Origin of the sequence: Parabacteroides sp. AF18-52, from assembly GCF_003479145.1 — a bacterium.
GTDB lineage: Bacteria > Bacteroidota > Bacteroidia > Bacteroidales > Tannerellaceae > Parabacteroides > Parabacteroides faecis.
Genome location: NZ_QUGR01000008.1, coordinates 57,936 through 115,606, shown reverse-complemented (window position 1 = coordinate 115,606; position 57,671 = coordinate 57,936). Strand labels below are relative to the sequence as shown.

Sequence of the window (57,671 nt, the reverse complement as noted above, 5' to 3'; positions counted from 1 at the left end):
GATCTGCTGAGGAGCCACGTCCATCAGGTCAATTTCAGAAGGCGGCACAACAGGAAAGTCTGCTTCGAAACGAGCCTTTACTCTTTCAAGAATAAATTTACCATTTTCATCCAGCGGAGCATTACCCTGTGCAATAGTCATTTCCTCTTCTTCCTCTGCCGTATAATACTGCAGACTCTCGTCGGAAAAGTCAACCTGACCATTCACAACCTTACGGTACGGAGTCGAAATGAATCCCAGATCATTGATCTTTGCATATACACACAAAGAAGAGATCAAACCGATATTCGGTCCTTCAGGAGTTTCAATCGGACAAAGACGGCCATAGTGTGTATAGTGAACGTCACGAACCTCGAATCCGGCACGTTCTCTTGACAAACCACCCGGTCCAAGGGCAGACAGACGACGTTTGTGAGTAATTTCAGCCAACGGGTTTGTCTGGTCCATAAACTGTGACAAGGCATTTGTCCCGAAGAAAGAGTTAACGACAGAAGAAATAGTCTTCGCATTAATCAAATCGATCGGAGTAAATACTTCATTGTCACGAACGTTCATACGTTCGCGTACTGTACGCGACATACGAGCCAAACCGATACCGAATTGGTTGTATAATTGTTCACCTACGGTACGTACACGACGGTTACTCAAGTGGTCGATATCATCCACAATCGCTTTCGAGTTGATCAACTCGATCAGATATTTGATGATCTCGATTATATCTTCTTTAGTCAAAACCTTGACATCATCACTGGTGGTAAGGTTCAACTTTTTATTGATTCTGTAACGGCCTACTTCACCTAAATCATAACGTTTTTCAGAGAAGAACAGGTTCTGTATAACTTCACGGGCACTTGCTTCATCTGCAGGTTCTGCATTACGCAACTGACGGTAAATATACAATACAGCCTCTTTTTCGGAGTTACTCGGGTCTTTCTGAAGCGTATTATAGATGATTGCATAATCTGAAAGATTCTGGTCTTCACGATGTAATAAAACATTCTGTGTTCCAGATTCCAGAATAGCTTCAATACTGTCGCTATCCAAAACCGATTCACGGTCGATGATAACGTCATTACGTTCAATAGAAACAACTTCGCCAGTATCTTCATCCACGAAATCTTCTACCCAGGTTTTCAATACACGGGCAGCCAGCTTACGACCGATCAGTTTCTTCAGATTAGCTTTCGAAACTTTTACTTCTTCAGCCAGGTTAAAGATTTCAAGAATATCTTTATCGCTTTCAAAACCAATAGCTCTTAAAAGGGTAGTTACAGGTAATTTCTTTTTACGGTCGATATAAGCATACATCACATTATTAATGTCTGTAGCAAATTCGATCCATGAACCTTTAAACGGAATGATACGTGCTGAATACAATTTCGTTCCGTTAGCATGTGTACTCTGACCAAAGAATACACCCGGAGAACGGTGTAACTGCGAAACAACAACACGTTCAGCACCATTTATCACAAAAGTACCTCTCTCCGTCATATAGGGGATAGGGCCTAAATATACATCCTGGATTACAGTATCAAAATCTTCATGATCCGGGTCTGTACAATATAGTTTTAACTTTGCTTTTAAAGGCACACTATAGGTTAATCCACGCGCTATACATTCATCAATGCAATAACGGGGCGGATCTATATAGTAATCTAAGAACTCCAACACAAAGTTGTTTCTGGTATCTGCAATGGGGAAATTCTCCGCAAATACCTTATACAACCCCTCCTTCTTTCTCTTTTCTGGAGGTGTGTCAAGTTGAAGAAAGTCTTGGAATGACTTCAATTGAACTTCGAGAAAGTCCGGATACGGAAACTGATTCTTAATCGAAGCAAAATTAACTCTTTGGTTTTCAGCTGTTGAAGACATCTAGTAAGGAATTTATTGAACTTATTGAAATTATAGACACAAAAAGGTTAAGAATCTCCTTTAAGGGAGACTCTTAACCAAATCACCTGGAAACCAGGTTATAAATACTATTTAAGCTCAACTTCGGCTCCAGCTTCTTCCAGCTGTTTCTTTAATCCTTCAGCATCAGCTTTAGCGATTCCTTCTTTGATTGCGCTAGGAGCACCATCAACTAAATCTTTAGCTTCTTTCAAACCAAGACCTGTCAATTCTTTTACTGCCTTAACAACAGCCAATTTGTTAGCACCCGGTGCTTTCAATATAACATCGAAAGATGTTTTTTCCTCTTCTGCAGCAGCAGCGCCACCAGCAGCAGGACCAGCAACAGCAACAGCTGCAGCTGCAGGTTCGATACCATATTCTTCTTTAAGGATTGTAGCCAGTTCGCTAACTTCTTTTACGGTCAGGTTTACTAATTGTTCTGCAAAAGCTTTCAAATCTGCCATTTTTGTATGATTTAAATGATTGTTTACTGTAAAATATTAAATAATTATCTTTCTTCCAAAGTCTTCAACAGACCATGGATAGTTTGTCCTGATGACTGAAGAGCAGAGATAACGTTCTTCGCCGGAGATTGCAATAATGCAATAACATCGCCGATAAGTTCGTTTTTGCTCTTGATATTTACAAGGGCTTCCAGGTTTTCAGCACCGACATAGAAACTTTCCTGTACATAGGCAGCTTTCAATTCCGGTTTAGCGATTTCGCCTTTCTTTGCACCTTTTGTAAATTCTTTGATCAGACGAGCAGGAGCATTTGCTGTTTGTGAAAACATAACAGCTGTATTGCCTTTCAAAGCAATCTGTAGCGGTGAGAAATCACCTTCCACATTTTCTAATGCTTTTTTAAGCAAGTTGTTCTTAACAACAACCAACTTAATTTCCTGCTTGAAACATTCTCTTCTCAATTTGCTTGTTTTCTCAGCATTCAATGCTTCGATATCAGTCAAATAGAAATTAGGATATTCCTTTACAGTTTCTGTAAGCTGGCTTATAACTATGCCTTTATCTTCCTTTTTCATTGTGCAATAATTTTAATTAGTTTTCTTCAACTGATTTCGGGTCAATTTTAATACCCGCGCTCATTGTACTTGAAAGATAAATGCTCTTTATATATGTACCTTTAGCAGCAGACGGTTTCAACTTCAAAAGAGTTGAAATAAATTCCTTCGCGTTATCACGAATCTGATCGGCATTGAAAGATACCTTTCCGATTGATGTATGAACGATACCGGATTTGTCTACTTTAAAGTCGATCTTACCTTGCTTAACTTCCTTCACTGCATTGCCGATCTCATTGGTAACCGTACCGCTCTTAGGGTTAGGCATCAAACCACGAGGGCCTAATACGCGACCTAAAGCACCGATCTTACCCATGATTGAAGGCATAGTGATGATAACGTCAATATCAGTCCAACCACCTTTAATCTTATCGATATACTCATCCAAGCCAACATAGTCAGCTCCAGCAGCAGTTGCTTCAGCTTCCTTGTCCGGCGTACATAATGCGAGAACCCGAACCTGCTTACCAGTTCCGTGAGGCAGTGAAACGACACCTCTCACCATTTGGTTAGCTTTACGGGGATCAACTCCTAAACGAACATCTACATCTACAGATGCATCAAACTTAGAAGTAGTAATTTCTTTTACTAATGCTGATGCTTCCTTTAATGTGTATGCTTTCCCAGCTTCAATCTTGCCTAAAGCTAACTTTTGATTTTTTGTCAGTTTACTCATTTCAATTGAAGTTTATTAATTATTACCCGGGAATGTCCCTTTAACAGTGATACCCATACTTCTAGCTGTTCCGGCAACCATTCGCATGGCAGCTTCAACAGTAAAACAGTTCAAGTCGACTAATTTGTCTTCTGCAATAGTTTTTACCTGATCCCAAGAGATTTCAGCAATCTTCTTACGGTTCGGCTCAGCAGAACCACTCTTCTGTTTGGATGCTTCCAGCAACTGGATAGCAACAGGAGGGGTTTTAACGACAAAGTCGAAAGACTTATCGACATAGTAAGTAATTACCACAGGTAATATCTTACCAGCCTTGTCTTGGGTTCTGGCATTAAATTGCTTGCAAAACTCCATAATATTAATACCCTTAGAACCTAAAGCAGGTCCTACTGGGGGAGAAGGGTTTGCTGCTCCTCCTTTAATCTGCAATTTGATTTGTCCAGCAACTTCTTTAGCCATTTTTCTAAAATTTAGATATATAACATCAATAACAGAAAGAAAACACTTTTCGTAACAAAAGCATTACTCCTTCTCAACTTGCATATAACCCAACTCAAGCGGTGTTTTACGTCCGAAGACTTTTACCATCACTTTAAGTTTCTTTTTCTCAGCGTTGACTTCTTCGATTACACCAGTAAAACCGCTGAACGGTCCAAAGGTGATCTTAACACTTTCACCAACATAAAACTGGATATCCAGTTCTTCCTGTTGATCCTGCAATTCGTCAACCGTACCTAAAATACGACTCACTTCAGAAGGACGCAACGGAACCGGGTTATCAGACCCGCCCAGAAAACCAATCACATTGGGAATGTTTCTTAATCGATGAGCGACTTCTCCGACTAATGCTGCTTCTACCAATACATAACCCGGCAAGTAAGCTCTTTCTTTCATCACTTTCTTACCATTACGCACTGTAAAAGTTTTCTCCGTAGGAATCAGAACCTGGTTGACATATTCACCCAGATCCGTATTCTTCAACTCAGCCTCGAGATATTCTCTGACCTTATTCTCCTTACCACTAATGGCACGCAGAACATAAAATTTCTTTTGGATATCAGACATATCTAAAACTGATTAAAAGATTTTCTCGTAGAAGAAACGCATTACGCTTTCGAAGCCTAAGTCTACAACAAAGATTACTGCTGCAATTATAAGGGAAGCAAACATAACAACCACAGCACTATTGGAAAGCTCTGTTCTAGTGGGCCAAGAAACTTTATAAACAAGTTCGTTATAAGATTCCTTAATATAAGTAATTATCTTTTTCATCGAATCTATAGATTTTTAGCACGGAAGGAGAGGCTCGAACTCCCGACACCTGGTTTTGGAGACCAGTGCTCTACCGACTGAGCTACTTCCGTAAAATAGCCAGTCTCTATTAAAGACTGGCTACACATATTGTAGTAATATTAGTCAATCAATTCTGTAATCTGACCAGCACCTACTGTACGTCCACCTTCGCGGATAGCGAAACGAAGACCTACGTTACAAGCTACCGGGTAGATCAGTTCAACGTCTATTGTTACGTTATCACCAGGCATAACCATTTCAGTTCCTTCCGGAAGAGTAATTTCACCTGTTACGTCCAATGTACGGATATAGAACTGAGGACGGTATTTGTTGTGGAACGGAGTGTGACGACCACCTTCTTCTTTCTTCAGGATATAAACCTCAGCCTTGAAGTGAGAGTGTTCTTTAACCTTACCCGGATGGCAGATTACCATACCACGTTTGATTTCGTTCTTGTCGATACCACGCAGCAACAGACCTACATTGTCACCAGCTTCACCCTGATCCAACAGTTTACGGAACATTTCCACACCTGTTACAACAGATTTCTTACCGTCAGCACCCAGACCGATGATCTGAACTTCTTCACCAACTTTTACGATACCTGTTTCGATACGACCAGTAGCAACAGTACCACGACCAGTAATAGAGAACACGTCTTCAACCGGCATCAAGAAAGGTTTGTCAACTTCACGCGGAGGCAGCGGAATCCAAGTATCGCAAGCTTCCATCAGTTCCATTACTTTATCTTCCCATTTCGGATCACCGTTCAATGCACCCAGTGCAGAACCACGGATGATCGGAGTGTTGTCACCGTCGAACTGATAGAATGAAAGAAGTTCTCTCATTTCCATTTCAACCAATTCCAACATTTCTTCGTCGTCAACCATGTCGCATTTGTTCATGAATACAACCAGCTTCGGTACGTTTACCTGACGAGCCAACAGGATGTGTTCGCGAGTCTGAGGCATAGGACCATCAGTTGCAGCAACTACGATGATAGCACCGTCCATCTGAGCAGCACCAGTAACCATGTTCTTTACGTAGTCGGCGTGACCCGGACAGTCTACGTGAGCATAGTGACGGTTTGCAGTCGAATACTCTACGTGAGAAGTGTTAATAGTAATACCTCTTTCTTTTTCTTCAGGAGCGTTGTCGATAGAATCGAATGAACGCAGTTCTGAAAGACCTTTCTTTGCCAATACTGTTGTGATAGCAGCTGTCAAAGTTGTTTTACCGTGGTCAACGTGACCAATCGTACCAATGTTCACATGTGGTTTCGATCTGTCAAATTTCTCTTTTGCCATAACTTAATTGTTCTTTATTTGATTAATGATCATGTTCTAAATATCATCTGAGCCGGTGCCGAGACTTGAACTCGGGACCTCTTCCTTACCAAGGAAGTGCTCTACCGCTGAGCTACACAGGCGAAATAAAAAGAGCGGAAGACGGGGCTCAAACCCGCGACCCTCAGCTTGGAAGGCTAATGCTCTATCAACTGAGCTACTTCCGCAATTTTAATTCTTTCACGAACCAATCTGCTTTTTAGATTGTTCCTTAGTTGTGGGCAGTGATGGATTCGAACCACCGAAGTCGAAAGACAGCTGAGTTACAGTCAACCCCATTTGGCCACTCTGGTAACTGCCCCTATTTTTAATTTTCAATTCCTTTGAGCCTCTTGTCGGATTCGAACCAACGACCCCGAGATTACAAATCACGTGCTCTGGCCAACTGAGCTAAAGAGGCGAGCCTTCTTCTAAAAGAAGCCGTTTCGTCGTGTAGGCGAAACGGCTGCAAATTTAGATATTATTTCTTACATACCAAATTTATCTACCGTTTTTTTTATTTGGCTCTGATTTTTTCCTTGAATTTAACTAATTGCTTTTCCAAAGCTTCAACACATTCGTCAATAGACGCTTCAAAAGTGTCGTTTATCTTCTCCGCAAAGCAATCGCCATTCTTTATTTTTAGATGCACAGCTGCTTCTTTATTCTTAGCTGATTCGGGTTTCACAACCTTCAACGTTACTTCTGCTAATATTATGCCGTCGAAGTATTGCTCCAACTTACTAACTTTTTTCTGAATAAACGCTTCTAACTGAGCTGTTGCGTCAAAATGGATTGCTTGAATTCTAATGTCCATAATTAACCTCCTTCTTTTTTAGCTCTTGGATGAGCATGATACACTTTTTTTAATTCCTCAAAGGTTGTATGTGTGTAAACGCTGGTTGAAGCCAAACTACTGTGTCCTAACAGTTCTTTCACAGCATTCAGCTCTGCTCCATTATTCAACATACTTGTTGCAAACGAATGTCTCAATACATGAGGGCTACGTTTCGCCAATGTTGGGATCTCCGACAATTTCTTCTTTACTATATTATAGACGATGCCTGCCGATAGTTGTTCCCCGTTTTTTCTTACAAAAAACCATCCGCTCTCCGAACCAACTTCACGATTTCGAACTTCAGTGTATGCCTGTATTAAGTTTTTTAATCCTTCTGCAAATGGAATCAGTCGCTGCTTGTTACGTTTACCTGTTACACGCACTTGCATCGTATCACAATCAACATCAGAATCACAAATTCCGGTTAATTCCGAACGACGAATACCTGTATCATATAGCATTTCAAGTATCAGACGATCCCTTACACCCTCAAAATCCTCATCAAACCCATCACCATCCAACAACAATTCCATTTCTTTATCTCTGACGAAATAAGGCAACGGCTTCTTTGTCTTCGGTCCGGTTATTAACCTTAATGGATTAACAGAGATGCTTCCCTGCTTCATAAGGAATTTAAAAAAAGACTTCAAAGAACTTAATTTCCGATTGACCGACACAGGAGACATCTTATCGTCCATTAAAGAAACGATCCAACATCTAACTAAATCCGCATCGACTTCATCCGGAGCAAATCTGTTATCCTTATTCACTTTTACATACTCTTCGAACTGACGCAAATCTTTCGAATAAGCCTCTATCGTATAATTGGAATAGTTCCTCTCATACCGAAGATAATCTAAAAATGAATCTATCAACATATCTGCGTTGCATCAACTTTTATGCAACGAAAATAGGAATAAGAATTCAATAAAACAAGCCTGGCAGGATATTTTATTCTTCTACCTGCTGCAATTGCTGAACGTAAACTGCACGCATAGTTTGTTTTCTCTTTTCAACAGAAGGCTTTATGAAAGCCTGACGACTTCTCAGTTCTTTTACTACTCCTGTTTTTTCGAACTTTCTTTTAAATTTCTTAAGCGCTTTCTCGATGTTTTCGCCTTCTTTCAATGGAACTACGATCATAATTTAATTATTTATTGTTTTTAATTATATCCTCAAAATGGGCAGCAAAATTACTGATTCTTTCGTTATTAGCAAAACTTTCGGGAATTTATTTTCACGAAGCCTCCACAAAAGAAGCTAAAACCAGATCCGCTATGAAACTCTTCGTAGCAGTTATGCACATCATCTCCTTATAGCCATCTCCAACTCCTTCCTGTTTGTTCGAACCATCCCTTTCATAAATTCGGGTACATTATAAGACTTATATTGAAAAAAATAAGAATCATTACTTTTTTGCGGTAATAAAAATGGCTTTCCTGCATGTCCTAAAGAATCAATATGAGCTAGATATAAACAAGTAAAAAGTCCTGTCATCCGACGGCTGCTAAAAACAATCCAATGTCCTTCCGACGACCAGGAATGGAAACTTTCCGCCTCTTCCGAATTCAAGACAGATATATCTATTTCTCTTTGGGATTGTAAATCATACATGCATAAATCCGCATCTCTGTGCCAGATAGAGAAATTACCGTAAGCATGCCGTGTATACAGCATAAAACGCCCGGACGGTGAAATTTTAGGAAAAGAGAGGCTGGCATTTAGTGTGTCTACCCGTATCACCGTATCTATTCTACTTCCCAAGACACCCTTTTCCAAATCCACATCCAGACTGCATAAATTGTATTGCACGAAATTAAATGAATCCGGTAACGATATCGCTGGAGCTGAACAAAAGTACAACTTTTTTCCATCGGAAGAAAAACAAGGAAAAGTCTCATAGGCATCAGCCGACGATAATTGAGAACTGGTTAAAAGTATATTTTTTTGTACATCCAAGATCACGATATCAGAGTGCAGGTCCATCACCTCAATACGGTTCCTATGCTGTGAATGTACCGTCTGTACTGTCTTATTTACAGAAAAAGCAATATATTTCCCCGAAGGATGCCAGGATGGATAAACTAATACTTTTATTTTTTCAGAATAATCCGTATTCAATTTGCTAACAACACCATCTTTAACCAAGATAGTTCCTGCCGACTTAGAACGTTGGTGAAATATATATTCTTCCGGGTTTCCCTGATTCGTCGTATGGCAATTCACGCAAGTCTCTTTTACACCTGAATTTTCAAAAATAGCATTTTCTTCATAATTAGCCAAACAACGTTGATAGATACCCATATTTCCCCACACTTCATATCCCGGTTCTATCAGGCGATAAGAAAGATAAGGATCTATCGGATCAGCGGATACATAAATCTTAAAAGAATCAACATTATTCCACAGACGATCGGTCTTTTTCTGAACCCAAACATTCAGTACACTATCCGACATTACTAATTCTCTCCATTCATGTGAGGAGAAATAAATCTCTTTACCCTGACGGACTAACTCACAGGTTTGCGTACGTAATAATATCCGGACATCTTTATCCATTTCCGGCAGATTCACGTAAAAAGATAACGGTGCTATATTAACCGGTATTGTAACATCTCTATAATCCGGAAATATAAGTTCCCTCATTGCATAGCTTGGTCGTTCTTCCCCACCACAAGATAAAAACAGAATTACATACCAACAAAATAATAAATATTTAATCATAACCGAACCGGATTAAAATCATAATAATACCAATAACTCTTTGTATAACAAACGTTTCTACTTTCTTTTCCGGATACAGATATCTTCGATCTATTTGCCTTACAAAAAGATTGATAAGCCAGAAAACGTTCCTTCAAGGCATCCGGTATCGAGAAATAATCGAGTATTTGAAGATTACTACGCGCTCCTATAAGAATTGCCTCTTGATAAATAACCGGAATATTTTTTTCATTTTTATAAAAATAGTAAAATGCTTTCAAAAACTCATTCAAGTTTTTATCCAGTAAATATGAACATAAAACAAAATCAGCCAATTTCTTATCATAGACGTTATCGTAAGCCAACTGATCCATATTCTGGCGATATACAAAATTATCAACCCGAGATTCAATCGGTCTCAAGCTAAGAGTGTCCACCTCCCAATCTCGATAGACCCACGTTTTATGCAAATAAGAAAGATATTTATCCACAACGGCACATTCTCCTTCTTCCCGATTACATACGACTAACATTTTCAATGCCAGTGGATATCCGACAGATCGTGCGCAGACATTACATTCAAAAGCATATTTTCGAGCCGATGCTATATCTCCATAGCAATAACATATCTGTTGTAGTGTCATAGATACAAAAGGAGTCATATTCCAGTCAACAAACAGTCCTTTACTCCCCTGTTGTGTATACATCAGTAAGGAGTCTGCCAAAATACCCTGTTCAGCCAAAGCTAAATTCTGATAATTAAGACACAATAAATCCGCAGGAGGCTGTATCTTACAACTATGTAATATCTTTTCCCACTTTTTATGAGCTGCATAATAAGCATATTTTTTCACCGGCAAAGATTTCCTGTCATCATATTCGGACAATAAAAAAACACCGCAGAGGAACAATAGAACCACCTGCATGCCAACCTTCCCATATTTATTTTTTATCATGCTAAAAATAAAATCCGAATATGAACTCAGAAACGGACTGAAAGCCAATAAAAACCACGGAGCATAGATAACCCAGCCTGCCCCTCCTTTCAATGCATATATCCCATCTGCAAAACATATAATCTCCGAATAATACAGATACCCGGCATGATCCAGATAAAACACCAGCAGAATCATGAAAACCAAAGGCATAAGAAGCATGCTTTTTTTTATTCTATATACATTTATTTCCAGCATCAATAATGAGACTGCAAAAACGACAAATACCGATCCGGCTATCAGATATAACAAGCAGCTCATCAGACATCCGGTCAGGATACGTACGATATCTTTCCGAATACGCTGGTAAGCCAGCAGAAAAATTACACAAAACAAATAAGCAACTATCCCTGCATAAAGAAAATTAAAATCAAGAATATCAATCAGTAAAAACAGGAGAATAAGACCTTCCGGTAAAAAACATGTATTATTGAAAGATCTGGATTTTTTCACTAATCCGGCTGCACATACTAATAAAAATGCTGTAATAATCTCGCCAACCAGAGGATAATAAAAAAATTGTACAAAAAACTCTCCTAGATATATGGATAAGCCTCCAGGATGAAAAATCGTTTCAAACAGATAATCTTCCGAAAACATAAACAACTGAAACTGTTCGATATAGAAAAAATGATAACTATATCCAACCTGTAATAACAGAACTAGAAGAATAAACAGACTTATATACAACAATTTACTCATCATTCTACAATTTTCAATAAATCACCTGAATACCGATACAACTGCCCACTTTCATCCACACCTTCAATTACAACATGATATGATGCAGGGATATCCGAAGCATAAAATTCCACATTTGCACCTTCCTGTGAGTCTATTTCCAAAGTTGGATTCCAATAAATCGTACTACGTACATCCATTTTTTCCAACTGTTTTTCATCAGGCATATCATATACCGGATGGTAGAATTGATCCGGCTTCACATATCCAAGCGAATGAAATAAAGCAACCCCCTTTCTTTTACGGCTCATCGCTTCCGGCTTCAATGTAATCACCACGGCAGGAGTCGACTTACTAACAGAACCATATTTACATCGCTTCTGGTCCTTAAATACATCAAAGCTTTTCATGTCATCCGGATAAATCGTTTCCAATATATAATTATCATCCCAACAACACATCCCATCAATCACTACTAACGGATCACTTATATCTGCTGCTCCCATAGCATTTCTGAATAAATCTTTTGCAGTTCTGGATACAGACTTTCCTAGCATCTCTTCTGTCATCGAATAATCAGCCCACACACGTTCGGCCTTCTCTTTAGCTGTCTGGCTCCGTTTACCTTCAATGACAACATCTTCCAGATTGATTACACGCATACCACCGGCATCTATTGCAGAGGATAAATAATGCGGATTAAAAACAAACAATGAATCAGGAAATAAATTTTTATTTTTTACAACCGGAATAGTTTCTTCGTCCATCTTTATATCGACAACAGCCAGGCCTTTTTTGCTACGGGCCTGTATTACAAAAGTTGTCGAGTCGCAATAATCAATTCCATCCAGCAGGAAACAGCCTTTTTCATCCGACTCCAAAGACCTGACCAGATTATTTACCGGATCAACGGCAACTATTGCCGCCTCTTTCGCCTCTTTACCCCAAAAGTTCAAAATTCTCCCACTTATATACTGTCCTTTCTCCACGAAATAAGCGGGCACATGTGATTGTTCGGTAAAAGGGTTGACTTCAAAACGACTCCATCCATGCGTCAACATCAATAAATCCAGCCCCCTTATAGCCTTTCTGGACTTCTCTTTAAAATACCATCCAGGATTCTCTATAAACCCTTTCAAATCCGATACAAGCAATAGTTCGGAATAAATATTACCCGATAGCGAATCCATAAAAACCGAATTATTATCCGTAATACTTAAGGAAAAGAACCCTTTCACTGATGATTCCGACTCAGTATCTAACTTGATATTTACTTTTATTTTTTCCCGACGATCATATTTTTTCTTATCAGTTTGTAAAGTCCAACAACTGTTCTTTTCCGGATAATTAAATATCAACCGCTCACTCAATTTATTCCCGATCTGATCCATCAACAGAAAATGAGAAATACCATCCGGGAAATAAGAGGAATTGATAACCCCCGTATAGTTATCATTACTCACCGGTAACAAAAAGCGAAGTGATTCTCTTGTATGGCCGATCAAATATAACGAATCCGATTGCTTACTTGCAGGCAGAGACGAAAAGATACGATAACGTATTTTTCCTGCCGACTGATTTAATGACAATGTAATACCAGAATCTTCCGCTTGTGGCAATTGTATCTTTTTTTCTGCGCATCCGGGAGAACGGACTAATGCATAATATGAATTATCTTTCTCCGGAAAAAAAGAAAAAGCTCCCATACCATCATGTTCACTCTCTAATTGTGTGAGCGTATCCCCTAACTGATTAACTATATATCCTTTCATCACTCCACTATAGCCATCCGAGCGCTGACATTTATAAGCTATTTGCTGACGATATCCAATTAATAAATGTCCTCCCTCGGGAAAGAAGGAAACACTAAAATCATTTTCCCCTATATCTTCCTTATTGAAATCTACAGAATCAGACCTATCCAATACATTGGCTACCGGAATATTTTTCTGAAAGAAAAAACCGGAATCAGTATTACGCATCCAATTAGTATATCCTCTCAATGTATATTCGCCTACAGGAAGATCCAAAGGCAATGACAAATTTCCCCAAAACCCTCCTTCATTTTTCTTCACTTTTTGCCTGCGAATAATTTTATTATCCTGATTAACTAATTCCACATAAATAAAGTTATCCGGCATATCCGGTTTATGGGTAGACGAGTTTACCAGATATCCCTTAAACCAAATCTGTTCTCCCCCGGCATAATAGGGCTTATCCAAATGTAAATACAACTTTTCCTGTTGAACCATCCGGAGATTATCAAAAAAGGAAAGAATCTGTTCACTTGTTGTTTTTTCCTGAAATAAACGAAACGACATCATTCCATTCAACAGGACACAAACTATAATCATAAATAAGGGTTTCATAAATCAACTGATATTTTTCATCATTCCTTCATGATACTTTATAAGAGGTCCAAAAAAGCCAAAAACGATTGTTTCCTGCTTTTTTGGACCTACAAAGAAGAACCAGTATACTACTTTGCTAACTGTTTCATATTTTCAGTAACAACGACCCAATCACTCCATTCCGCCTCCTGATCTTCCGAGGCAGGAGAAACCAAAGTACGATATCGATAAGAAATATGGAATCTCATTATTCCCAATTCTTCACCATATCGGTTCGATTCAGCGACAGTCAATACTTCTTTATCGTCTTCACTTCCCAACATTTCAACCTGTATATTTTCTTTCTTATAAGGATATACTGTCAATGGATAATAAGAGACACCATTATAAGTCAATGTTCTTTCTTCACCAATCTTTACAATAATACTATATTTATTGATCAACTCCAGATCAGCTTTATTTCCACTGTTTTCCATACCGGCATTAATCCTTACTTCCTGCTTGCTTAAAGGATACATACGTTTATTTGCAGCAATTTTAGAAACAGTCCCGTCGCCTATCTGGCGAGTTCCTCTCATCGACATTAACGTATTATCCTTTTCCGAAGCATAATCATTCTCCAGAACTACCTGATAAAGCACACGATTTTTCTTCGGATTAATTTCATAAGCAGAAACGCTCGTCAACTTCAATGGTATCATATACAAAGAATCCGGGGAAAGTCCTTGCGGACGTATCTTAATAGGCAATAAAGCATAAGGCATTTCTCCTCCCCGCCTCATCGTTACTGAATATGAATCGATCGTATATTTAGACGGAGACAATCTTTTCGCATACTTGTCCGTATCCAAGTCATAGTTCAACAAATTATATTCATCCAGCAATTCTTCATCAGGTTCCAACGTAAACGTCACATCCTGGTCTATATCCAGTGTACCTCCAGCATAAAGAGTCAAATAACCAGTGCTTTCTGTTTCATTCAGTGAGTGAAGGACCTGAAAAGCCATATTATCATCACTTAGCACATAAAGCACTTTTTTATATTGTTCTTCCTGAAACATATTACTCTGGTTACAAGCGATAAGTCCGACAAAGAACAAACATGCTGTTATTCTATATATTACCTTATTTATCATATCCATATATTTTATTATTATTAATTATCCCATCCCGGATTTTGATCCATTTTCGGCACTTTTCTTATTTCCTGACGGCTAATAGGCAACCAGATCATTTTTCTTTCGACCTTACGGTTTCTGGCAATCGGATGATTTACAACTGTACGTTCATAATAACTGTCTTTACGCGATTCCGTGTCCATCCCGACAATAGGATCTTTATCGACCTCTTCATAAATTCCCCAGCGACGTACATCATAGAAACGACGATTCTCATGCAAGAACTCGATCATTCTTTCCCGTACTATCAGATCGAACATTTGATCGCGGGATGATAATTCAGCTGATGTCAAACCCGGAAGCCCGGCACGATAACGAATCATATTAAAATATTTAGCCATTTCATTCTCATCTCTGGTAAATGTCCGGCTGTTTCCGTCAGCATCCGTAATAGTATGTCCTCCCGTCAGGTTGTTAAGTGCCTCCACATAAGAAATAAGAATTTCTGCATAACGAATTATGGGGAAAGGTTTTTCCAGTCTCTCCGCATCATTTCCCGCCCAGGCATCATCTTTGTGGATATACTTCTTTATTACATAACCAGTAATCGGATAGTTTCGAATATCTGAGTTGGTACGGTCTTTTCCTGAATTTCCACCCTTAAAATAGGTGATCGTCTGATTTCTACGACCACTCTCACTCGTTGAAAGACAAGGCCAAAAACATTCACAAAAACCGATAGAGGCATAAAAACGCATTTCCCTATTCAGATACATATTATACACACCATTATTCAACTGGTAACCGGAGAAAGATTGCTTCTCACTGGAAAATCCGACTTCCGAATAGGGGTACTCTTCACTCGAGTCGTTGATATCACGACCGTCTACCATATAATACGCATCTACAATTTTTTGAGGCACAGCCATGCCGTTCCATCCACCTAAATTATCAATAGGAAATGCATGCCGGGTATATTCTCTTACATTACTGGAAGTACGTCCCCATACAAACTCTGTATTTTTCTGTGACAAAGCTTCTCCCGTAAACATATCGCTATACGATTTGAAAGGATCGATATTTCCGGCTCCATTGGGAAAATCTCCCGAAGGGACATTCTTAGGTAACGGCATGGTCGTTGAATCGCGTTTTACCGTATACAACTCATAGACTCCCATATCTATCACGCGTTTTGCTGCAGCTGCAGCAATCGCCCATTTATTTTCGTCATATTGTTGTGAGACATAATCAACTCCATCGACCGAACGTTTCCAGGATGCGAAATGCGTTTTAGCCGCTGCGCCACCATTAAACAAAGGACTTGCCTGCTGTAAACGCAGACGTGCAATCAAACCGTATGCCGCTCCACGAGTAGGACGACCGAATTGTCCCATAGAGACAGTTAAAGGTATATATTTCGCAGCCAACTCCAACTCGTCACAAATATAATCGACCGACTCATCATAGGTCGCTCTTTCCCGATTGTAATACTCCGGCTTCTCATTCGTTTCCAGTGTTTCATCACCTATCAAAACTACCGGACCAAAATTCATCAGTATATGATAATAAGCATAAGCACGCATAAAATGAGCATACCCCAATATTTCACGCTCTTCTAAAGTCGTAAGATCTTTACACTCATCTATTCGTTGAAAAATAAGATTAGTTTTCCGTATAATCTTATACATTTGAGGCCAGACATTCATACTCATCAGATTGTCCGGATTTATATTTCCCAAAACAAACTGCGTGCCCGGATACTCGTCATGGTCCCACATAACAAAAGCTTCATCCGAAGCGACAACTCCCGGCGTATACGTACTCCCCCAAATAGCCCCTTCATCATAAAAAAAAGCTGCTGTACCCCATAAATATTGTTGCAAATTCAACTTATTATGAAAGATCGAATCATATCCCAATGTATCCATAAAATAATCATCTACATTCAGATAGTTACACGAGCTCATAGAACAATACAAAGCAATAAAAGCAGCAATGATTAAATGTTTCAAATATCTTAAATATCTCATATCCTGTTTTTTTTTAGAAATTAACATACATTTGTATCGCATATCTGGCCGGTATGGGATAAACATTCCCGTTTTTACCAGCTTGTTCCGGATCTACCGTCTTTACTTTATCCCAGACACAAAGATTATACCCGACCAATTGCAGGTCTACGGAAGAAATCCCGACATTATTCAACCAGCCTAAAGACTTCAGGTTATAGGTCAGACTTATTTCCTGTAAACGCAAATATTTGGAATTACCTTTCCAGAAAGTCGAAACTTGTGTATTATTCTCATTCTTTCCATAGGTCAGACGAGGAAACATAGCATCCGGATTTTCTGTAGACGGATCTCCCGAATACCAGGCTGGAGTCCATCGGTTTCCCTGGATACCAGCCAATGCCGGAACATTACCCACCACGGCTTTATGGAACGGTATATATCCCATTTCATATACATCATAATTACCATATCCGTCAGGTAAACCTGCTTTATAATAGTCCGTATTACCAGTTCCTTTAAATAACACCGATAAGGTCAGATTTTTATACCTAAACTCACCCCCAAAACCATACATCAAACGTGGATAATCAGAAAAAGATAACGGCACTTTATCGTCTGTCGTTATTTTTCCATCTCCATTAACATCTTTATATTTGATATCACCCGGGCGAACCGTACCGAACTGGGCAGGACTACTTGCCACATCCTGATCATCCTTGAATAACCCTAAAGCAATATACCCTCTCTGTATATTCAATGGATTACCGGCAATACGTTGATATTCGTATTTAGGATATGCCTGCTCCCAATCTTGAACATCATTTGTTGAATAGGTAAAGTTTCCACGAACCGTAAAAGTAAAGTCCTTACCAAACGTTTGTGTATAAGAAATATTCCCATCAGATCCATAACTTCTCATACGTCCGACATTACCAAAAGGCATCGTTATAATGCCCGCAAAATCAGGAACCTGGGTACGCTGTTGGAAAATACCTTCGCGTTGGTCATTAAAGAAGTCCACAACAAAATTCACACGTTCATCAAACAAACGACCTTCAATACCTAAGTCTGCTTTGGTTGATTTTTCCCAAGCCAGATTATCCGCACCGACAATCGACTCGTTTACCCCCCAGGAGTAACGACTTCCCCACCCTGTATTGGCTGTCGAATTGATAATAGTCAAATAAGGAAATCGTTTATCTGAAATACGGTCGTTACCTACTTGCCCGTAAGAGAATCTGAATTTCAGGAAGTTCAACCAAGGCAAAGTTTTTTTCATAAAATCATAGTTTGTCGGAACCCATCCGACCGCACCGGAAGGAAAGAAACCGAATTGTTGTCCCGGACGGAAATTTTCAGAGCCGGTATAACCAAAGTTAGCATCAACGAAATAGGTATCTTTAAAACCATATGTCACACGTCCGGACAACCCTTGATACCTTTTAGGTATCGCATCCATGCTTGTGTTTACATTGTATGTGTCTTTCTCATCACTCATATAGTAGTAGAGTAACCCAGTAAAACGATGATCGTCACCGATCATATTTTCATAATTCACATTCGCTTCAAAATGGTATTTGCGCCATTGTCTCTGATAATTACCAAACATAGCCGCTTCGGAATTGATTTTCTTTACCAGTTTTAACTCCCCGTCGGTGGAACGCCCCACTGCATAATACATATCGGGCAAAACATAACGTGTTTCATCATAGTAACTCTTATTATTTAAAGCACCCTGTATTTTCACTTTCAACCCCTTCAATATCGGTGAAAAATCCTGAGTTAAAGCAAGCGTCACCATATTGGAGTAAGTCTCAGATGTTTTCATCCCCGTATGGTTCAACATCACATAAGGAGAGTACTGGCTACCTGTTCCATAAGCCGGTAACATACCATTAGAATATTTAGTAGGAATCGTAAGCGGAGTCAGAGCAGCTTGCGCATACCACAAATAATCGGTATTCGCCATACCCGGTTCTTTTTTGGAAGTCAAAGTTCCGTCAAGTCCCAAATAGACCTGGGTTGTTTTTGTCACATTAACATCCAGATTTGTTCTATAATTATATGTATTATATCCGGAACCGGCCTTATATTTACTATTCTTATCCTGTTTATAGGCTGCGCCTTCATCGGACATTCCCAAACTAATGAAATAACGGGCAATACTACCTCCTCCTTGTGCATTGATATAATAAGTTTGCTGTAAAGAAGTCTTATTCAATACCTCATTCTGCCAATTTACGTCAGGATATAAATCCGGATCAAGTTGGTATTTGATCAAATCCATTTCCATCGGTGAATATAATGGAGTAGACCCTGATACTACCCGGGCTTCATTGGCTAATTTTGCATAATCATAAGCTCCCAAGTATTCTGGTAAGCGCTTCAATGTAGATACCGTTAAATTTGCACGTGCTGTAATTCTCAAACGGTCCACCGTTCCACGTTTGGTTGTCACCAATACAACCCCATTAGCACCTCTAACCCCATACACTGCTGTTGCAGAGGCATCCTTTAGAATAGAAAAACTTTCAATATCAGCAGGTTCTATATGACTCAAATCGCCTTCCAACCCATCAATAAGTACCAAAGCACTACTGTTAGCACCGAAAGTACTCATACCACGAACCCAGAATTCCGATATATTTTTGCCTGGTTCTCCACTACTTTGTAAAGATATAACTCCGGCAACTCTACCTCCCAGCATGTTGTTGATTGAAGTAGACGGTACTTGCAAATCTTTTGTATCGACAGTTGAAACAGCACTAAGCACACTAATTTTTCGTTGCTTACTCCCCATGGCAGTAACAACGGCCTCCTCCAACTGAACCGATGAAGTCACCATTTTGACAACCAGATTCTTTTCATCTTTTACTACCTGATATTCAAAATTATCATATCCCAGATAGGTAAAAACAATCACATCTCCTTTGCTGGCCTTTACAAAAAATTTACCGTCTATATCCGAAGCCGTACCAACACCCGGACGATCTTTCAAATAGACATTCACCCCGGATAGCGGTTCATTATTGAATGACGGATCAATAATTGTTCCTTGTATCGTAAATGTTTGCTTCTGTGCGACCATAACCATAGCACACCATAGCAACATATGTATGATGAAGAGTTTTTTCATATCATCAATTTTAAACTTGTTTTAATTATTAGATTATTCTATAGCCAATTTACGAACACAATTATTCCTTGCATCGCCGACATAAATAGTACCCTCTTTGTCGATAGCCACCCCTGTAGGATATTGAAATAAAGCATCTTCCGGTGAACCATCCACATATCCTTTTACACCGGCAATACCAATGACAGTACTTACCACACCATCACGTGTGATTTTTCTTATTACATGATTTCCGGCATCAGCGATATACATCACCCCGTCTTCATCAAAGCAGATTTGTTTCGGATCATTAAACATGGCATCTTCCCGTTCTCCATCCTGCCATCCCTTTTCATTTTGAACACCGGCATAAAGTTCATGTTCTTTTGTTTTGATGTTATAACTATATATACAATGTTTAGCCGAATAGCAGATATACAACATATCAGGTTCAAGGGTATCAAAACTAACAAAGCTATCGGAACTACTCAACAAGCCTTCGTCCAACTTTTCTGCAGATTTTGTTCTCGGGTCAAAGCGAACCAGTTGCCCGTTATAAGCACGTGTATAGATTAACCCGTCATTTATATTAGGAGCGACCGAATGCATCCAGTCCAGTGTAAACGCAGGAGTACCTTCCTTAGCCCTGGGTTTAATTCTTTTAGGGGCCCACTGAGTTTCAGGATCAAACTCTATCAATCCCTGGGAACCTTGGTCTAAAGCTACAAAAACAGTTTTGCCTTCTGCATCCGTGGCAGAGGCATTAGGATACGGACAGTTTCCTGAACCCTTAACCAATGTACTGACTACATTCTTTTCTTCATTAATCTGGCGAACTGCATGTCCAAGACGTTCGCTGACAAAAATATTTTTCTCAGCATCCACGCATAAGAACCAGGGTTGATCAAAGGAAGCCTCAGCCAATGTTCCATCAATCATCTCTCCATGCCCATCATCACCTCCCACCGGTTTTCCGGCTATAGTAGAAACAGTAGTTTGTGTTGTATAAGAAAATGTATTTTCAAAAGTAAGAGAGTCTTTTCCTACAACCACAGAAATTTGACATTCTGCTCCGGGTTGCCTCGGAGTAATTACATAAAGCATATTACCGGAGGCACGTACAACTGCCGCCTTTTTGGTATTATAATATACTTTTATCGCTTCCGGATCTGTACCGAAATTCGTACCTTTAATGATCATCTTGGTTGCCATTCCTCCCGAATCGGGATAAAATGTTTCCAGTTTGACAGGAGTATTCGGATCATAGGGTTGTCCACTTCCATTAGTCTTCGTCTTATCATCTGAACAAGAAAAAATGAAGATAAGTAAACAACTTAGCATAAGAGATGGTACATTCTTGGTAACAAATCTCTTGGGTTTGAAATAAATTGTCATAATTGATTACTTTAGATATTTAGGTATAACTTTCTGTTTCAGTATTACATACTGCAATAATCCGGGTTTAATTTTATCCACTCATAGACATTTTTTTAATAGGTTAACAATACATTCACATTGAAGAAACTTTATCCGGCTATTTTGTTTTTCAATTTTTCACATTGGCATCGAGTCCTGCCAGAACTATGGTGATTGCTTATCACACATTCTGATTATCAAAATGAATAAATAATTTACGCTATTAAATTGGAATGTTTTTAATATAAATGTGGACTGATTCAAGCAAGTTTAATCTAAAATACCAGGAATTGGATACAAAACATCTCTACTAACACGGGAACACGTCTGTACAACAAAATTTAACGCACAAATCAGCAAACAAAACAAATAAATTTGCATTTATTGCTTTGTTTTTTATAAATTTAGTTCATACATTTGCACACGGAGGACATAGTTCTGGCAGAACTACAAATAAGAAGAATTTCAAGGCTTAATTATCAACAATACACTTGCGTTGACAACCTGAAACAGATTAATATACTACTACTCTAATAGGTTACTTTTATCAAATTCAATTAAAGACTTATATGTCTTCTTATTCTACATAAAGAATATTTTTCTTTGAATTCAACAGAAAACAGATCTCTTTTTCTACTCCATTTCTATCGCTTAACAAAATTCCACAAGACACTGACTATAACACAAATAGGTTACTAAAAAGAAACTGGCGGAGGCATTGAAAACACTGCGTTCCCACTTATAGCCATACTGAATTATCCACTATTACTCAATTCCTCCATCTACCGGATTAAAAATACCTTTTTCCGTAATGATTGCAGTAATTAATTCATAGGGTGTCACATCAAAAGCCGGATTAAATGTCTTTACATCTTTTGGTGCCATACGATGTATATACCACATTTTTGTTATTTCATCAGGATCGCGCTCCTCAATAACAATGGATTTCCCATCGGGACATTGCATATCGATCGTTGAAGTAGGTCCCAAAACATAAAAAGGAATACCATAATGACGAGCAAGTATAGCCACACCCGATGTTCCAATCTTATTCGCAACATCGCCATTAGCTGCGATCCGGTCGCAACCGACAAGAACAGCTTGCACCCACCCTTTCTGCATAACAGACGAAGCCATATTATCACAGATAAGCGTAACGTCTACTCCAGCCCGATGCAATTCATAAGCAGTGAGCCGTGCTCCCTGCAGCAACGGACGGGTTTCATCAGCAAAAACCTTGAAGCCATAGCCTCTCTCCTCTCCCAGATAAATGGGTGCCAGCGCCGTCCCATATTCGGAAACAGCCAGATGTCCGGCATTACAATGGGTCAGAATCCCCATTCCCGGACGCAACAGCGACAAGCCATATTCACCGATACGCCGACATGCAGCTGCATCTTCCTCACGAATGGCCATCGCCTCCCCATGTAGTAACTCTACCAGGTCAGGCACCGTTGCCGAAACATTATTCAGCACAACTTTCTCCATCCGCTCCAGAGCGGCGACCAGATTGACAGCCGTAGGACGAGCACCTGCCAGATAATTCTTAATACGGTGAAACTCCGTATAAAACTCATCAAACGATCCGGCCTGAATCAGTCTGCTGCACACATATATCCCATAAGCAGCAGCTACTCCTATAGCAGGCGCACCACGTACTTTCAACTTGTAAATCGCATCCCATATTTCCTCTGCCGAAGACAACTCCAAATAACACTCTTCAGCAGGCAACCGGGTTTGGTCCAGAATCACGACAGCATTCAGGTCATCACTGAGACGGACAGTTTTCAAATCAGTTATATTTTTCATCATAAGTTAAAAATGAGGCATATCGGGCATATCAAGCGACGGTGTTTTTGTTGCCAGCAATATAACGGTAGTCAATCCGGCAGCACCCAAAGCCACCGCCCCCCAAATCCATCCGATGCGTCTACTTCTATAATCGCAATTATAGAAAAAATTTCCGGACTCATCCCGCCAGGCCTGAAAGTTAGAGGGGGCCAGATTACCCGCTTTTACCAATTCTGACAAATAGAAAGAAGTCTCATAATAAGAATAATGACGTTCCCGTCCATTTTCTCCTCCGGTAAAAAAAGCAAGAAAACTTCTTAACTGTAAAGGACTATTACTTTCCCTGAATTTTTTTGCTTTCAAACGGGCATGACTACCGTCCGCTTTTGCAAAACGCTGGTCGATCAGCTCTTCACGTGATATTATATCGAAAACCAATTTATTCAATGTCAGATCGGATGATTCGATCTGGGCACGGGGTGGTACAAACTCGATCCCTTTAGGAACCTGCATCTCTCCGGAGAAAGTACCACGCGAACGACTGCTTACCGAGCCGTACTGCCGATCCCAGTTATAGGTGCTCCCATATGAAGAAGACTCGGTAACTCCTTCAATAGGAACAGCGTCCTTACAGTAACTCGTAGCTCTCCCGTTTACTATTAAAGCTGAACGCTCCCAATCGACAAATAAAGGCTCATCCAGCTTATTTTGAATAATAACCGAAACGGGACCATCCTCTCCGTAAAAACTATAGATAATGCACACGCTATCATTCTCGATCACAAAGTCATTATTGACATTATAACTTCCGGACCGGTCATTAGAGGCCAGTGTCGAATAATAATAAGATGAACAGCTGCTTAACCCAAACAGGATTCCACATGCATAAACTAAAAATATCCACTTCCTCATATCCTCCATTTTTTTCAACTCTCCTTCAGGCAAATCAATATGAATTAGGAGTTAACGTCGATTCAATGACAATACCTGCAGCTCCGATAGCAACAGCACCGACAATCAATCCGGCATCGGCCCCCTTCACGTTATGTACATAGAAAAAGTCTCCGGCCTGTTTTTTCCCTGCATCGAAAGAAGCCGGTGATACATTTCCGGTCTTTATCAATTGGGAAACATAAAAACTACTTTCAAAAGTAGAGTATTTTCTTTTTCCATTATCCTGATCTGCCGTATAAAGACTTAAATAACTTCTGAAAGCCAAAGGAGTATCTTCTTCTGTAAATTTTTTCACTCTTACAGTTACCACACTGGAATTAGACTTAGCAAATTTCTGTCTGGTATACTGATCTTTCGGAATCCGGTCGAATGGGAAATTCGACAACCTCAAAGGTGTAGATTCCACTTTCGATTTCGGAGGAATAAAACTTACCCCTTTAGGCAATGCGATCTCCCCGGCAAACGAACCTGCGGAATAACCATCTGTTATGCTGTAATTTCTGTTCCATCTATATGCATCTCCGGAATAACTGGATTCAGTCTGCCCCTGAATAGGTGCTTTTTCCTGATAATAACTGGTAGCCACATCGTCGATTATCAAGGCAGAACGTTGCCAGTCCACAAACAGTGGCTCATCCATCTTGTTGTACACAGTTATAGATATAGGTGCATCTTCACCGTAAAAACAATAAGAAATAAACACACTGTCATTTTCTATGACAAAATCTCTGTTACCATTCTTCTCACCTATCGTATCATTCGATTCCAAAACAGAATAATAGTACGAAGAACAGGAGCTCAAACTAAACAGAGCCACTACACTCAAAACAAACAATATCCTTTTCATGATCATTCGATTAAGTAAAGTCCAACAAATATATTATTTTTATTTAAAATTACCTATCCTTCTGCCATAGAAACGAATGCGACCTGCACTTTTCTTTATTGGCTTGCCCTGCTACCCGTCAGTAACATTCTTTATATTTAAGACATTCAATGCACAAAAACCCCTATTACATATTATCTAAATATACTTATCGCAAAACAAATAATACACCCCAAACAGCGGTTTCACTTCCAATACTTCCCCCAACTTCTTTGTTTGCAAATTAAATATTCAGTAAATGTCACAACTTATAGCTCAGAATATACAGGTATTTCCCAAGTGAAGAAAAGGGTTTCTCCGATATTTTATTAACTTTGCCAATAGTAATGTTGACTAAAACAATAATGCGATGAAAACAAACATTCCGGAACGTATTGCCGCGCTTAGAGAGGCAATGAAAGAAAAAAATATAGATGCTTACATCATCCCCAGTTCAGATCCGCATCTGAGCGAATATCCTGCCGACCGCTGGAAATCGCGTGAATGGATATCAGGTTTTGACGGTTCTGCCGGCACAGTGGTCATAACGGCCGATAAAGCCGGGTTATGGACTGATTCCCGCTATTTTTTACAAGCTGGTATTCAACTGGAAGGCTCCGGTATCGAACTATATAAAATGGCCTTACCGGAAACTCCGACAATCCCGGACTTTCTGCTGCATGAAATGCAGAACGGGCAAACGGTCGGACTGGACGGACAAACCTACAGTGTTGCCGATGCCGCCCAACTGGAAAGAACGCTAAACCGGAAAGGGATCAAACTGGAAGCATCTTACGACCTGATCGACCTTGTATGGAAAGACCGACCGGCTATCCCCGGCAATCCGTTATTCGAAATGCCGGTAGAACTGAGTGGAAAATCGGTTCGTGAAAAGCTGGATGCGATCAACAACCTATTACGCAAACAAGGTGCCGACAGCCTTATCATCGCCGCCCTCGATGAAGTTGCCTGGACATTCAATATACGCGGGACAGATGTTACGTACAATCCTGTCGTAATCAGTTACGCATTTGTATCCGAAGACGAAAGTGTACTTTTCATCAATCCCGGAAAGATCACGGCAGAAGCAGCCGAACATCTAAAAAAAGAAGGAGTGGTCCTCGCCGACTATACAATGATACAAAAATATCTTTCCCGGCTTCCGGAAAAGAGTTCCGTATTCATCGACCCGGCAAAAACAAACCTGTCGCTTTACAACGCACTGCCCAAAGGATGTACCATCGTTGAAGACATCACACCGGCAAACCACCTGAAAAGTATCAAGAACGAAACTGAAATAAAAGGATTCCGCAATGCCGTAGTAAAAGACGGTATTGCATTGACACGTTTCTACATTTGGCTGGAAAAGAAATTAGCTGCAGGAGAAAAAGTAACCGAACTCAGCGCATCTGACAAACTAACGGCTTTACGGGCCGAACAACCGCAGTATATCATGGACAGTTTTGAAACAATCTGCGGATATGCTGCCCACGGAGCAATTGTCCATTATGCAGCCACACCAGAAACCGACGCGGAAATAAAAGCGGACAATATGCTTCTGATGGACTCCGGCGCCCAATATCTGGACGGGACTACCGATATCACCCGTACAATCGCTCTGGGAGAACCGACGGAGCAAATGAAAAAAGATTTTACCCGTGTATTAAAAGGAACGATCGGAATTGCCAAATGCAAATTCCCTGCAGGAGCGAAAGGCGTACAACTGGATATTCTCGCCCGGAAAGCATTATGGGATGCAGGCATTAACTACCTGCACGGAACAGGTCACGGGATCGGTCATTGTCTGAACGTACATGAAGGTCCTCAGAGTATCCGTATGGAGGCTAATCCCATACCTCTGAAACCGGGTATGGTGATCAGTGATGAACCGGCCATGTACCGGACCGGAGAATACGGTATCCGGACAGAGAATATGGTGCTTGTCCGTGAAGACAGCGAAACGGAATACGGTAAATTCTACGGATTCGACACTCTCACTTTGTGCTATATAGACACAAAACTGATCATTGTCCCGATGTTGTCAGTCAGAGAACGTGCCTGGATAAACAAATATCACCAGATGGTGTACGACCTGTTAAGCCCACATCTGAATGAAGATGAAAAAGCGTGGTTAAAAGAGAAAACAACAGAAATTTAATCAATTGTCAACTATAAAATTATGGCATTAATAAAATCAGTAAGAGGCTTTACCCCGAAAATCGGTAAAGACACATTTTTAGCAGACAACGCCGCTATTATCGGCGATGTCGAAATAGGAGACGGTTGCAGCATCTGGTTCGGAACCGTTCTCCGGGGCGACGTAAACTCAATCCGCATAGGAAACGGAGTCAACATACAAGACGGCTCCGTACTACATACGTTATATGAAAAATCGACTATAGAGATCGGCGATGACGTCTCGGTCGGGCATAATGTGACGATACATGGAGCCAAAATATGCAACGGAGCCCTGATCGGAATGGGGTCGGTTGTACTCGACCATGCAGTGATCGGTGAAGGGGCTATCGTAGCTGCCGGCTCGGTTGTTCTGAGTAAGACCATAGTCGAACCGGGTAGTATTTATGCCGGTGTCCCTGCTAAATTCGTAAAGAAGGTAGATCCTGAACAAGCCAAAGAGATCAACCAGAAGATTGCAAAAAACTACCACATGTATTCAAGTTGGTATAAAGAAGATTCAGAATAAATGAAAAAGACAGGATGGGCAATACTACTGGCTCTATGTTGTATCGGAGGCTATCTGGTATTGCCCTCCAATTATTACCTGCGACGCGCTCTTATTCACCTGCTCCCGAAGATCGACCAGTATCCGATCTTTGAAAACCGGACGGTGAAGGCCGGCAACCCGCAACCTTGGCCGGAATCGAAAGCATACAACAAACTATCCGTTCCGGAAAAATTCCAGCCTGTTTTTGAGGATCTGGGAACTGTAGCCTTTGTCATTATCAAAGACAGCACCTTACTTTTCGAACAATACTGGGAAGATTACTCTCCGCACTCGCGCAGCAACTCGTTTTCCATGGCTAAAAGCATAGTCTCACTGGCTATAGGATGCGCCATAGACGACGGCTTCATCAAAAATGTAGACCAACCTGTCAACGACTTCTATCCCGAATTCAAAGGATACAATGGCAAAGCCCTGACGCTACGCCATTTGCTGACAATGAGCGCAGGTGTCGACTTCGACGAGGCCTATTCTTCCCCCTTCTCTCCCACCACCAAACTGTATTACGGAGATGATCTGCAACAGATCGCTTTGGGAATGAAAGAAATCGAAGAACCTGGCATCCACTTTATTTATCAGAGTGGCGTAACGCAGTTACTCGCCCTTATCGTAGAAAAAGCGACCGGAGAGAACATCAGTTCATACGTTTCAAGAAAACTATGGACTCCGCTAAACGCAGAAGAAGATGCTCTTTGGAGTCTGGATAAAAAGGACGGTATCGAAAAAGCATATTGCTGCTTCAACAGCAATGCCCGCGACTTCGCCCGCTTCGGACAACTAATCTTAAACAAAGGGAACTGGAACGGAAAACAACTCGTTTCCGAATCCTATATAAAAGAAGCTACGACTCCCGACACTAATCTGATATTCAAAGAGTACAATGAAACGAACCACTGCTACGGCTTCCAGTTCTGGCACCTGACTTACAAGGATATGGAAATCCCTTACATGCGAGGAATTCTCGGGCAATATGTCTTTGCCATTCCGAAATTGAATGCCGTCGTCGTACGCCTGGGGCATAAACGCAGCGATACACGTACCGCCCAACATTACCCGGATGATATAGATACATGGCTGGGAGCTGCTATCGAAATAATACAAAAGTCAACAAATAATCAGAGAGAATCAGAATAAACATACTAAATTAAACAACAAATGAAGAAAACAGTTTTTACTGCACCCATGGTAGCATTGTTACTCCTTTCTTGTGCACAAGCGCCACAGGAGAAAGGAAAAGAGATCACTTACACGCCGCAGGCTCCTTACAATCCTCCGACGTATGTATGCTACAAAGCTCCGGCTCCGATCAAGATAGACGGTAAACTGTCTCCCGAAGAATGGGATGCTATTCCCTGGACAACCGAGTTTGTAGACATCGAAGGAGACAAACGCCCCAAACCACTTTTGCAGACACGGGCTAAAATGACTTACGATGACAATGGTATGTATTTTGCCGTCCTGATGGAAGAGCCTCATGTATGGGCTACGATCACAGAACATGATGCCGTAATCTATCAGGATAACGACTTTGAAATATTCCTCAATCCGACAAACGATACACATAATTACCTGGAATATGAGGTAAATGCGTTAGGCACAGAATGGGATCTGTTCCTGAGCAAACCCTACCGTGACAATCCGCAAGTATTGAACAACTGGGAATTTGCCGGTATGAAATCGGCCGTCTACGTGGATGGCACATTAAATAATCCGAAAGACACCGACAAATCCTGGAGCGTAGAAGTATTTATCCCCTGGTCATCGATCTATCAGGTAGCGAGAGGTAAAAAAGGACCTGTCGACGGTGAACATATCCGTACAAACTTCTCACGTGTGGAATGGACTACAGAGGTACAGGATGGCAAGTACGTAAAAGTCCCAATCAAAGGTGAAAACAAAATACGTGAATATAACTGGGTATGGGCTCCGACCGGAGTGATCAATATCCACATGCCGGAATACTGGGGATTTGTACAGATATCCGATAAGGTTGCGGGAACCGGAGAAACTCCGTTTGTTACAGACCCGAACGATGAAGTGAAGTGGCTTCTGCGCAACCTGTATTACCGTCAGAATGAGTATGCTGCGACATTCGGTGAGTATGCTCCTTCCGTAGCGGCTCTCAAACCGGAAGAATTATGTCCGGCAGAACAAGCCAAACAGATCAGCCTGTTCAACACTCCTTCCATGTATGAAATCACATTACCCGGCACAGATGGAAATGTATGGCATATCAGACAGGATGGAATGGTTTGGGCTTCTAAAAAATAATTAAACCTACTTTTCCCTTGATGGAAAAGTAGCCAAAAGATCAAGGCTACACCTGCCTCGCTACTCCGCATCCTGCGTTCGCTGTCGCCTCCGAAACTCGCTGCGCTCAAACAGCGGATGCTCCGGACGCTCTCTCCGGATGCTGCGCTTTACGCTCACCAGCTGAGGCCTTTCATAGAACGCAAAGCGTTCTTTTGTGATTGCCGACACTGCCTGTTAAAACAGAAAGTACTGTTCATAGTATATAATTATCAGTGTCGGCAATCCTAAGAGGAAGCGGAGCTTCCTGGGAAAGGCCTAAACGGGTGAACGTCCGCGAAGGGGGAAGACGAAGCGATTAAAAAAATCCGTTGTCTGAGCGTAGCGAGTTTCGGATTTTTCAGCAGAGTCTTTCACCGAAGCAGTGAAGCCGATTAAGCCTTGATCTTTTGGTTACTTTTCTATCAAGAGAAAAGTAACATACAAATAGGATAAAAATGAAACAATATAAATATCTTCTTTTTGACCTCGACGGTACCATTACCGACTCAGAGACCGGAATCACCCGGTGCGTTGCATATGCACTAAATTATTTTGGTATTCAGGTAAACGACCTACGGGAGTTATCCCCTTTTATCGGACCGCCTCTTCTGGATTCGTTCAAAGACTTTTACAACTTCACGGATGAACAGGCGACCGTTGCCGTTGCCAAATACAGGGAAAGATATGCCGACAAAGGCATTCTGGAAAATGAATTATATCCGGGAATCAAAGAACTACTGGCAGATGCACAAAAAAACGGTAAAACCGTGATACTGGCAACTTCCAAGCCGGAAATATTTGCCAAACGTATCCTCGATCATTTCGGGTTGAGCGACTATTTTTCTTTTGTTGCCGGTAGTGGCCTGGATGGCTCTCTTCACACAAAAACAGATGTGATCAACTATATCTTACAATCCAATCAAATAACCAATCTGGAGTCTGTTGTGATGATAGGCGATCGGAAACACGATATCATCGGAGCCAAAAACGTAGGGATCGACTCTATCGGCGTCTTATACGGCTTCGGAGATTATAAAGAACTTTCAGATGCCGGAGCAGATCATATTGCGGAAGATATTCCGGCACTCCGTAAATTACTCTTATAGCAGTAATTTACGGATTAAAAGATATTTTTTCCATTGATATTAATAACACAGACCGATCAGGTAACGGCAAAGAATATCACCACCAAACACGGCTACACAATAGAGAATACCCAACGAATACCCCTTCAGATTACAAGAGACCTTCAGTGCTTTGAACATCCAGACCAATACCCAGACCAGAAATATAACTCCGATCAATGAAAGCCATACTCCTACCAGGAAACCAGGTTGTGCCAACAATTCTGTCGGCGGCACATTCATATCCACTTTTGCCAGATTCTGCATCGGAGGCAACATATTGAACAAATTCATAAAGATGAAAGGAATCTGGGCAAAGGCAACTGTCCCCAACACATCGATCACCCTGATCCGGGAACGCGACAAGATCAACCCTCCGAGATAAAACAAAGTTGCCGGCACCATCCAAACAACCAGATGTTCGACAGCGTAACACCACCAGGCCGGATTCGGTGCCGGACCGAAATGCAATAAACCATGATAATGCCATCCGGAAAGATAGCTGATAACCGTGGATACGACCATTCCTAAAAGCCCCCACCCCAGCGCCTGAAAACCGGCAATCCATTCAAACGGATTAATCAGAAAATTCAACCATTGTCTTTTCATAACTATTCAATCTTATTTAATTTATCAATCAGATCATCCAATATATTCCTAACAGTAGGATAACTCACTCCCATATTCTTCGCCATATCTTTCAAGCTGCCACTCGACTTGATAAAATCAACGATAAATAACTGCTCCTTCTCGGTCAACCTTGCCAGAAGAGGCAGTTCAAAGTTCCCGCAAACCTCCGTATCACATTGTTCGCAAAAGAGCCGCCCCACTCTCAGAGGAGAATCACAGGCCGGACACTGTAACGGCAAACGTTTTCTGACTTCTCCCATAATCACTTCTGTTCCTTTATAAACGTACCCAATGACGAAAGCAAAACCGCATTAACCGGTAAAGAAGGATTTGTATAGACTGCCATCTGCTTCTGGGGATCGGTCGTATCACAATCTTTCAATACATGGTTCATCTTTTCGATTAAAAGAAGCTTTGCCGAAGGAGAAGCCTTCTTCAACAGTTCCGCATCCTCTACGAGAACCTGTATATCGGTTTTACCCTGCACGATTAGGCTCGGTATCGTTAATTCCTTGATTATCTGTTGAGGATTATATTTATACCATGATATCATATAAGGTTGAACCGATTGCCTGAACAGCGCGTCCATTCCAAACGGAACGTTCGCCACCAATTTACCCTGTCGCAACGAATCATTGATAGCGGCTACTATATTCCGGACCGATTCCGGTTGGGAAGACAACTGCTTTTCTATTATTTCATAAGCCGGCCTCCCCGCTCCGGCTAACGACACAAAGGCTTTTACTTTCGGATTATTACGGCATGCCAACATCCCGATCAACGATCCTTCACTATGCCCGATCACCGTAATACCCGTAAAGCGCGAATCTTTTTTCAAATAATCGATCCAACCTTTTACGTCATTCACATAATCTTCGAAACGTAGGTCTGCCTCTCTCTTTCCTGCCGAAGCACTGGAAGCTATTCCCCGCTTATCGAAACGAAGCGAAGCAATCCCCTGCTTTGCCAAATCTTCGGCAAGGTATCTCAAAGAGTTGTTCGTCATCTGCCCAATGGCTGAATTACCATCCATATCGGTCGGGCCTGATCCGGCAATCAATAAAACAACAGGAAAAGACTTCATTCCTGGGGGAAGAAGTAGTTTTCCATGAATATCTCCACTTTGAGTATTCAAGGTCACTCCCTGACCGGTCAATGGTTGCAACTGCCCGAAACAAGTCAGAAATACAAAAGAGAAAAAGACGCTGAATAATAATTTCATCTGTTTCATATTATCACCTTCCTAAAAAGTTATCCGGACAAATATAGAAATTATATTGAATAAAATTCAATCATATATAAATTTTATTCAACTATTTATAAATATAATTCATCCACAAATAGAAATAGAGCAATGAATCTAAATAAACAGGAGGACCAAACGCAATACATCAAATACGGTCTGAAATCTGTTTAATATCCTTCTTATTTAGATTGATTAATCTACTTTATCACCTTTTCTATGAAAATATCTCCCCAACAGGAGAAATGTTGCATTATTCCTCTTATTTTTGCATGTGATGGAAAATAATCAAGAATTTCTTATGGTAAATATTATTGACAAGATAAACTCTTCATATCCAATTTCCGATACAACGATACAAACATTGAAAGAACATGTCATTTTATGTCATTTCCCTAAAAAGCATCAACTGATAAAAGCTAATATGTTTTGCAAATCAGCTTACTTTATAGAGAAAGGAATGACCCGCTCCTTCTGGTTGGTAAACGGAGAGGAAATAACCACTTCTTTCGCCTATGAAGGAAGTATTGTCTTTAGTATGGATGAGTTGTACTATAATAAGGTAAGTGAAGAGTTTGTAGAAACACTTGAAGAAGTAGTAGCCTATCAAATATCACTGGCCGATTTGCTACATCTTTTTCAAACCAATATCGAACTGGCCAACTGGGGAAGAGTCATTCATCAGAACGAATACAGGCGTTTGCACCGCTCTCATAAAGAACGTCTTACCTTGTCAGCAAAGGAGAGATTTGAGGAATTCAAACAACAATTTCCCGAAGTGTATCAGCGTGTACAATTGGGCTATATTGCCTCCTACCTGGGGATAACCTCATCTACACTCAGCCGGATCAGAGCCCAGAAATAATCTTTATCCGGTACTATTTGACGTAGGACAAATTTTAGGACGCATAAGTTTTATAATTTTGGAGCTTCATAAGTTACACGTAATAATAATAATCTAAATAACAAACTCTTATCATGCAAAACATCTCTTCTGCTGCATTCACAGACAGTAAACCTCATTACGATCTTCTCGACGGATTAAGAGGGGTGGCAGCACTTTTAGTCGTATGGTATCACGTGTTCGAAGGCTACGCTTTTGCCGGAGGCACTACCATCGATAGTATCAATCACGGCTATCTGGCTGTGGATTTCTTCTTTATCCTATCCGGTTTCGTTATCGGTTATGCGTATGACGACCGCTGGTCAAAGACGCTAACCATGAAAGATTTCTTTAAACGCCGTTTGATCCGTCTTCATCCGATGGTTATCATGGGAGCGGTTCTGGGTGTTATCTCTTTCCTGATTCAAGGCAGTGTAAAATGGGACGGGACACATGTCTCTATTTCCTTGGTCATGCTATCCCTGCTTTGTTCATTGTTCTTCATTCCCGCCATACCGGGAGCCAGTTATGAAGTCAGAGGAAATGGCGAAATGTTCCCGCTGAACGGTCCCAGCTGGTCGTTGTTCTTCGAGTATATCGGTAATATTCTTTACGCCCTGTTCATTCGCCGTTTGTCAACCAAGGCATTGACTGTAGTTGTCTTTTTGATGGGAGCAGCACTGGCAGCATTCGCCACCCTCGACGTATCCGGTTACGGTAACATCGGAGTCGGGTGGACATTGGATGGCGTGAATTTTGTAGGCGGATTATTACGCATGCTCTTCCCCTTTTCTATGGGTATGCTTTTATCTCGTAACTTCAAGCCCATCAAGGTGAGAGGCGCATTCTGGATCTGTTCGATCATATTACTGGGGTTGTTCTCTGTACCATTCGTGGAAGGGACAGATCCGATTTCCATGAACGGACTTTATGAATCATTTTGTATCATCCTGATTTTCCCTATCCTTATCTGGGTGGGAGCATCGGGAACCACTACCGATACCAAGTCGACAAAGATATGTAAATTCCTGGGAGACATTTCTTTCCCTCTTTATATCATACATTATCCTGTGATGTACCTGTTCTATGCCTGGTTGATCGACAAAGAACTTTACACGCTCGCAGAAACCTGGCAGGTAGTCGTGGGTGTTTGTGTATTGAATATAGTTTTGGCATACCTATGCCTGAAACTATATGACGAACCGGTTAGAAAATGGCTGAGTAAGAAGTTCCTTGCCAGAAAACAGGCATAAAAGGAATTACCGGACGCAGATGACGCAGAAAGCGCAGAATATCGCAGATAAATTAAAAAAAAGTCTGCGAGACTCTGCGCTTTCTGCGTCCGGTAATACAAACATTTGATACGTCTTCTTTCGTTTTTCCGGCTATTTATCGTAAGTTTGTGAACCAATATAAACTTACAAACGAACTATATCATGAAACGAAACAACCTATGGATAACAGCCCTTGCACTGGGTATTACGTTATCCGCCTTCGGACAGCAAATCGGCGGAGGAATTTCTCCGGAAATGCTGCAACAGATCAAACAATCGTACAAAGGGACTCCTACCGACAAGGCTATCCATAACGCCATCAGTAATAACGATATCAACAAACTGGCGGTAAATGCAGAAAGTAAAAATAATTTCGATACTTATTTCTCCAATAAAGTAGACAGCAAAGGGATTACCAACCAGAAATCATCCGGCCGTTGCTGGCTATTTACCGGTCTGAACGTATTTCGTGCACAGGCGATCGCAAAGTACAATATGGGAGATTTTCAATTCTCGCAGAATTACTCCTTCTTCTGGGACCAGCTGGAAAAAGCCAATCTGTTCCTGCAAGGGATTATCGACACACGCGAAAAGCCGATGGATGACAAAATGGTGGAATGGCTATTCAAAAATCCGCTTAGCGACGGAGGACAGTTCACCGGAATATCCGATATTCTGGGTAAATATGGCGTAGTTCCGTCTGACGTAATGGTAGAAACCAATAGCAGTGAAAGTACAGGAAGAATGGCTAATCTGATCAGCCTTAAATTGAAAGAGTTCGGCCTGTATCTGCGCGACCAGTCTGCCAAAGGGAGTAAAGTAGCCGCACTGGAAAAGAGTAAAACCGAAATGCTGGGAACTATTTACCGGATGCTGGTCCTCAACCTGGGTGAACCGCCTACGAAATTCACTTGGACACGGAAAGATGCACAAGGCAATCCGGTTGAAACCAAAGAATACACTCCTAAATCATTCTTCGATGAATATATCGGCAAAGACCTGACAAACAATTATGTCATGTTAATGAACGATCCGAGCCGTGAGTACTACAAGTTATATGAGATCGATTTCGACCGCCACCGTTATGACGGAAAGAACTGGACTTACGTAAACCTTCCGATCGAAGATATCAAAGAAATGGCTATCGCCTCCATCAAAGACAGCACAATGATGTATTTCTCCTGCGACGTGGGTAAATTCTTCGACCGTGAACGTGGTCTGCTGGACGTGAACTATTACGACTACGGCTCACTGATGGGAACTACTTTCGGCATGGATAAGAAACAGCGTATCCAAACATTCGCCAGCGGATCATCACATGCCATGACCCTGATGGCCGTCGATCTCGACGCTAACGGCACACCAAAAAAATGGATGGTCGAAAACAGCTGGGGACCGGGTGCCAACAGCGGCCACCTGATCATGACCGACGAATGGTTCAATGAATATATGTTCCGTCTGGTAGTCGACAAGAAATATATCACCGACAAAGTAAAAGACGTTCTCAAACAAACACCGACCCGCCTCCCGGCCTGGGACCCGATGTTTACAGACGAATATTAATAGTTGGATTCTGGAACATAGAAAAATAACCCCGACAAACCTGGTCTGTCGGGGTTATTTTTTCTACACTATCTAATTACTTCTTTTTATTGCTTTTACTGCCTATCCAGGTTCCTTGTTTCCATAAATACTCCAATGGTCCTTGTTTATGGCACGACAACCAGTAACGGCTGAATACCCATTGAACGGTGAAAATAGCCAGTCCGATAAGCAAAGTCTCCGTAGCTCCGGTAACACGATACAACCCCAAGCCAAATCCATAATAAATACACACACCTATTATAGACTGCGAAATATAGTTGGTCAGGCTCATACGTCCATAAGGGATAATAAACTTCTGCCAGTTACACCCATTCTCCTTTTTGAACCAAATCAGCACAAAGGCCGAAACCAGGATCAGCATAAAGGCAAAATTGCCAAGAGATTGAGTTATTATCTTATAAGGAAGCAATACGGATGGATTATCTATATGTTCGGGGACAAAAACCCGAAGCAGATACAACGGAACGAATGCCAATATACCTATGCCTAAGACACGTTTCCAAAAGCCAATCGTACGGTCGTTCCTGATGAAAGAGCCATTACGTCCTAACAACATTCCAAACATAAACAAGGCCGATGTCTGAAACAACCGTCCATTTTCTACCTGCCAGAAGTTGCTATACAATTGTCCGTCCCATATGTTACTGCGCAAGACCTCCCAAAAAGAACCATTCATAGTCACTCCTCCTACCCGTTCCGAATAGATCATGAATCTATTCCCGATAGCGACATAATCCGGATCAGATAACGCATACAACATCCTGCCCCATTCAAAAGGTTGAAGCAACAGAAAGACAGCGATCCAAAAAACAATTTTATCTTTCAGTTTACACACCGGAATAAGGACAAAACCTGCAACGGCATAGAGTACCAGAATATCACCGTTATAAAATAAAGCATGAAGTTGGGCAAACAGAAACAACAGAACTAACCGCCAGGCAAAACGTCCCCGAAAATCGATCCCTTTTTGTTCCGCATGATGAAACTGAATATAGAAGCTGAAGCCAAAAAGCAAAGAGAAAGTAGCATAAGCCTTTCCACTAAACAGAAAGAAAAAGCTATCCCACATCCATTTGTCCAGAACCTGTAACCAGGCCGGCTGAAACTCCGGAATGAAATAAATATTATAATGTTCAAGATTATGCAATAACACAATAGCCAACAAAGCAAAGCCGCGAAGCGCATCTACAACATTCAAGCGTTCGGATTTTTGAATAGTATGTATCATTTCTTATTTATGTATCAGATATTCAATCTATATAAAAGTCTTTTATCTCATTTTCCCCAATCCGAAGGCTCTGCCCCCATCTGTAACACCAACGTTCCACCCTTCATCAGGTCGGCATGCATCAGATAACATTTATTGTAAGGATTTCCATTTAAAGTAGCCTGCTGGACATAGATATTTTCAGGGCTGTTATTGTGAGCTTCAATCACAAATGTCTTACCCTCCGCATAGTCAGGATCCAGATTGAAGACGATCTTCTCAAATACCGGGCTGGTCAGTTCATACCGCTGGTCGCCCGGACAAACCGGATGTAATCCACTAGCCGCCAATACGTACCAGGCCGACATCTGTCCTACGTCCTCATTACCGACCAATCCCAATACTGAATTTTTATAAGCATTCCGGCAAATATCCCGCGTCCATTTCTGCGTAAGTTCCGGAGCACCCAGGCGATTAAACAGGAAGGGTACATGATGTACCGGTTCGTTGGCGTGATTATAATATTGATTCCATAAATAGCCGGCAGGTGTTTGTTCAAACATATCCGTCAAATCAGCCAGAACCTTTTCCCGTCCGCCCATCAGTTTGATCATGCCTTCCACATCATGAGGTACGAACCATCCTTGCTGATAGGCATTACTTTCCACACAACCATATCCTTCAGCCAGTCTCCCCTGTTCCGGTAACGGCAAATATTCCCCTTTTTCATTACGGGGACGGAACCAGCCATAATCCGGATCGTAAAGGGTCGTATAAGTTCCTGACCTGCGTTCAAAAAGCTCCTTATCCGCCTCTTTCCCAAGCCATCCGGCCAAACGAGCCATACACCAATCGTTGTAGGCATATTCTAATGTATGAGAGATGGAACCCGGCGTATATCCGTTTTCATTATTTCCAAACATCCGGGATGTATGCAATGCATACTGATAAGCCTTGTCTATATCATACGAACGGATTCCTTTTGAATAAGCATCACATAACACTGAGATAGCCGGATTTCCCAGCATACAGCCCGAATAGGCATTCAGCAACTCCCATCGTTCCAGATAGTTGTTTCCGCTCTGGTCCGCAATCTCAACCAGCGAGTTTATCTGGTCATTGATCAGAGTCGGATTTATAATCGTTTGCAAAGGCATCTGGCTCCGGAAAACATCCCAACCACTAAAAATTGTCCGTTTAGAGAATCGGTCTGTTACATGCACCTGTTTATCCGCCCCCATATATTCTCCATTCACATCACTGCATACACGCGGATCGATCATCGTGTGATAAAGAGCCGTATAAAAGATATGCTTTTCATCTTCCGTCCCACCCGATACGGTGATTTTGGAAAGTGCGTCATTCCACAACTGCTGGCAGGAAGCCAATGTCGCATCAAAATCCCATGCATTCATTTCCGAATGAAGGTTCTCTTCTGCATTCCTCATACTGGTAAAAGAGATGCCGCTTTTCATCAGAATCTGATCTCCGTTTTTTGTATCGAAGTCAGCATAGAATCCGATATGCTTCCCCACATAAGAAGTTACGTCCGGAATGATCCGGGCATTTCTCACTACTTCATGATAGCGTTCACTCTCTATATCTCCGCGTTTGCGCGTCCAGTCGTCCGGTATATCGGCCGACCATACGCCATGCGACCGGAAAGGCCGGGAAAACTCGGCATAGAAATAGACGATATAGTCAGCTTTACCGTCGCCATTTCCCCAGCCACCGCCTTCGGGAGGACATTTCATCTCTCCACGGATCGTATGGTCATTGATCACTTCGATGGCTTGCCAGGTGGAAGTTCCTCCCACCCTTCTTGCCAGATCTATCTGGATACGCGATTCTTTACTTTCAGGAAATGTAAAACGCAACATTCCGCTATGAGGAAGTGCCGTTGCCTCCGCTTTTATCTGATAATCCGTCAGCATCACAGAGTAATAACCAGCAGATGCTTTTTCCGAGGACTTATCGTACCGGGACCGGTATCCCTTATCCGGTTCGTCCGGTGTACCCGAAAATGTATGCAGTTTCCCTACCGTCGGCATAACAAGCAGGTTTCCCAGATCGCCATACCAGCCAATCCCGCTCATTTGTGTAAAAGCAAAACCTTCGATAGAAGTATGCTCATCACTATAACCGGAACCATTATCCCCTCCGGTAATCGTATTAGGACTGACCTGTACCATACCGAACGGAGCCGTCGCTCCCGGAAAAGTTTTACCTAAACCATGATAAGCTCCACCCGCATCCATACTGGTGGAGGCACCGATAAAAGGATTTACATAAGAAGATAAAATCTCTTGCGATTCCTGGTTATCTTTTACAGAACCACAAGAAAACGAAACAACACAGAGAACTAATGAACACAAACTAATATTTTTTTTCATAATGCTATCGATTGATAAGAATAATATTATTATGACTACATTTCAAATTTTTCCATTCAGCTAACCTATATATGAAATATAAATTAAGGAAGCGGAAACGACTCAAAAACTTTATTTTGAATTTGAGTCATATCAATCAATCTCCTTTCAATAAGTTTCCAATCATATTTACCATTCAACATAACAATATCTTCTTCGAAATCTATGTCATCAAAATAAGTAATAGCCTTGAAAGGTCTGATGAGATTTGACCCGGGGAATTTACGCTCATACAACCTAAGCATTGAATTAAAAGGAAAACGAGTAGATAAAAAAGCTATATCAATAAAATCTTTTAGCCGCGAACCATTATCGGCAATAGCTGAAAGTTTCATGGCTACGATATCCTCCATACTATACAATCTTATATCAGACTCGGTGTATGGCTTCTCAAGATAACCATAAGAATGGGTAATGCAGTCTATCTTAACACCGTCTATGGTTCCCTTCAAGGTGTTTTTTTCCATGAAGTCAGTACGGAAACCATATTTATCACGAAGGAATATTTCTAGTTTCCCTGCATCAAATGATTCCGGTGTAAAAAGATCCAGATCAACACTGATTCTATGACCTAAATATAAAGCCAAAGAAGTTCCCCCTGCCAAATTAAAATTTGACATCACACTTTCACTTTCCAGCATTTTTAAGAGTTCAAGAGTTGATCTCGCAACAGTTTCCGTGTGTAACATTTTAGTTCTTCTTTTTTAAGATTAAAGGCAATACAGACAAAATTCATATCCCGGGACGACAAATTGGGAACTTCTTTTATTATTTCCCTAAATCCTTCTATACCGCCATACAATTTAAATGCAGCATAAAAATCCTTTAGCCATCCCCTCTCTATGACACGTTGAACTACTACTTTTCTTGATTTCCACCAATCAAAATGAGACAAGTCATATTCCCAAAGCAAGGATGACGAGATTGATGTATCACCAGTGTATGTCTTATATTCATCAAATATAGTCATTTCCTGTTCTTTTTGTACCTATACAAATTTACTACATTTCGAAAGAAGACACAATTATTCAAACGTTTTTATTATTCATCCTCCTCACAGCAAATATTTTTTTGTTGGATTGCTCAAATCGACTCTATTTCCAATGTTCCATACTCTTGTATTATCAGGGCTGCTATTACAAACTAACCAACAGATACGACGAGACTTATCTATTCCTCCCTACAAACAGGTTGAAAGGCAAAGACTCTTTATTGTCAGGAAGTACACAGTATACAGATATCGGCTTTGACTGTTTTGCGTTTGATTATCTTCGGTAAAAAGTAAGAAACTGTTTTGCCATTCTTGAAATAAAGTATTATTTTTGTTCGTGAGGAAGTCGTTTAGTTATTTGATTTTCAATACAACCATGAAACTTTGCCGACATGATAAAATGTACCCTCACCTTTTTAGTACTGTGAATTGTTCAGACTAATAATATAGTGCAAATGAATGTATCTGAAAAACATCCTTTCGTTTCGGTTGTTATGCCGACTTATAATGTCGGAAAATATATTGAAGAAGCTGTCCAAAGTATCCTCAACCAAACTTTTTTAGACTTTGAGTTTATTATCGTAGACGATGGTTCAACAGACCATACACCTGAAATCCTACGCTCATTTTCCGATCCTCGCATCCGGCTGTTATTCAATGAAAAGAATGAAGAAAAGCAAAATGTCACTGCTAAAAGAATCAGGGAGTGCCATGCGCCTTATTATTTGGGGAAATGACACTCTCTTTTCAATTAAAAACGGATATAAATTAAATTAATTATTATGCGATATGTAGTAATATTATTATCCCTGTATTTTTTTACTTCTTGTTCCGATCAAAAAGATAAAATTGATAAAACGATTATACCGGTATCAGAAGTAATAGGATCTGGTGAAGTTTTGAATTTGAGTGACTTCGCGAAATCCGTGAAGTATATCCCTTTGGAAACAAATGACAGTGTGTTGATAGGGAGACTTGAGCAAGCGATGTCGATAGGGGGCAAGCATTTGATTAGTGACGCTCCTTTTGGTAAAGCTTCACAGTATTATATATTTGATGAAGAGGGTAATTATGTTACCCAAGTAGGGAGCATTGGACATGGTCCCGGTCAATATAGTCATGTGAAATCAGTTGATATCGATTATCAAAATGAGAGGATATTGTTAGAGGCGATACCCAAGTGTTTTGAATATGATTGGAATGGGGGTTTAATTGATGAAAAAGTAAAATTGGATTCTGCAGGATATTATACTTTTCAGACGGTATATATTGGGACAGATTTGTTTTTATCAACAATATCTTCTCGAAAAAATCGTGAGTTCAAGGCTTTTTTATATGTGAAAGATAACGAAGGGTTAAAAATAACCCGAACTTACCCCAATCATTTCCAACGGGAAAAAGTGGGTATAGACGAAGACAGTTTCGGGACACGGGATGGTAAGTTTTATCGTTACAAAAATCAAGTCCGATATTGGCGTAGTTGGGATGATACAATATTTACATTCAACGAAAAATTAGATTTGGAGCCTGCATATATTTTTGATATGGGGACTTATAAAGCTCCGATGGAATGGATGTCCTCTTTGCAGAAGGATTATGCTCAGGCAGGTTATGTATTTCCTCAACGCATTATTGAATCGGATCAATATCTGTTTATACATTTTAATTGCGGACGACATGCTCCTGAAAAGTATGAATATGAACAAGAGGCGGTCGGACAGGGCGTACGGACAAAACATAAACGGGTAAATGTAGATATATATGGTTTGTTTGACAAGAATTCCGGTAATCTTATTTTAATGAATCAGCCTGTCAAACATAAATATTTAGGTTTCCGTAATGATATAGATGGCGGTCCTTGTTTTTGGCCTAAATATATCTCACCGAAAGATGAAATGGTTACATGGTTTACAGCCGACAAGTTTCTGGAAATATACGAACAATTGCCGAATCCGTCGGCCGAACTGAAAGCAGTAGCGGAAAAGCTGAATCCGGATGATAATCCGGTGCTGATGGTGGTACAATTAAAGTAGAGACCATACAAATTTGAAAGAATAACCATTATACACATGAAGATTTATTTTACTTTTTGAGGTTGTCATATCAACTTAATATCAAATTGACAAAATGTTATCTTATGACCTGCAGGGTGAGCTGTATGGGATAGCGGAGACGATGATTGTTTTTATTCGATTGTAGAGAGGTTCGCCATATTCGATATGTCGTCATTTTAGATGTATTGAGATGATTTTGCTGTATTACCACCTCTATAATCGATATTTTATTGCAACAGATGGTCATCTGTGATTTTTTTAACACTAGAGAATCGACTGCTGTTTTGTCCGTTTAAGAAGCAGCAAAATGCTTAATAACATATAATCGAACCTTTTTTACATGCGCAAAAGAACACAAATATTCTTTTATTAACAAGTATACACATTTAAGCAAACAGCTATTTCAGTTACAACAAAAATAAAACTTATTTAAAATGAAAAATATTTCGTTTAAAACGAGTTTATCTTTTTCTTAACCGAGTTAAAAACGCGTATCAGTCAAATACTACGTTAATAAATGTATATATCCATCCTCTATAAGAGGTGTAATACAGGATACGTTCGTTACGGATATTCTGATTATCAGATCAAAATGATTACATATTGGATCTTATACCAACAAAATAACAATTATCTCGATTTCCGCGGATAAGCGTATTATAGAAGATTTAAATCTATAACACTGCATTAGGTTGCAAGCCGGTCATAGCAGTCATGTTACAAATTGACAAAACATTTTATTGAAGACCCGATGCATCAGAACACAAACCTAATATAACAATCCAAACATCCAAAGAGGAATCCGATTATGGTGTCCTATTTCTGTATTATCTACAGCCAGGAAGCTATCAGGGACATCCTTTATCTGGTCAAAAGTTTTTGTGCGTCCACCTACCTCAAATAAATAATGCCGATCGACATAGAAATCACCTTGAAGAGGTAACAACACTTCATGTCCCAAACTCAACTGATTAAAGAAAAAAGTTTCTCTCAATGTGCCTATATCTGCATTTGAAGACAATGCATACATTAAATTGGGATTATCCAAATAAATTTTATCCGGACGCGAAAGACTTTTATAATTTTTTGCCTGAGTAGTCAACAGTGACAATAATCCGCCCCGTTCCAATGCATACAACATTTTCAAACCTTGTTCCCGATTTGTTTCCAACTCCTTATATAATTCATTCATTTTAGGAGTATGCGGCACCCTTTCTGCTAAAATCATCAATAACTTTTTTACTTTTTGCGTAGTAATATACTGGACATCTTCCACCGCCGGCAAATCAGATTCAATTACTTGCCTGACAACTTCCTGCAAGCGAAAATCATATCCTTCAAAAGTATCTTTATAAAATGGATAATATCCTGTTCGAAGATACTTTTCAAACAAAGGTAGAATTTTCACCTGTTCCGTCACTGTCGATGCTACCGAAACATGATTATGCAGCAATTCCTCCAAAGAATATGCAGGTATATTTATTTCACATTCAAACTCCAGGAATTCCCTGAACGAAAGTCCGGCCAACCGATATACCATTTGTCTTCTCGATAAATCACCTTGCTGTACGTCAATCTCCAACATGGAAGAACCGGTATATGCCACATGCAAATCCGGATAGTCATCATTTACATTCTTTAACATTGTTTGCCATCGGGGATATTTATGTACTTCATCCAAAAAAAGATGTGTTCCCCCATGTGTATAATGATACTCTACTAAATCGTCCAGTGAGTGGGTTGAAAACCACAAATTATCCAAAGAGACATATAAAGCACGATCAGTCTGTCCAAAATTTCGCTTTATATGTTGAAGCAAAAGAGTCGTTTTGCCTACACCTCTGGCACCTTTGATACCGATTAACTTATCATTCCAGTTAATTTTCTCATAAAGAAATCGAGTAAAGGACATCGGTGTCTCCTGCAACTTTCTCCGATAACTCCGATAGATTTTTTCAACGCCTATTTCTTCCATTTGATTGATTTCCTCTTTTGTACAAAGATACTAGAATAAATTTCACAACGTCTTTATTTAAACATAAAACAATCTTCTAAAGTTCTTTATTTTACATAAAAACAATCTTGCAAGATTGTTTTTATGTCTTGATCATACCCAAACAACCTCTCTCCACTGTCTTCCCTTTTTCTGTGAAACATACCATCCTTCAAAGAACAGGGAACAAAGAGAAACTTTTTTTGTTTTCTATTTGCTTTATTCAACACTTCTCTATACATTTGTCGCCGTACACACCGATAAAGCGTTATTGGTCGGTACATTTTATTGATTACGGAAGCGTTTTAAAGATATTATCTTGGTTTAGAAACTTCGACAATTTCAGAACAATGGGATAATAGACAACAAAACGCTCACGTACCTTTCCTTGTTATATCTGTTCATAGGCATTGTTATATACATATGTCTTTATGGATATATAAATAAAAGGGCGTGAGTTGTTGTTTATATTCATTGTTCGGGCAGTCGAAGGCCTCTAAACCAGATATAATCAACAATCCTCACGCCTTCTTTTATTTGTATAACCATCCACTCCGGGGATTGATGGATATCTAGTATTTACATTTGTATGAAAAATCATGTTCTCAGTTTTTTTCATCGACTTGCCTTGATACTATTTTTATCAGGGATGTTTATTAGTCAGGCCTATGCGCAAAGAACTACCGTAAAAGGTATTGTAAAAGATCATTCAGGTGAAGCACTTATCGGTGTTAATGTTATGGAAAAAGGAAAGACCAATGGAACCATAACCGGTAGTGACGGAATGTTCAGACTGAATGTGTCAGGGGAAAAGCCGATATTGGTATTTTCTTATATCGGTTATGTAACGCAAGAGATTCCTGTTACCAATCAGGAAATACTCACAATCACTCTAAAAGAAGATACCGAAGAACTGGATGAAGTACTGGTTATCGGTTACGGTACAGCTAAGAAAAAAGACCTGACAGGTGCTATTTCCCGTGTAAAAGCAGAAAAAATGGAAGCGGAAGCTCCACGGTCCGTTCAAGACCTGCTGCGTGCCAGTGCCGCCGGTTTGTCCATCAGCATGTCTACAGATGCTGCCGGTACAGCCGACCTGCAAATACGAGGAAAAAATACGTTAAGTGCTGGTTCTGCTCCTCTCATCGTACTGGATGGCGTCATTTACGACGGTTCCATGCAGGATATCAATGCCATGGATGTCGAAAGCATCGATGTCCTGAAAGATGCCAGTTCCGTTGCTGTTTATGGAGCCAAAGCAGCCAATGGAGTCATTGCCATTACGACTAAAAAAGGAAATACGGGTAAGCCGGTGATTACTTTCAATGCCAACGTCGGCCTGGTACATAATTCGCGCTTGCCTAAAACGGTTGACGGAGCAGGCTTCCTAGCATTTCGTCAGGAATATGCAGAAGGTCTGCTATCCCAGGACGAACTAACTGCACAACCCGGCAAGTATGCCGACCCGCGCACCTTGTCATCGATGGGAGTCGATCCATTGACATGGTACAATTACGACCAGAAAAATCCGGGTTCAGTGCTGCCTGATGACAAGACACTGGTCACAACCTGGCTGACCCGTCTGAATCTGCAGAATATCGAAATTGAAAATTATCTGAACGGCGTGGAGACCAATTGGGATGACATCGTTTATCAGACCGGTCTGCAACAGGATTATACCACCAGTATATCCAACCGGACGGACAATTTCTCTTATTATTGGTCGCTGGGATACGCCGACCGTGAAGGAGTAAAAACCGGTGACCGCTACCGGAATTTCCGGTCACGACTGAATCTGGAATCGAAAGTTACTTCTTTTCTTACTGTCGGACTAAATTCTCAATTTGCGACCCGTATCGGTGGTTACCTGGCTGCCGATGTCGATCAGCGCGAGCATAATTCACCATACACGACCAACGAAATTGACAACCTGGATAGTCCGTACCGGATGTATCCTTCCGGCGACAATAATACCAAAAATCCGTTCTTCGACAACCTGTATCGCGACCGGCGCGATATCAACCATGATTTCAATGCCAATTTGTATGCTATCCTGAAATTACCTTTCGGGTTGGAATACCAAATGAATTTTACTCCCCGTTACCATTGGTACGAATATATGAACCATGAATCGTCCCAACATCCTGAATGGGCCGGAGAAGGCGGAAAGTCGGAACGAAAAAACGAGAAGACGTTCAACTGGCTGCTCGACCATATCGTACGCTGGAAACAGGAGTTCGGTAAGGATCACCGTGTAGAAGCGACGTTCCTGTTCAATGCGGAAAAGGGGCAATGGTGGCAAACGGTAGCCAAGAACCAGCAGTTTACCCCAAGTGACGTGCTTGGATACCATAATATCGGAGCCGGAGCCATTCCATCCGTCTCCAGTAACGATACCTACAAAACAGGAGATGCGTTAATGGGACGCGTATTTTATTCTTTCCGGGATAAATATCTGATCACAGCTTCGGTCCGACGTGACGGCTATTCCGCTTTCGGGCAAATGAACCCACGTGCCACATTCCCCGCATTAGCTTTGGGCTGGGTCTTTACTTCCGAAAAATTTATGAAAGCATCAGACAATTGGCTAAATTACGGAAAACTCCGTTTTTCCTGGGGACAGAACGGGAACAGAGATATCGGTCAATATGAAGCATTAGCTTCCCTGAATTCCGGACTGCATCCTTATATCGACCAGAACGGAAATGTCTATGTAACCTCCCAGATATACATCAACCGCATGCCGAACAGCGCATTGAAATGGGAACGTACGGCCTCTTACAATATAGGTATCGACTTCTCTGTGTGCGGAAACAGACTAAGCGGTAGCATGGAAACTTACATGGCCGAAACCAACGACCTGTTGGTGAGCCGTTCGCTGCCTTCCATTTTAGGGTACGATAATGTGAAAGCCAATCTGGGAACATTGACGAACCGTGGATTTGAGCTGACTTTGAATGCCAATCTGATAGAGAATAAAAACTTCTCTTGGAATTCAAGCGGAACTTTCTCATTCAACCGCCGGAAAATCAAACATCTGTATGGAGACAAAGAAGAAGTGAAGGATGCCGACGGCAATGTGATCGGATATAAAGAAGCGGATGATATAGCAAACAAATGGTTCATCGGTCACGATACAGATCAGATATGGGATTATGAACGCGACGGCGTCTGGCAGCTCGGAGAAGAAGAAGAGGCTGCCAAATACGGGAATAAGCCGGGAGATTTTAAATACATCGACCAGAACAACGACGGGGTAATGGATAACGACGATAAGATATTCCAGGGATATACAACTCCCCGTTACCGCTGGTCATGGAGAAATGAGTTTACATTCTATAAAAACTTCAATTTATCCTTTATGATGTATTCGCATATCGGGCAATACGGGACATTCAACCGGGCAGCCAATACAGGCGGTATGTTCGACCGGTATACCGTAGTAGATATTCCGCGCTGGACGAAAGATAATCCGACCGACGATTACGGACGCCTGGGATCCAAAAACATCGGTAGCAATTATGTAAAAAAGACATTTGTACGCATGGAAAACATCACATTGTCGTATAATGTTCCGCAAAACTTCCTGAAAAAATTCTCCGTACAGAACATGCGTTTCTCTGTTGCCGTTCGTAACCCGTTCGTCATCACAGGATGGACTTTCGGAGATCCGGAAGGCGGCGACACGACGCTGAGAACCGTCAATTTCGGTGTAAACTTTACTTTATAAACATTGATCAACCTATAAGAATTAAGATTATGAACAATACAAAATATCTTATACTGGCTTTAGCCGCGTTACCTTTACTCAACTCCTGTAACGACAGTTGGCTCGAACCGAAGCCCCTATCCTTCTACACTCCGGAAAACACCTATGTAGACGCAGCCGGTTTGTACTCCGCATTGGTAGCCTGCGAACGGAATATGCGCCACGAATTTTTTACCGACGGCGCTCCGATACTAACGGAAATGTACACAGCAGATATTGCCGTACATGGGAAAACCGATGAAAGCGGTTCGCTGGTCGATTTCGATAACGAGATGCTTCCTGCCCGTACGAAGAATGATATGAAAGGCAAGAACGGATGGTATTGGGCAGAAGGTTTTAAAGGGATCAAGTATGCCAATATTGTGATCAGCCGTCTCGACGCCGCCACATTCAAAGACGAGGCAGAGCGGAATGCAGTGCTGGGCGGAGCCTATTTCCATCGTTCCTACCGTTATTACAAATTGACACATCAGTTCGGGAACGTCCCCTGGTTAAGTGAAGAGATCACCCGGCCGAAGCTCGACTTTTATTCCTATGACCGCTGGAGCATACTCGAACAATGTAAAAAGGATATGGAGTTTGCCTATCAATGGGTTCCTGAACAGATGGACCGCGGCAGGGCTAATAAAGATGCTTGCGGCATGTTATTAATGAAAATATGTATGTCGCTGGGAGATTTCGACCGCGCCATCGAAGTGGGAAAGGAAGTAGTTGCCCGGCATCCGTTGATGACAGAACGTTTCACCAGCAACCAGAACAAACCGAATACAAACCTGATGCATGACTTACATAGCGTAGAAGCTAAAATAGACATGAACAATACGGAAGGTCTCATGTACGTGGTGGCTTATCCTGACATTGTCGAAGCCGGAGATAAACGTATTTATACGATGCGTAACGGACTCCCCTACTGGGCCAAAGGGGCAGCCATCAAAACTCCGGACGGAAAATCCGGGACAGCTATTGTTCCGGCCTCCGAAGACAAGAACACGGAGATCGATAATGATGCCAATTACGGCCGTGGTATCGGCACTTGCCGCCCTACGAATTATTTCCAGTATGAGATCTGGACCGATAAGGAAAAGAACGACTTGCGCAGTCCGAATAATCACGACAGCTGGAAACGTATGGAGGATCTGCGATACAATGAGCCGAGCCTGAAGAAGAATAACAGTCCGTGGTATGGCCAGCCGCTGGTTCGCCCGAATGACATGTCCGTTGCCGACTCTATCCGTTGCTGGTATATGTGGCCGCATTACAAACTGTTTGTTCCGGACCCTACAAAAACACAGGATTACCAGGGCGGTGAAACTCCCTGGTATGTCTATCGTTCAGCCGAAACATATCTGATGATGGCCGAGTGCTACTATTGGAAAGGGGATAATGCGAATGCTGCCGCCATGCTGAATGTTGTCCGCAACCGCGCCGGGGCAGAACCTTTGACCGGAACGATCGGTATCGCCGAGGTATTGGCCGAACGTGCCCGTGAACTGTACTACGAAGAAAACCGCCATGTGGAACTGGTCCGCATGTCCTATCTGTATGCTAAAACAGGCAAGGCTTGTGAAGAATTCGGGGGGCGCATCTATAAATTAGATAATTTCTCCGGTCCGGGCGGAACCGGGACAAACTGTAAGGATGCTGGAGTGAACTTTTATTTCGATTGGGTGATCAAGCATAATAACTTTTACAACAAAGGAGTCGTTATCCCTTATGGCGAATACCGGATGAGCGTACATCATGTACTGTGGCCGGTTCCGGAAAATGCGATCAAGACAAATACCGGAGGGGTTATCAATCAGAATATAGGCTATCCGGGAGCAGAAAATAATATTACTCCCCTGATGGTCGGTGAAGAAGCTCCGGCAACAGAATAAATCAATGAGAAAAAAGCGCAATACATAAAAACATCAACTATGCGCAAGGCTCCGGGCTATTGAATGAAAGTGGAATACACGGGATTTTGAGAACCCGGAGCTTAAAAAAACGAGTACCGATTGACAGATGTCTGTTTCTTATCCGGCATAAACCTGAAAAACATCTGATCAATCGGTATCTCTTTTTAAAACTGAATCGTTTGTAATATCTTATCGGTTGCCCCGGCATTATCACTAACGAAATGTCCGGCACTATTACCCGAAGCTTCCAAAACTTCATGATAAGTCAGCAACTCATCCATCTTATCACAGAAAACCTGTTTATCCGATACGGAAAAACCTCCTCCCACTTTGATCAGGTCGCGTGCTTCCTTGAATTTCTGGTATCTGGGTCCGAATATGACAGGTATGCCATAAACCGCAGCTTCCAATGTATTATGTATACCGGCTCCGAAACCTCCACCGATATAAGCGATCGTGCCGTAACGGTAGATCGAAGAGAGCAATCCGAAACTATCGATGATCAGGCAATCTTTTCCTTCCAGTAAAGACGGATCTTGCTTCACATCCGATAAACGGACGGAGGGACGCTTCAACAGCGACTCGATATACATCAGATGTTCCCGGTGGATCTCATGCGGCGCAATGATTAATTTCATCTCCGGATGTTCATTGAAATAAGGGATCAGTATTTCCTCATCCTGCGGCCAGGAACTTCCGGCAATAAGAGTAAGGTGTTTCTCTTCTCCTCCTTCACAAACAAAACGTTCCACATTCGGCAATTCACGGGCTTGGTTACGAACGTCCAATACCCGGTCGAAGCGGGTATCACCGGTAACCGTCACATTCCTGATACCAAATTCATTCAATAATTCTTTCGAGCGATCGTCCTGTACGAACAAATGTGTGAAGCAATAAAGCATCTTCCGGTATGAATAACCGAACCATTGGAAAAACAGCTGGTCACGACGGAAGATAGCAGAAATGATATAAACAGGGATGCCTCTGCGTTTTAACTCATGCAGGTAATTTCCCCAAAACTCATATTTTATAAATACGGCAATAGCCGGGTTTGCCAGATTCAGGAACTTTTTAACCCGGTAAGGCGTATCGAAGGGCAGATAACAAATAACATCTGCCCCATTGTAATTCTTACGAACCTCATATCCCGAAGGAGAAAAGAAAGTAAGCAGTATTTTATACTCCGGATGTTCCGCCTTGATCTTCTCCATCATCGGACGGCCCTGTTCGAACTCGCCCAGAGAGGAAGCATGAAACCAGATATATTTTGCATTCCGGTCGATCTTCTCACGAAGAATGGAATTCGTCCTCCATTGACCCAGACGCATGATCCGGGCCTTTTTATGGAATGGAGATATCAACGCAATGATAAATGCGTAAAAGTGGATTGCCAGACTATACATAACTTATTTAAGCACTTCAATCGCTCTTTCGATACGGCGAATAGATTCTTCTTTTCCTAAAGCTTCTGTAATATCAAATATGTGAGGGCCTTTTCCTTCACCGACCAAAGCCAAACGGGTAGCATTCATGATATTTCCCAAATGGTATCCTTTGCTTTCGATCCAGGCTTTCACTTCTTCTTCGGTTCCTTCGATATCGAACGGTTCACGAACGCGCAGCACTTCGATCAGTTCTGCCAACTGGACTGCAGAATCGGCTTTCCAGCGTTTTTTCGTTGTCTTCTCATCGTATTCGGTCGGAGCAACAAAGAAGAATGCACAAACATCCCATAATTCCTTAATAAAAGAAACACGGTCTTTCATCATTCCTACCACTTTTTCCACATAAGCCGGTTCGGCTTTTACACCGTGGCTTTCAAGGATAGGCATGAACAGTGCTGCCACTTCTTTATTGTCTTTCTTCTGGATATACTGGTGGTTGAACCATTTACCTTTTTCATAATCGAACTTGGCACCGGCCTTGCTGCAACGGGTAAGATCGAAATATTTGATCAGTTCATCCATGCTCATGATCTCCTGATCGTTACCGGGGTTCCATCCCAGCAGAGCAAGAAAGTTAACGACTGCTTCCGGCAAATAACCGCTTTCACGGTATCCCGAAGAAATATCGCCGGTCTTAGGATCATGCCATTCCAACGGGAACACAGGGAATCCTAAACGGTCACCGTCACGTTTACTCAGTTTACCGTTCCCTTCCGGCTTCAGCAATAAAGCGAGGTGGGCAAATTGCGGCATCGTATCCGCCCAACCCAGATAACGGTATAACAGGACATGAAGGGGAGCACTCGGCAACCATTCTTCACCACGGATCACGTGAGTTACTTCCATCAGGTGGTCATCGACAATGTTTGCCAGATGGTAAGTAGGCAGCTGGTCAGCCGATTTATATAATACTTTATCATCCAGGATAGAAGAGTTGATCACTACTTCACCACGGATGATATCGTTTACATGGATATCTTCGTTCGGTTCGATCTTGATACGGACAACATACTGGTTGCCGGCATCGATCAATGCCTTTGTTTCCTCTGCAGAAAGTGTCAAGGAGTTGCGCATCTGCAAACGGGTAGATGCATCGTACTGGAAATTAGCGATTTCCTGACGTTTGGCATCCAGTTCCTGTGGTGTATCGAAAGCGATATAAGCCAGACCATCGTTCAACAACTGATCGACATATTCCTTATAAATAGCCTTTCTCTCACTTTGACGATAGGGACCCTGTTCGCCTCCAAAGTTCACACCTTCATCGAACTTGATACCCAACCAGGTAAGAGCTTCAATGATATACTTCTCGGCTCCCGGAACAAACCGTTGAGAATCGGTATCTTCAATACGTAAAATCAAATCTCCGCCATTTTGTTTGGCAAACAAATAGTTGTATAAAGCAGTACGAACACCTCCGATATGCAGCGCCCCTGTCGGGCTGGGTGCAAAACGGACTCTAACTTTCCTTTGAGTCATAATTCTTTCATTCTATAATAATGCGGCAAAAGTAGTCCTTTTTTTTCTCTTACTAAACTTTTTTATGTACATTTCGCCCTCAAATGAGAATCTTATGAAACTAAAAAACTATAGCATACACCCGGCCGTATATTTCATAGTAGCATCTCTGCTAATTGCTTACTTTTTCCCGCGTGAGGGGAAATTCCGTTATCAGTTCTATGAAGGCAAGCCCTGGAGGTACGGATTGCTTACTGCGCCGAGCGATTTTCCTATTTATAAAACCGATGCCGAAGTCGAAGCAGAAAAAGACAGTGTACTGAAAAACTTCGAGCCTTATTTCCGTATGGACGCGACTGTCGAAAATACGGAAGTCGACAAGTTACGGACTGCCTACAACAATGACCTGAAACGGAAAGCGACGCCGGCTTATATGCAATACATCGAAAATAGCCTGGTCAGCCTGTACAAAAAAGGGATCATAGCCCCGCAGGAAGTGGAAAACCTGAAAAAGAACAACTACGAACGCGTTAACCTGCTGGAAAATAATATTGCACATTCCCGTTATGCCAGCGACTTTTTCACGGTAAAAACAGCTTATGAGTTCATTATAAATAATTGTCCGACCCGTTTGGACAAATCGATCCTGCAGTCTTGTGATATTAATAATTACCTGACGGAAAACGTATCGTACGATGAAGCGATGTCTGAGAAAGTAAAAGACGATATGCTCCGGGGGGTAGCACTGGCTAACGGTATGGTACAGGCGGGGGAACGCATCGTTGACAGGGGAGAAATTATTGATAATCATACATACAATGTGTTACGTTCCCTAAAGATCGTACACGAAACAAAGTCGGGCGGTGCCCAACGTCAAAGTATTATCCTTGGCGGACAATTCGTACTGGTCTTCGGTATGATTTTCTGTTTCTGGCTATACCTGTGGTCCTTCCGGTTGAAGATATTACATAACAGACGGAACGCGCTGTTTCTCGTCCTGTGTATATTTGTCAGTTGTATATTGACAGAGTTGTGTGTCACGTATGCACTGTTCAATATTTATATATTGCCTTATGCGATTGTGCCGATCGTTGTCCGGACCTTCTTTGATTCCCGTACAGCCCTGTTTACGCATCTTATCATCGTATTGATATGTTCGTTGATGGTACCTTTCCCGCATGAGTTCCTGCTGTTACAGATCATAGCGGGGATGGTCGTTACCTTCAGCTTGAGAGACCTGTCGGAACGTTCGCAGCTGATCCGTTGCGCATTCCTGATCTTTATGTCTTATACATTATGTTATATCAGTCTTGCCTTATATCAGGAAGCCGATTTCAACAAGATCAACTGGCTGATGATCCTGTACTTCGGTATTAACTTCATTCTGTTGATGTTTACTTATATTCTGGTTTACATGCTGGAAAAGACCTTCGGATATGTATCGAGTATCACGTTGGTGGAATTATCGAACATCAATACGCCTATTCTTAAAAAGTTATCGGAAACATCTCCCGGAACATTCCAACACTCCCTGCAGGTCTCTATCCTGGCATCGGAAGCGGCTGCAAAAATCGGAGCGAATGCGCAACTGGTGCGAACGGGAGCCATGTACCATGATATAGGAAAAATGGCAAACCCGGCTTTCTTTACCGAAAACCAAAGTAGTGTGAATCCACATGGCCAGCTGACTTTCGACCAGAGTGCCAAAGTGATCATCAACCATGTCACCGATGGAGTAAGGATAGCCGAGAAGGCATTGTTACCGAAAGCTGTCGTCGATTTCATCCGCACACATCATGGATTGGGGAAAGCCAAATATTTCTATAACTCATTCAAAAACCAATATCCGGATAAAGAGATCGACGAAAAGGTGTTTACTTATCCGGGACCTAACCCGTTCTCAAAAGAGACTGCCGTGCTGATGATGGCGGACTCTGTTGAAGCGGCCTCCCGCAGTCTGAAAGAACATACGGAAGAGAGCATCAAACAGTTGGTGGATAAAATTATCGACGGACAGATCGCTGACGGATTATTAAAGAGTGCTCCGCTGACCTTCCGGGACGTGGAAACCATTAAAAGTGTTTTTGTCGACAAGCTGAAAACGATGTTCCATACCCGTATCAGTTATCCTGACCTGAAGAAATAGTTTCCAATAATCCGCCACAGGCGTCTTCCAGTAAGTCGAGAACCAACTCAAAGCCGGAGGCGCCTCCGTAATAGGGATCGGGGACATAATCGTATAATTTATTACGGGAATATTCCGTCATCTGGTGTATTTTAGCAACAGACTCCAGGTCGGGGGCCTTCTGTTTCAGGTCATCGATATTACGATCGTCCATCCCGATGATCAGATCGAAATCATAGAAATCGGAAGTACGGACAGGACGGGAGATAGAATCGAGCACATAGCCCCGCCGTGCTGCATGGCTACGCATCCGCTGGTCGGCACGTTCTCCTTCATGATATCCCATGATACCTGCCGAATCGACTTCGATAGAATCTTCAAGACCGGCATCCTTTACCAATTTCTTCATCACCGCTTCTGCCGACGGAGAGCGACAGATATTTCCGAGACAAACAAATAACAATCTTATCTTTTCCTGCTTCATCATACTGGTCATTTAATTGTTTTTTTAATTGAATACTTCATTGTTTACGCCGGGTCGACATCATAGTGCACTATCAACTGTTTAAAAGGAAGATAGCGTTGCATTTCCGAATGAATTGCTTCCAGTATCTCCCTAACAGGGGCAATCGCTGCAGCTATCTCGATTTTCAGAACGATCTTTTTAATATGCAATGTCTGTACCCGGGTGACAGGCGGAGTCACAGGGCCTAATACCCTTTCTCCTAAACGGACACGCAACTTTTCTGCATAGATTGTCGACATTTCCTGCAAGACGGTCTCATTACGGCTCCGGAGCACCAGAACAATCAACCGGTAATAAGGCGGATACCGGAACATACTGCGCTCGCTCAACTGCAAACGGACCATTTCCCGATAAGCAAAATGCTGTACCATCCGTATCAAAGGATGCTCCGGCTGGGAAGTCTGTAAAACAACCGTACCGCGTTTATCCCTCCTACCGGCACGCCCACTCACCTGTACCATCAGCTGGAAAGCGCGTTCGTGAGCCCGGAAGTCTGGGTAATTCATCAGGTTATCGGCATTCAGAATACCTACTACACTCACATTTCCAAAGTCCAACCCTTTGGACAACATCTGCGTCCCGATCAGTATCTGCGTCTTCCCTTTCTCAAAATCCGATATAATACGCTCGTATGCCGTACGGGTACGGGCTGTGTCGAAATCCAGCCTCTCGACTTTTGCCGCCGGAAACAAAGAGGCGATCTCCTCCTCCACCTTTTCCGTACCGAATCCCATCATTTTTAACTCTGCACTCTGACATTCCGGACAATGGGGCGGTAACTGAATAGTATATCCGCAATAATGGCAGACCAGTTGATTATGGTATTTATGATAGGTCAGGCTGACATCACAATTCACACAATGAGGGACCCAGCC

At 41.5% G+C, this 57,671-nt stretch carries 46 protein-coding genes and 5 tRNA genes (2 of these 51 cut by a window edge); 13 read left to right on the top strand and 38 right to left on the bottom strand.

Annotated elements, in window-relative coordinates:
• From rpoB to DWX23_RS14435, 26 genes are all read right to left on the bottom strand, one after another.
• A protein-coding gene (gene rpoB / locus DWX23_RS14560) for a DNA-directed RNA polymerase subunit beta (RefSeq protein WP_122356274.1) crosses the window boundary here: on the bottom strand, positions 1–1,872 show its 5' end (the start). The gene continues 1,941 nt to the left of window position 1, outside the view; only the first 1,872 of its 3,813 coding nucleotides appear in the window; its start codon is at positions 1,870–1,872; the stop codon falls past the left edge of the window.
• Positions 1,873–1,979: 107 nt separating this feature from the next.
• Positions 1,980–2,357, bottom strand: coding sequence for a 50S ribosomal protein L7/L12 (rplL, locus tag DWX23_RS14555; protein ID WP_122356276.1), 378 nt, complete (start codon positions 2,355–2,357; stop codon positions 1,980–1,982).
• A 44-nt stretch (positions 2,358–2,401) separates the two neighbouring features.
• Positions 2,402–2,932, bottom strand: a complete 531-nt coding sequence (gene rplJ / locus DWX23_RS14550; protein WP_122356278.1) for a 50S ribosomal protein L10 — start codon at positions 2,930–2,932, stop codon at positions 2,402–2,404.
• Between the two features lie 16 nt (positions 2,933–2,948).
• Positions 2,949–3,647: a 50S ribosomal protein L1 gene (gene rplA, locus DWX23_RS14545; protein WP_007654180.1), complete on the bottom strand. Its 699-nt coding sequence runs from the start codon at positions 3,645–3,647 to the stop codon at positions 2,949–2,951.
• 15 nt (positions 3,648–3,662) lie between these two features.
• Positions 3,663–4,106: a 50S ribosomal protein L11 gene (rplK, locus tag DWX23_RS14540; RefSeq protein WP_122356280.1), complete on the bottom strand. Its 444-nt coding sequence runs from the start codon at positions 4,104–4,106 to the stop codon at positions 3,663–3,665.
• Between the two features lie 63 nt (positions 4,107–4,169).
• Positions 4,170–4,712, bottom strand: a complete 543-nt coding sequence (gene nusG / locus DWX23_RS14535) for a transcription termination/antitermination protein NusG (protein WP_075558757.1) — start codon at positions 4,710–4,712, stop codon at positions 4,170–4,172.
• Positions 4,713–4,724: 12 nt separating this feature from the next.
• A complete protein-coding gene (gene secE, locus DWX23_RS14530; protein WP_007654183.1) occupies positions 4,725–4,919 on the bottom strand; it encodes a preprotein translocase subunit SecE in 195 nt (64 codons plus the stop codon).
• Between the two features lie 19 nt (positions 4,920–4,938).
• A tRNA-Trp gene (locus DWX23_RS14525) sits at positions 4,939–5,011 on the bottom strand.
• A gap of 48 nt (positions 5,012–5,059) precedes the next feature.
• Positions 5,060–6,247 (bottom strand): elongation factor Tu, encoded by a 1,188-nt coding sequence (tuf, locus tag DWX23_RS14520; RefSeq protein ID WP_122356282.1) that lies wholly within the window; start codon positions 6,245–6,247, stop codon positions 5,060–5,062.
• A gap of 50 nt (positions 6,248–6,297) precedes the next feature.
• A tRNA-Thr gene (locus DWX23_RS14515) sits at positions 6,298–6,369 on the bottom strand.
• 11 nt (positions 6,370–6,380) lie between these two features.
• Positions 6,381–6,453, bottom strand: a tRNA-Gly gene (locus tag DWX23_RS14510).
• A gap of 51 nt (positions 6,454–6,504) precedes the next feature.
• A tRNA-Tyr gene (locus DWX23_RS14505) sits at positions 6,505–6,587 on the bottom strand.
• 25 nt (positions 6,588–6,612) lie between these two features.
• Positions 6,613–6,686: transfer RNA gene (locus DWX23_RS14500), tRNA-Thr, on the bottom strand.
• 96 nt (positions 6,687–6,782) lie between these two features.
• A complete protein-coding gene (hpf, locus tag DWX23_RS14495; protein ID WP_122375010.1) occupies positions 6,783–7,082 on the bottom strand; it encodes a ribosome hibernation-promoting factor, HPF/YfiA family in 300 nt (99 codons plus the stop codon).
• A gap of 2 nt (positions 7,083–7,084) precedes the next feature.
• Entirely contained in the window at positions 7,085–7,981 is an 897-nt protein-coding gene (xerC, locus tag DWX23_RS14490; RefSeq protein WP_122356286.1) for a tyrosine recombinase XerC, read from the bottom strand.
• Positions 7,982–8,054: 73 nt separating this feature from the next.
• A complete protein-coding gene (rpsU, locus tag DWX23_RS14485) occupies positions 8,055–8,246 on the bottom strand; it encodes a 30S ribosomal protein S21 (protein WP_122356288.1) in 192 nt (63 codons plus the stop codon).
• Positions 8,247–8,408: 162 nt separating this feature from the next.
• Positions 8,409–9,749, bottom strand: coding sequence for a hypothetical protein (locus tag DWX23_RS14480; RefSeq protein ID WP_233587615.1), 1,341 nt, complete (start codon positions 9,747–9,749; stop codon positions 8,409–8,411).
• 74 nt (positions 9,750–9,823) lie between these two features.
• Entirely contained in the window at positions 9,824–11,503 is a 1,680-nt protein-coding gene (locus tag DWX23_RS14475) for a DUF6057 family protein (protein WP_229801077.1), read from the bottom strand.
• Entirely contained in the window at positions 11,503–13,851 is a 2,349-nt protein-coding gene (locus DWX23_RS14470; RefSeq protein ID WP_122375007.1) for a hypothetical protein, read from the bottom strand. The genes DWX23_RS14475 and DWX23_RS14470 overlap by 1 nt, the downstream gene beginning before the upstream one ends.
• Positions 13,852–13,961: 110 nt before the next feature.
• Positions 13,962–14,975, bottom strand: coding sequence for a BT_3987 domain-containing protein (locus DWX23_RS14465; RefSeq protein ID WP_122375006.1), 1,014 nt, complete (start codon positions 14,973–14,975; stop codon positions 13,962–13,964).
• 14 nt (positions 14,976–14,989) lie between these two features.
• Positions 14,990–16,981, bottom strand: a complete 1,992-nt coding sequence (locus DWX23_RS14460) for a RagB/SusD family nutrient uptake outer membrane protein (RefSeq protein ID WP_122375113.1) — start codon at positions 16,979–16,981, stop codon at positions 14,990–14,992.
• A 13-nt stretch (positions 16,982–16,994) separates the two neighbouring features.
• Complete coding sequence (locus tag DWX23_RS14455) at positions 16,995–20,099, bottom strand: TonB-dependent receptor (RefSeq protein ID WP_122375005.1); 3,105 nt, start codon at positions 20,097–20,099, stop codon at positions 16,995–16,997.
• A gap of 33 nt (positions 20,100–20,132) precedes the next feature.
• A complete protein-coding gene (locus DWX23_RS14450; protein WP_229801076.1) occupies positions 20,133–21,419 on the bottom strand; it encodes an IPT/TIG domain-containing protein in 1,287 nt (428 codons plus the stop codon).
• 840 nt (positions 21,420–22,259) lie between these two features.
• Complete coding sequence (mtnA, locus tag DWX23_RS14445; protein WP_122375003.1) at positions 22,260–23,306, bottom strand: S-methyl-5-thioribose-1-phosphate isomerase; 1,047 nt, start codon at positions 23,304–23,306, stop codon at positions 22,260–22,262.
• 3 nt (positions 23,307–23,309) lie between these two features.
• The gene (locus DWX23_RS14440; RefSeq protein ID WP_122375112.1) at positions 23,310–24,197 is read right to left on the bottom strand and encodes a hypothetical protein; all 888 of its coding nucleotides are present in this window, start codon (positions 24,195–24,197) and stop codon (positions 23,310–23,312) included.
• Between the two features lie 34 nt (positions 24,198–24,231).
• Positions 24,232–25,086 (bottom strand): hypothetical protein, encoded by an 855-nt coding sequence (locus tag DWX23_RS14435; protein WP_183672092.1) that lies wholly within the window; start codon positions 25,084–25,086, stop codon positions 24,232–24,234.
• Between the two features lie 388 nt (positions 25,087–25,474).
• Between DWX23_RS14435 and DWX23_RS14430 the strand changes: the two genes are divergently transcribed.
• The 5 genes from DWX23_RS14430 (at position 25,475) to DWX23_RS14410 (ending at position 31,245) form a co-directional block, all read left to right on the top strand.
• A complete protein-coding gene (locus tag DWX23_RS14430) occupies positions 25,475–27,262 on the top strand; it encodes an aminopeptidase P family protein (protein ID WP_122375001.1) in 1,788 nt (595 codons plus the stop codon).
• Between the two features lie 21 nt (positions 27,263–27,283).
• Entirely contained in the window at positions 27,284–27,808 is a 525-nt protein-coding gene (locus DWX23_RS14425; RefSeq protein WP_122356296.1) for a gamma carbonic anhydrase family protein, read from the top strand.
• Positions 27,809–28,981 carry a serine hydrolase gene (locus DWX23_RS14420; protein ID WP_122375000.1) on the top strand — a complete coding sequence of 391 codons (1,173 nt, stop codon included), beginning with the start codon at positions 27,809–27,811 and terminating at the stop codon, positions 28,979–28,981.
• A gap of 21 nt (positions 28,982–29,002) precedes the next feature.
• Positions 29,003–30,118, top strand: coding sequence for a carbohydrate-binding family 9-like protein (locus DWX23_RS14415; RefSeq protein ID WP_122374999.1), 1,116 nt, complete (start codon positions 29,003–29,005; stop codon positions 30,116–30,118).
• A 476-nt stretch (positions 30,119–30,594) separates the two neighbouring features.
• Complete coding sequence (locus DWX23_RS14410) at positions 30,595–31,245, top strand: HAD family hydrolase (protein WP_122374998.1); 651 nt, start codon at positions 30,595–30,597, stop codon at positions 31,243–31,245.
• Positions 31,246–31,284: 39 nt separating this feature from the next.
• Here the strand turns inward: DWX23_RS14410 and DWX23_RS14405 are convergent, their stop codons facing one another.
• From DWX23_RS14405 to DWX23_RS14395, 3 genes are read right to left on the bottom strand one after another with little or no spacing between them, the layout of a single operon-like run.
• Positions 31,285–31,872: a YIP1 family protein gene (locus DWX23_RS14405; protein WP_122374997.1), complete on the bottom strand. Its 588-nt coding sequence runs from the start codon at positions 31,870–31,872 to the stop codon at positions 31,285–31,287.
• Between the two features lie 2 nt (positions 31,873–31,874).
• A complete protein-coding gene (locus tag DWX23_RS14400; protein ID WP_122356308.1) occupies positions 31,875–32,153 on the bottom strand; it encodes a DUF2089 family protein in 279 nt (92 codons plus the stop codon).
• Between the two features lie 2 nt (positions 32,154–32,155).
• Positions 32,156–33,124 (bottom strand): alpha/beta hydrolase, encoded by a 969-nt coding sequence (locus tag DWX23_RS14395; protein ID WP_122374996.1) that lies wholly within the window; start codon positions 33,122–33,124, stop codon positions 32,156–32,158.
• A 313-nt stretch (positions 33,125–33,437) separates the two neighbouring features.
• Between DWX23_RS14395 and DWX23_RS14390 the strand changes: the two genes are divergently transcribed.
• The 3 genes from DWX23_RS14390 to DWX23_RS14380 all read left to right on the top strand — a co-directional run bounded on the left by DWX23_RS14390 (position 33,438) and on the right by DWX23_RS14380 (position 36,856).
• Positions 33,438–34,001: a Crp/Fnr family transcriptional regulator gene (locus DWX23_RS14390; protein WP_122375111.1), complete on the top strand. Its 564-nt coding sequence runs from the start codon at positions 33,438–33,440 to the stop codon at positions 33,999–34,001.
• A 113-nt stretch (positions 34,002–34,114) separates the two neighbouring features.
• Positions 34,115–35,272 carry an acyltransferase gene (locus tag DWX23_RS14385; RefSeq protein ID WP_122374995.1) on the top strand — a complete coding sequence of 386 codons (1,158 nt, stop codon included), beginning with the start codon at positions 34,115–34,117 and terminating at the stop codon, positions 35,270–35,272.
• A 183-nt stretch (positions 35,273–35,455) separates the two neighbouring features.
• Positions 35,456–36,856, top strand: a complete 1,401-nt coding sequence (locus DWX23_RS14380; protein ID WP_122374994.1) for a C1 family peptidase — start codon at positions 35,456–35,458, stop codon at positions 36,854–36,856.
• Between the two features lie 76 nt (positions 36,857–36,932).
• On the opposite strand, the gene DWX23_RS14375 is transcribed toward DWX23_RS14380, so the two are convergent.
• From DWX23_RS14375 to DWX23_RS14360, 4 genes are all read right to left on the bottom strand, one after another.
• Positions 36,933–38,126: a DUF418 domain-containing protein gene (locus tag DWX23_RS14375; protein ID WP_122374993.1), complete on the bottom strand. Its 1,194-nt coding sequence runs from the start codon at positions 38,124–38,126 to the stop codon at positions 36,933–36,935.
• Between the two features lie 47 nt (positions 38,127–38,173).
• Complete coding sequence (locus DWX23_RS14370; protein ID WP_122374992.1) at positions 38,174–40,498, bottom strand: GH92 family glycosyl hydrolase; 2,325 nt, start codon at positions 40,496–40,498, stop codon at positions 38,174–38,176.
• A gap of 83 nt (positions 40,499–40,581) precedes the next feature.
• Positions 40,582–41,226: a nucleotidyl transferase AbiEii/AbiGii toxin family protein gene (locus tag DWX23_RS14365; protein ID WP_122356322.1), complete on the bottom strand. Its 645-nt coding sequence runs from the start codon at positions 41,224–41,226 to the stop codon at positions 40,582–40,584.
• Positions 41,181–41,507 carry a hypothetical protein gene (locus tag DWX23_RS14360; RefSeq protein WP_007654232.1) on the bottom strand — a complete coding sequence of 109 codons (327 nt, stop codon included), beginning with the start codon at positions 41,505–41,507 and terminating at the stop codon, positions 41,181–41,183. Before DWX23_RS14360 ends, DWX23_RS14365 begins: the two co-directional genes overlap by 46 nt.
• 476 nt (positions 41,508–41,983) lie before the next feature.
• On the opposite strand from DWX23_RS14360, the gene DWX23_RS14355 reads away from it, so the two are divergent.
• Together DWX23_RS14355 and DWX23_RS14350 are read left to right on the top strand one after the other, a co-directional pair.
• A complete protein-coding gene (locus tag DWX23_RS14355; RefSeq protein WP_122374991.1) occupies positions 41,984–42,265 on the top strand; it encodes a glycosyltransferase family 2 protein in 282 nt (93 codons plus the stop codon).
• A 45-nt stretch (positions 42,266–42,310) separates the two neighbouring features.
• Positions 42,311–43,561 (top strand): 6-bladed beta-propeller, encoded by a 1,251-nt coding sequence (locus tag DWX23_RS14350; protein WP_122374990.1) that lies wholly within the window; start codon positions 42,311–42,313, stop codon positions 43,559–43,561.
• A gap of 790 nt (positions 43,562–44,351) precedes the next feature.
• Here the strand turns inward: DWX23_RS14350 and DWX23_RS14345 are convergent.
• Positions 44,352–45,557, bottom strand: a complete 1,206-nt coding sequence (locus tag DWX23_RS14345; RefSeq protein WP_122374989.1) for an ATP-binding protein — start codon at positions 45,555–45,557, stop codon at positions 44,352–44,354.
• 607 nt (positions 45,558–46,164) lie between these two features.
• Between DWX23_RS14345 and DWX23_RS14340 the strand changes: the two genes are divergently transcribed.
• On the top strand, positions 46,165–49,305 hold the full coding sequence (locus DWX23_RS14340) for a TonB-dependent receptor (protein WP_122356324.1): 3,141 nt from the start codon (positions 46,165–46,167) through the stop codon (positions 49,303–49,305).
• A 29-nt stretch (positions 49,306–49,334) separates the two neighbouring features.
• On the top strand, positions 49,335–51,221 hold the full coding sequence (locus DWX23_RS14335) for a RagB/SusD family nutrient uptake outer membrane protein (RefSeq protein ID WP_122356326.1): 1,887 nt from the start codon (positions 49,335–49,337) through the stop codon (positions 51,219–51,221).
• Between the two features lie 185 nt (positions 51,222–51,406).
• On the opposite strand, the gene DWX23_RS14330 is transcribed toward DWX23_RS14335, so the two are convergent.
• Positions 51,407–52,645: a 3-deoxy-D-manno-octulosonic acid transferase gene (locus tag DWX23_RS14330; protein WP_122356328.1), complete on the bottom strand. Its 1,239-nt coding sequence runs from the start codon at positions 52,643–52,645 to the stop codon at positions 51,407–51,409.
• Positions 52,646–52,648: 3 nt separating this feature from the next.
• Positions 52,649–54,166: a glutamate--tRNA ligase gene (gene gltX / locus DWX23_RS14325; protein WP_122374988.1), complete on the bottom strand. Its 1,518-nt coding sequence runs from the start codon at positions 54,164–54,166 to the stop codon at positions 52,649–52,651.
• 94 nt (positions 54,167–54,260) lie between these two features.
• Here gltX and DWX23_RS14320 point away from each other — a divergent pair, with 94 nt between their 5' ends.
• Positions 54,261–56,291, top strand: coding sequence for an HD family phosphohydrolase (locus DWX23_RS14320; protein WP_122356332.1), 2,031 nt, complete (start codon positions 54,261–54,263; stop codon positions 56,289–56,291).
• Here the strand turns inward: DWX23_RS14320 and DWX23_RS14315 are convergent.
• Both DWX23_RS14315 and priA read right to left on the bottom strand, forming a co-directional pair.
• Positions 56,266–56,754, bottom strand: a complete 489-nt coding sequence (locus DWX23_RS14315; RefSeq protein WP_370450099.1) for a low molecular weight protein-tyrosine-phosphatase — start codon at positions 56,752–56,754, stop codon at positions 56,266–56,268. The two genes, DWX23_RS14320 and DWX23_RS14315, sit on opposite strands and share 26 nt — an antisense overlap.
• A gap of 44 nt (positions 56,755–56,798) precedes the next feature.
• Positions 56,799–57,671, bottom strand: partial view of a primosomal protein N' gene (gene priA, locus DWX23_RS14310; protein WP_122374987.1) — the 3' end only. It continues 1,590 nt past the right edge of the window; the window shows 873 of its 2,463 coding nt (coding positions 1,591–2,463); its start codon lies beyond the right edge, outside the window; its stop codon occupies positions 56,799–56,801.

Bases quoted from the DNA above. Each gene is read 5' to 3' on its own strand.
- rplL (WP_122356276.1), bottom strand. From the start codon at position 2,357: ATGGCAGATTTGAAAGCTTTTGCAGAACAATTAGTAAACCTGACCGTA.
- rplJ (WP_122356278.1), bottom strand. From the start codon at position 2,932: ATGAAAAAGGAAGATAAAGGCATAGTTATAAGCCAGCTTACAGAAACT.
- rplA (WP_007654180.1), bottom strand. From the start codon at position 3,647: ATGAGTAAACTGACAAAAAATCAAAAGTTAGCTTTAGGCAAGATTGAA.
- rplK (WP_122356280.1), bottom strand. From the start codon at position 4,106: ATGGCTAAAGAAGTTGCTGGACAAATCAAATTGCAGATTAAAGGAGGA.
- nusG (WP_075558757.1), bottom strand. From the start codon at position 4,712: ATGTCTGATATCCAAAAGAAATTTTATGTTCTGCGTGCCATTAGTGGT.
- secE (WP_007654183.1), bottom strand. From the start codon at position 4,919: ATGAAAAAGATAATTACTTATATTAAGGAATCTTATAACGAACTTGTT.
- tuf (WP_122356282.1), bottom strand. From the start codon at position 6,247: ATGGCAAAAGAGAAATTTGACAGATCGAAACCACATGTGAACATTGGT.
- hpf (WP_122375010.1), bottom strand. From the start codon at position 7,082: ATGGACATTAGAATTCAAGCAATCCATTTTGACGCAACAGCTCAGTTA.
- xerC (WP_122356286.1), bottom strand. From the start codon at position 7,981: ATGTTGATAGATTCATTTTTAGATTATCTTCGGTATGAGAGGAACTAT.
- rpsU (WP_122356288.1), bottom strand. From the start codon at position 8,246: ATGATCGTAGTTCCATTGAAAGAAGGCGAAAACATCGAGAAAGCGCTT.
- DWX23_RS14480 (WP_233587615.1), bottom strand. From the start codon at position 9,749: ATGAGGGAACTTATATTTCCGGATTATAGAGATGTTACAATACCGGTT.
- DWX23_RS14475 (WP_229801077.1), bottom strand. From the start codon at position 11,503: ATGAGTAAATTGTTGTATATAAGTCTGTTTATTCTTCTAGTTCTGTTA.
- DWX23_RS14470 (WP_122375007.1), bottom strand. From the start codon at position 13,851: ATGAAACCCTTATTTATGATTATAGTTTGTGTCCTGTTGAATGGAATG.
- DWX23_RS14465 (WP_122375006.1), bottom strand. From the start codon at position 14,975: ATGGATATGATAAATAAGGTAATATATAGAATAACAGCATGTTTGTTC.
- DWX23_RS14460 (WP_122375113.1), bottom strand. From the start codon at position 16,981: ATGAGATATTTAAGATATTTGAAACATTTAATCATTGCTGCTTTTATT.
- DWX23_RS14455 (WP_122375005.1), bottom strand. From the start codon at position 20,099: ATGAAAAAACTCTTCATCATACATATGTTGCTATGGTGTGCTATGGTT.
- DWX23_RS14450 (WP_229801076.1), bottom strand. From the start codon at position 21,419: ATGCTAAGTTGTTTACTTATCTTCATTTTTTCTTGTTCAGATGATAAG.
- mtnA (WP_122375003.1), bottom strand. From the start codon at position 23,306: ATGATGAAAAATATAACTGATTTGAAAACTGTCCGTCTCAGTGATGAC.
- DWX23_RS14440 (WP_122375112.1), bottom strand. From the start codon at position 24,197: ATGAGGAAGTGGATATTTTTAGTTTATGCATGTGGAATCCTGTTTGGG.
- DWX23_RS14435 (WP_183672092.1), bottom strand. From the start codon at position 25,086: ATGAAAAGGATATTGTTTGTTTTGAGTGTAGTGGCTCTGTTTAGTTTG.
- DWX23_RS14430 (WP_122375001.1), top strand. From the start codon at position 25,475: ATGAAAACAAACATTCCGGAACGTATTGCCGCGCTTAGAGAGGCAATG.
- DWX23_RS14425 (WP_122356296.1), top strand. From the start codon at position 27,284: ATGGCATTAATAAAATCAGTAAGAGGCTTTACCCCGAAAATCGGTAAA.
- DWX23_RS14420 (WP_122375000.1), top strand. From the start codon at position 27,809: ATGAAAAAGACAGGATGGGCAATACTACTGGCTCTATGTTGTATCGGA.
- DWX23_RS14415 (WP_122374999.1), top strand. From the start codon at position 29,003: ATGAAGAAAACAGTTTTTACTGCACCCATGGTAGCATTGTTACTCCTT.
- DWX23_RS14410 (WP_122374998.1), top strand. From the start codon at position 30,595: ATGAAACAATATAAATATCTTCTTTTTGACCTCGACGGTACCATTACC.
- DWX23_RS14405 (WP_122374997.1), bottom strand. From the start codon at position 31,872: ATGAAAAGACAATGGTTGAATTTTCTGATTAATCCGTTTGAATGGATT.
- DWX23_RS14400 (WP_122356308.1), bottom strand. From the start codon at position 32,153: ATGGGAGAAGTCAGAAAACGTTTGCCGTTACAGTGTCCGGCCTGTGAT.
- DWX23_RS14395 (WP_122374996.1), bottom strand. From the start codon at position 33,124: ATGAAACAGATGAAATTATTATTCAGCGTCTTTTTCTCTTTTGTATTT.
- DWX23_RS14390 (WP_122375111.1), top strand. From the start codon at position 33,438: ATGGTAAATATTATTGACAAGATAAACTCTTCATATCCAATTTCCGAT.
- DWX23_RS14385 (WP_122374995.1), top strand. From the start codon at position 34,115: ATGCAAAACATCTCTTCTGCTGCATTCACAGACAGTAAACCTCATTAC.
- DWX23_RS14380 (WP_122374994.1), top strand. From the start codon at position 35,456: ATGAAACGAAACAACCTATGGATAACAGCCCTTGCACTGGGTATTACG.
- DWX23_RS14375 (WP_122374993.1), bottom strand. From the start codon at position 38,126: ATGATACATACTATTCAAAAATCCGAACGCTTGAATGTTGTAGATGCG.
- DWX23_RS14370 (WP_122374992.1), bottom strand. From the start codon at position 40,498: ATGAAAAAAAATATTAGTTTGTGTTCATTAGTTCTCTGTGTTGTTTCG.
- DWX23_RS14365 (WP_122356322.1), bottom strand. From the start codon at position 41,226: ATGTTACACACGGAAACTGTTGCGAGATCAACTCTTGAACTCTTAAAA.
- DWX23_RS14360 (WP_007654232.1), bottom strand. From the start codon at position 41,507: ATGACTATATTTGATGAATATAAGACATACACTGGTGATACATCAATC.
- DWX23_RS14355 (WP_122374991.1), top strand. From the start codon at position 41,984: ATGAATGTATCTGAAAAACATCCTTTCGTTTCGGTTGTTATGCCGACT.
- DWX23_RS14350 (WP_122374990.1), top strand. From the start codon at position 42,311: ATGCGATATGTAGTAATATTATTATCCCTGTATTTTTTTACTTCTTGT.
- DWX23_RS14345 (WP_122374989.1), bottom strand. From the start codon at position 45,557: ATGGAAGAAATAGGCGTTGAAAAAATCTATCGGAGTTATCGGAGAAAG.
- DWX23_RS14340 (WP_122356324.1), top strand. From the start codon at position 46,165: ATGAAAAATCATGTTCTCAGTTTTTTTCATCGACTTGCCTTGATACTA.
- DWX23_RS14335 (WP_122356326.1), top strand. From the start codon at position 49,335: ATGAACAATACAAAATATCTTATACTGGCTTTAGCCGCGTTACCTTTA.
- DWX23_RS14330 (WP_122356328.1), bottom strand. From the start codon at position 52,645: ATGTATAGTCTGGCAATCCACTTTTACGCATTTATCATTGCGTTGATA.
- gltX (WP_122374988.1), bottom strand. From the start codon at position 54,166: ATGACTCAAAGGAAAGTTAGAGTCCGTTTTGCACCCAGCCCGACAGGG.
- DWX23_RS14320 (WP_122356332.1), top strand. From the start codon at position 54,261: ATGAAACTAAAAAACTATAGCATACACCCGGCCGTATATTTCATAGTA.
- DWX23_RS14315 (WP_370450099.1), bottom strand. From the start codon at position 56,754: ATGAAGCAGGAAAAGATAAGATTGTTATTTGTTTGTCTCGGAAATATC.